The organism is Pseudoalteromonas sp. MMG033 (genome assembly GCF_057197785.1).
This window is the reverse complement of the sequence record NZ_CM170070.1, coordinates 1,610,343-1,668,013: the sequence shown is the minus strand read 5'-3', so window position 1 is coordinate 1,668,013 and position 57,671 is coordinate 1,610,343. Positions and strand designations below refer to the sequence as shown.

Here is a 57,671-nt window from a genome sequence, read left to right as displayed (position 1 = left end):
CCGCCACCACAAAACAGGATTTTACATGCCGTTGGAGAAAAAGGGGTTCCCAAAGGGGTAATACGCATAAAGATTCCTTTTGGTTAACATAATCTGATTATTTATCAAGTGAAAATACGTGTTTTTTTCAAAAAATGAGAAGAAAACACCTCAAAAAGCACATATTGAAAACACAATTGCAACATAGTGTAGCGACTGCGTTAATTAATTTGAAGGATTACCATAATGACTGCAAACATATCAATTCATAACAGCGAGCACCCTCAAGCTATTTTAAAACATGCTTTCTCAGCATACGCAAATAATGTTGCCTTAATTTTTGGCGAAGACCAAATAAGCTATCAAGAGCTTGAAATTCAAGTTGAAAGAGTTGCTGCTAATATTCAACAACATGCTCAAGAGAATCCATCTGAGTCACCTTATGTGGCACTATATCTTGAGCGGGGTATTGATATGGTAATCGGTATTCTCGCTGCAATCCAATCAGGAAAAGGTTATATCCCTATCTCGACTGAAGCCCCAATCTCTCGTTGCCAATTTATTATTGAAGACAGTCAACCCGCTTTAATTTTGACGCATAGTAAATTTCAAAATTCAGGGGTATTTAGCGATTATCCCACAGTATCAATTGAGTCAGCGAGTACACAAGCGTTTACCCCGCCACACTCTGCTATGTCTGATATCGCTTATGTCATTTATACCTCAGGCACAACTGGTAATCCTAAAGGGGTCGAAATCCCCTACCAGAATTTATTATATTTAGCTGAGGCGCAGATCAACCGCTTTGGTATTGATAAAATCCAACGTGCACTCTTGTTTGCATCCTATATCTTTGATGCCAGTATATTCGAGTTGATCACTCAGCTGATGCTAGGTCAGACAGTTTACATTGCCAATGAAGAGCAACGTCATGACGCGACTGCTTTGGGAGAGCTTCTTGCCAACAACGCGATTCAGTTTGCCAGTATTCCCCCCGCTTTATTGGCATTAATGGATTTAAAACATCTACATACATTAGAAACATTAGTCGTAGCAGGCGAGACCCCTAACCTTGATATGCTAAAGCGGCTATCAAAAGTCACCCGTATTTTTAATGGCTACGGACCGACAGAATATACAGTGGGCACTTGCGCCAATGAGTACTCAGAAAGTCATTCTGAATTCAATATTGGTAAGCCATTTGTGCATACACGACTTTATTTACTCAACGATCAGCTCGATACGGTCGATGATGGAGAAAGTGGCGAGTTATATATCAGTGGCGCAGGCATCGCCAAAGGCTATTTAAATCGACCTGATTTAACACAAGCTCGCTTTATTGATAACCCATTTTATCAAGCAGACATAGATCCTCCTCATTTCGCAAAACTCTACAAATCTGGTGATTTAGCCCGATTCGATGGCAAGAACTATCACTTTATCGGCCGTAATGACAACCAGATTAAACTGCGAGGATTTCGCATTGAGCTTGGGGAAGTTGAGCAAGTAATTGCACAACATGACGCTGTTAAACTCGTTAGCTGTCAGGTCGTAAAGCATACGAATACAAAGTTTTTAGTTGCCTTTGTCGTTACTCATGAAACACCTGATAACACCCTTACTAAACGCATCAATGATCTTGTCACCAGTACACTGCCCGACTATATGGTACCAGATCACTATCAGTACCTAGATGCACTCCCCATGACAGAGAATGGTAAAGTTGATGCTCAGACTCTTTCAAGCTCTGAGCTGACGACGATGCAACCTGCAAACCATGTCGATCTTGACTCATCTCAGCAACAGTTTTTGGCGCAATTTCAGTCTTTCTGCTTGCCCGGATTAGAGTGGGAGCAAGACTTTTTTCAACAAGGCGGTGACTCGCTCTCTGTTATCAACTTAAGTAACCAGCTCTTTCAACACTTAAATATCAGTGTGCCCGCCGCGCTCATTTACCGTCATCGCAGTGCAGGACAGGTATGGCAAGCTCTACAATCGCAAAAATTCGAAACCATCGCCTTGCCAAAGCGCCATGAAAAACTCCAACATGCGATCCCACTCTCTTTGCAGCAACGCGCTATTTGGTTCCTAGCAAAAGCAGATCCGAGTGATAAAGCATATCATGCAAAATGCACCACCACCTTTACTGGGCAATTAGATGTGCCTGCCATGCAGGGGGCAATTCAAGATGTTGTGGATAATCACGCTGTTTTTCGCACCTACTATGATTTACATGAACCGATTCAGTATATAGAGCCAAATTACAAACAAGATGTTCCCTACTTTGACTTTAGTGAATACCCAGAGTCCGTGGCACTTGAGCATGTCGACAAGCTTGTAAATGGAGAAATGAATGATATTTTTGCGATAGACCAGCTCCCACTGGCACGTTTTGCCATTGTTAAAACGCATCAAGAAAAATATGTCTTAATCCATATAGAGCATCATTTAGTGCATGACGGGTGGTCGTCTAATATCTTCATTAACCACCTATTCAGTTGCTACAAACAACGTTTAAATGGTGCAGACAAAGCCACTTTGCCTGAAATTACACAATATGCCGATTACGCAGCCTATCAACATGACTGGCTGAGTTCGGAGCAAGCATCTCAACAACGACAGTTTTGGAAAGAGCAGTTAAAAGATGCACCAGGACGTATTAACCTACCTGTATCTCGCCTAGGAGATACCCCCACTGAACGAGGCAGAGCACATCGCGTCAAGTTATCCCGAGCACTTTGGAATGACGTGAAATCTTACAGCCAACAAAATCAAGTTACACCTTTTTCTGTCGCATTGGCTGCACTGAATATCGTCTTATCTCGCTTCAGTGGTGATCAAGATATTTGTGTCGGCTCAGGGGTCGCGAACCGCAGCTACACCAATGTCGAAAACACCATAGGAATGCTAGTGAGCACCGTGGTTGCACGCGTAAAACAAAGCGCAGAAATGAGTGTCAACTCGCTCGTACAGCATTGCTTCGAGGTAAGTAATGATATGCTGGCAAATCAAACTCTGCCTTTCACAGAAGTCGTTGCCGATGTCAACCCTGAGCGTATTAAGGGGGTCAATCCACTATTCCAAATCTGTTTCAGCTTCCATGACTCACCGCTACCAGATCTGACGTTACCCGGCCTGGATAACATACAATATTACGAAGCCATCAGCAGTCAGTCATCAAAATTCGAGCTCAATATCGTTGTAATTACTCGAATGGGACAAGACCAAGATGATTCAATTACCATGCTATGGGAGTTTGACTTAAACCGTTACGACCCTTGGTTTATTGATGCGTTAAGTGAAAACTTTAACCATATCCTTGCTCAACTTATTAATACGGATGGCGAATTACCCATTGAGCAGCTAACGCTGACAAGCCCGCCTCAGAGCAACAAACAACCAGAGCAATACCATAAAACTGATCTGCTATCGCTGCTCACAGCACAAGTTACAGCACAACCAGACCAAACAGCACTGTTGACCACTGATAGCAAAATGAGCTATCGAGAGTTAAATGACCGTGCAGATACGCTAGCTGGCAACTTATTGCAGCAATTTGGCCAACAAAGCTATATTGGACTCTATTTTACTCCTTCTATAGATACCGTTATCGCGATGCTCGCCGTACTGAAAGCAGGTGCAGCCTATGTTCCGATCTCTACCAGAGCACCAGCAGCAAGAAACGAATTTGTTATATCTGATGCTAAATTAGAAATAGTACTGAGTAATACTGAAAGCATTGCCACACTGACAGATACACAACAACTCGATTGGCCGCTATTTAATATAGAAGGCGAGTTCCCCCAATGCAGCGCACCAAGCATTCAACCGACTCCAAAAGACAACGCATATATCATCTATACCTCAGGGACGACAGGTCAACCCAAAGGGGTTATACAAACTCATGAAAATGTCACACGGTTACTTTCTGCAACACAGCAGCAATATCAATTCAGTAACCAAGATACATGGGTGCTTTATCACGATACTATTTTTGATTTCAGTGTCTGGGAAATTTGGGGAGCGCTTTGCCATGGCGGGCAGTTATTTATCCCTAGCTATGCGCAGGCACGCGACAGTTTTGAGTTTGTCAAACAGTGTGAGCAGTTTGGTATTACTGTGCTTAACCAAACACCGAGCGCATTTTACAATTTTAGCGATATCGCAATTGAATCAAATGCCACACTTAGTCGTTTAAGAACGGTCATATTCGGGGGGGAGCAACTAAATTATTCACGCTTGGCCCCATGGTGGAAGCACTTTGGTGAGCACATTCAATTAGTCAATATGTACGGGATCACAGAAACCACTGTGCACGTAACTTCTCTACCGCTAGAGCCAAAGATGAATTCTCATATCGCTGATATTGGTAAGCCATTAAATGATATGCAAGTATTTATTTTGGATAGCCAGCTACGACCTGTGCCAGTGGGTGCGCAAGGTGAGCTATTTGTGAGCGGTGCAGGTCTTGCAAAAGGTTACCTTAATCAAAGAGAGTTGACCCATGATCGATTCCTTGAGCTCTCTTTAAATGACCAAACTGTAAGAGCCTACAAAACGGGTGATAAAGCCAGATTATTACCAAATGGCCACTTAGAATATTTAGGCCGACTCGACAATCAAATCAAAATACGAGGCCACCGTATTGAGCTCGGTGAGATCGAATCACATTTGCTTAATATTGAAGGTGTGAAGGAAGCTGCGGTGATCACTTATACGCGCCAGCAACAAACAGCACTCAGTGGGTATGTTGTGATGCATCCTGAGGCCCTTTTCAATGAAAATGATTTTTTAAACCAGCTTAAAACACATTTGCCAGCTTATATGGTCCCTGATGCGATCTGTCAGCAAACCTCTATGCCTTTAACAGTAAATGGTAAATTGGATAGTAAGGCACTGCCATTACCGACACTCAACCAGACTAAACAACTTGTCGCGCCAACAAATGAGCGGGAAGCTCTGCTTTGCGAGGTTTGGCAACAAACATTAGGGTTAGAAAAAGTGGGTATCCACGATAATTTCTATCGATTAGGAGGGAACTCCATCCTAGCCGTGCAACTTGTTCGCAACGCGCAAAAGTGGCATCAACTGGCTATTCCATTATCGGCGATTATCGCGAGTCCTTCAGTAGCCGCTTTGGCACAGCACTTAGACACATTGGATCTCATTGATATTTGTGATTCAAACAGTGACGAACCGAGCTCAGCTTCTGCTCAAGTAATGGAGCTGTAGCAATGGATATGCATCAATTAATCAACCATCTTCACGCGCAAAAATTGCGCGTGTGGGTGTCCGAGCAAAATACGTTGGCACTGGGATATGAGGATAACGTAGCGCCAACCTTGCTCACGACACTCAAAACTCATAAAGCGGAGATATTGGCGCTGCTCAGCGCCCATAATATCCGCTCCGAGGCTGCATTCTTAAAATGGCCAGCCATCAAGCCTATGCAACTATCAAACACACAGGCAAGATTACTGTTTGTAGACAACCTAGACTCACAGCGATGCGCATACCATATACCGCTCCTCGTTAAGCTAAATGAGGGGGTGAGTAAAGAAGACATCACAAATAATGTTGATAAGGTTGTCGCTAAACACCCACTATTGAATAGTTATATCATTGAAGATGCATGTGGCCTGAGTTGTCAAACTCAGCTGAACCCTCTTTACTACTCTTCGCAGCGCGTTACTTCAACCGCAGAGCTTAAATCTCAGGTTTACGAAGCGATCCATACGCCATTCACACTATCTCATGAAGCGCCTTTCAAAGTGTGTTTTTATCAGTTAAATAATGATACTTACTGCTTGTTTTTGTGGCATCACATTGTTTTCGACGCTTGGTCAATGCGTATATTTTTTGACGAACTCGCTGGGCAGTGCACGATACAAACTCCAGCCACAACCAGTTATTTTGATTATGTACGATGGCAATCAAAGCAAAATTTTGCAACTGCTCACCAGTACTGGCAGCAGCAGCTTTCAGGCGCTCATCCGACACAGATCCAAGCGACGCAATACCAACAGGTAGGCAGTAGTCAGGCACAAAATCACTACTTCTCTCTTTGTCGGACTCAGTCAAATGCCGTCAAGCAACTTGCCAAGCAATTTAATACAACCCCCTATGTGATTTTGCTGAGTCAATTTGTATATCAAATCGCCCAATATAGCGGCGAATCCGATATTGTCATTGGCGCACCGACAGACAATCGAGATCATCCTCAAACACAAGATATTATTGGCTGCTTAATCAACACATTGTTACTCAGAGTAAATACATCACATCATGCTAATTTTAGTGAGTTAATCCAGCAAACAGCAAATACACTCAAGTCCGCTAAACAGCATCAACACCTGCCATTTGATGAACAATTACAATACCTTGATGGAGCTACAAACAGCGCATTGCCTAGCTTAATGTTCAGCGTACAGCGTTTTGGCAGTGATTTAGTTGACGAGTTTGATTTGCCATTTAAACGCGCCGACGAATTCAATAATGACGAGCTTTATAATCCCGTCAAATGTGATTTACGCCTTGCATTTGACGATAGCCAAGAGGAATTACAAGGTCAACTCAACTATGATCCCAGTAAGTTTGATTTAGACTTTATCGTTCACTTTGCCAACACATATCAAACCACATTGGCCAAAGCAATTGAAAACCCTGAGCGAAGTTTAAACTTAGGTCATGTAAACGCATTGCCTTCTTTTGAGTGTATGCCCAATGAGATAGCACAGCATCGCTCGTTATATCAAAATTTCAAGCATGTCGCATTGAGCCATAGCAGTGACGTCGCATTGCGTTACCAACAGCAATCTATCAGTTATTCATCGCTGCTAGGTCAAGTCGAACACCTTGCAAAGCACTTGAAACGTCACATGGAGCAGCAAGCATCCTCAGCTGTCGCGTTAATGTATGAACGCAGTCCTGAGATGATCATTGCTATGCTCGCGGTATTGGCCGCTGGCGGACATTATGTGCCACTTAATCCAGCCCAAGGCAGTCACCGCAATGAATTTATACTCAATGACTGTGGCGCCAAAATATTACTCCACAGCACCTCAGTTAAAACAAGTCTATCTGAGCTCAACTTCAGCCATACCGCCATCACTATAGATGAATTGAGCGAAACACGGACACCTGACATTGAGCTTAGTACGCGTCAGCATGATCAACTTGCCTACACCATTTATACGTCGGGCAGTACAGGCTCGCCCAAGGGCGTTTTGGTTGAAGACAGACAAGTCCTTGCATTAGTTGAAAGCACAACCAGCTACTACCAATTTAACAACACTGAGCACGTGTGTGCGCTGCCGCCTTATTATTTTGATGCCTTTGTCGAACCGTTATTTTTAGCCTTGTTAAATGGCGCCACCTTTATTGTGCCCACAGAGCAAGAAGTTAATTCGCCTGAAAAAATTAATGCGCTGCTGAGCGATGACGTAACACATTTGGTCGCCTCACCGGCAATTTTAAGCGCACTAACGCGACCGCAAAAATCACAGCTAAAACGTGTTATTACGGGTGGAGAAGCCTGTAATCGACAACTACTAGAGACTTGGAAACCCCTACTGTTCATTGAATACGGACCTACAGAAGCCACGGTGACGTCTTCAATATATGCAACCAAAACAAATGTTCAAACACCTGCAAACATTGGTAAACCACTAGAGCACTGCGCATTTATCATCGTCGATGAGCAGCTCAATGCCTTACCCGATTACTGCCCGGGTGAAATACTTATTAGTGGTCATGGTATATCACGGGGTTACTTGAATCTGGAATCACAAAATCGGTCACGCTTTATTAAGCTCAATGGCACACGCTATTATCGCACCGGCGACATTGCGAGGCGTTTAGCAAACGGAGACTATCAATACCTTGGTCGCAATGACAGACAGGTCAAGCTGCGAGGCTTGCGCATTGAGTTGACTGAGATCGAGAATGCATTACTCATGCACCCAGGAATTAATCAAGCATGCGTCAAGGTACAAAATTCCGCTCAAGGCGATGCACTGGTCGCTTACCTCTGTGGAGAAATGGTTTCTGCAAGAGCAATTAATTCAACGCTCAAAACATATTTACCGGAATATATGCACCCCAGCGCAATCTCTTGGCTGCCCGCCTTGCCGCTAACCGCCAATGGCAAAGTCAACCTTGCGGCTCTTGAGCCGATTGAAATAAGCTCTTCTGAACAATATCGTCCACCGAGAAATCACTTAGAGCAAGCCTTATGTAAACTCTGGCAAACCGAACTGAATCTACCCCAAGTAGGCATTGATGATGATTATTTCATGCTTGGTGGTAACTCGGTAAGTGCGATGAGCTTGGTGGCAAAAATGCAACACCAATACGGCATAGCCATCGAATTAAAACAATTTCTTGCAGCGCGTACTATCGCCAAAATAAGCCACCAAGACTTAGCTAAAGACACCATATCAGTTGTGAACGCGCCGCTTGTTGAGCAAGACTTAACCCATCAACAAACAGCTTTACTCGTCAATGAACAGCTAAGCCCAAACGCTGCTGCGTACCATATCCCTCTTTTCTTAGAATGTGATACGGTGCACAAGCAACAAGCATTGCTCAATGCCATTCAAAACTTTATCGCGCACTACCCTATTTTGCGCACAACCTATAAGCAAGATACAACAGGCCAATGGTGCTATCACCGCACCCTAGAGGATATTCACCTAGAGAACCTATCGTTAGATGAGTTCAACCAATTCACTCAACGTCGTTTTGAATTAACTCATCAAGCACCTTTGCGAATAGCTTTAGTCAACTCACCGACAACCTCAAACTATGCTATTTATATGGTTTTCCATCATATTGCATTTGATGGTTGGTCCACACGCGTCATGTTACAATCACTGGATGCAATATTAAATGGTCAATCGCATACCCCAGCGCCAGTCCAATTTAAAGAGTATGCAGCGTGGCAAAGCCAACGCTCAGAGCAAGATCTCGATTTTTGGCAAACACGATTTGCAGGGCTATCACTTACGCCATGGGAAACAGACACGCCCCGTCAAGCCGTTAACGATCACATTGGGGAATCCATCGACTTTACCTTTGCCGATGACCTCACACGCAAGCTAAGAGCTTTTGCTAAAGCGCAAAACACCTCTCTTTACACGGTTTTATTAACCGCCTACCAGCTTTCTCTTTGCCTCTGGAGCCAGAGACAACATGTTATCGTAGGATCGCCCAGTGACAACAGACCGAGTGAATGCAGGCAAGCCGTCGGCTATTTTGTCAATACTCTGCCGCATATTTTGCAAAAGCAAGACAACCAAAGTTTTTGCACTCACGTCAAAAATAATCAAAGTTATCTGATTGCAGCCAAAGCACATGAGTCGGTCTCGTTAGATAAGCTCAGCAATGCTGTTGAGCCAACGCGCGCTGTTGGCGTGACGCCGTTATTTCAGACTTTTTTTAGCCTAGATCAGTTCAATATATCAGAGCAGCAAAGTTCGCACTTTGAGATTGCTCAGCGAAGTGCACAAATAGGCGGTGAATACACCCCTGCAAAATTCGATTGGAACTTGATTTGTAAAGACAATGGCACAACACTACTGGCTCAATTTATCTTTATGGCGTCGCATTATGAATCAGATAGGTGCCAGCAATTTTTAGACTTTTTTACTGTATATCTTAACAATCTGTGTGATTATTCCGAGCAACCGATCTGTGATGTACCGATGATCTCACAGCGCGAATTTATGTCTTTAAAGCCTAATACAGACATTACGCCACCGAGTTTTTTGGCGCAATTTAGTGCAGCAGTTCAGAACCATTCAGATAAAGTAGCGTTAAGGTATCAGGACACAGAGATAACCTATGCTCAGTTAGACAAAGTCTCTGATCATATCGCTCACCAACTCAGCAACTGCACACCATCTATCGTATCCAACATTGCGCTTTATTTTGCAAAAGGCGCCGTTGCTCCTGTGATTATGTTATCTGCCCTCAAAGCGGGTATCCCTTTTGTCAGTCTATCTACAAACCACCCTGTGACACGCAATCTTGAAATCCTCACCTTGGCACAAACAGACCTTATTGTGTGTGAACATGCCGCACCTGATTGGTATAAAGGACAATCATTGGTCATCGACCTTGATAAACTTCTACGACAGCACACACTCGATGATTTTGAACCGCAAACATACCCACAAGACAAGCTCGCTTATCTTATATTCACATCCGGCACTACAGGTAAGCCAAAAGGTGCGATGTTACATCATGGTGGGTTGGCCAATTTATGTCAGCATATGCGACATAGCCACCAACTTGAAAACGCAGAACAAGTGATTGCCAGTCAATTTGCTGAATACGTTTTTGATGCCAGTATTTGCGAAATCTTCCCCGCTTTAGCAGCTGGTGCGCAATTAGAGGTAGTGCCTGAGACAATGCGCAAAGACCCCACGGCTCTTTGTCAATTTTTAGCTGAAAGAAAAGTTAAAGTCGCATTTTTACCTACGGTTTTAATCAATCAATTTGCAGATAAAATTGCGCAGATACAATTGCAAGTCTTATTTACCGGCGGCTCAAAGTTGAACCCTGTTGATGTAAAACTCGCAGAGACATTTTTGAATGAGTACGGACTGAGCGAAACCAGTGTATGTGTCACACAGGCTCAAGTCATATGCAACCAGCCCATAAAAATAGGACATGCGATTAGTAATACCCAAACCTTTATCCTTGACGCAGAAAAAAATATATTGCCCAAAGGTGCGATTGGAGAGCTATATGTCGGTGGTCAACCTATTGGACTCGGCTACTGGCAAAACCCACAACAAACAGCAAAGCATTTTGACCAACATGCCTTTGCTCACGGTCATCAACAAATCACCTCATATCTTTACCGTACCGGCGATTTAGTGAGGCTTGATACACACAATGGCTTAGAGTTTATCGCACGTGCCGACCAGCAATGGGATATTGACGGTCACCGCATAGAACCTGCTGAAATTGAGTGCAAGTTACTTAAACATCCCGATGTGAAGCAAGCCGCAGCACACTTAATTAAAACGCAAGCGGGCGCCAATTCACTCGTGGCCTATATTGTTACGAGTCATGCAGACACCTCATCCATCCAGCATTGGTTTAATGCGCAAGTACCTCATTACATGCAGCTAACTCATGTCACTGCGATGGCGACGCTACCTTTAACACTTAATGGCAAGCTAGATACCAGTAAACTGCCAACCGATATCATTGAACACAATACCGATATACAAGCGCCTGAGACAGAAACTGAAAAAGCGCTGGCGCCACTTTGGTCAGAATATTTAGGCGTCGCTAATACTGACCTCAATCAACACTTTTTTGCGCTAGGCGGGTCGTCCATCGTCGCGGCAAAGCTCGTGAGCCAATACAGTACGCAACTGAATATGGATATACCCCTGTCTTTATTACTGACCCACCCGACCTTCAAAGCATTTGCACAGGCAATAGCAGAACGACAGCAACAGAGTCAGATCTCTGATGATGAATTTGAAATGGAGATTTAACAGATGATCATAGATATTATTTATAGCCTGAAGCAGCAAGGGATCTGTCTTTGGCTCAACGGCGATAAGTTAAAAATTACCAGTCAGAACGATATTTCAAACAGCGATACTGTGGCTACTTTACGTACGCACAAAGCAGACATCGTAAGCTACTTAAAACAGCATCATATTACTGACAAGCAACGTTTTGAAGCGCTGTCTATTCTACCTACTAACAGTCATAGCGCGCCACTCACTGCGGGACAAAAGCAACTCTATTTTACGCATACCTCGTCAGATTCTTCGAGCGCCTATCATATCCCTTGCTTATTGAAACTGACATCTGAGTGTGAGGTCGCACAGCTAAAAGAAGCATTCACAAAGCTCATACATCGCCACAGTGCACTCAATTGCAAATTTACATTTAATGAGCAGGGAGAGCCACATCAAACACGCTGTACAGAGCCTGTCAGTTTTGAACACGCTCAATGCACAGACGATGAATTAGACGCGCTATGTGAAGGCATATTTTGCGCCCCGTTTGATCTAACTCATCAAAAGCCACTGCGTATCACATTCATACACACTGCAAGTGACATCTATGTTTATCTAGTATGGCACCACATCGCATTTGATGGATGGTCGCTGAGTATTTTTCTCAATGATCTTGAACAGCTATATCTAGATCACACTCTGCCACCAGCACTACAGTTTAATGATTTCGCACACTTTCATTACGCTGAACAACAACTCATTGCTCAGCGTCATGCCCGTGAATATTGGGCTCAACAACTAGCAGGATTGTCCCCACTGACTTTGGCCCAATGTAAGCCAAGACCGAGTGTATTTAAACACCAAGGTGCTTCCTTTGAGCTGCCTCTTGAAAGTGGCTTTTCAGAACAAATCCAGAACACGGCACAGCGACATCAAGTCTCTTTAAATACCCTCGGGCTTGCTGCTTGGTACCACACCTTAGCGTTATTCAGTGCGCAAAATAACTTCGCTGTCGGCATGCCAAGCGAAAACCGTAATATCAAAGCTGAGCAAGGCATCATCGGCTATTTTGTCAATACCTTGCCAATTAAACCTACCCTTGCCCATACACTCAGCGTGTCTGAATGGATAAGTGAGGTGAATAATCAGGTGATCCAGGCAAAAGCCCATCAAACATTACCCTTTGATGAGATAAAATCCTTACTCGATATCCAACTAGACACCAGTATGCACCCGGTGTTTCAAAGCATATTTACGCTCACTCAATTCTCACCCGAGCCAACCTATCAGCACTGGTCTATAAATGAGCCCAGTCAGTCAACTCAACAACAAGCAAAATTTGATTTATCCGCTTTTCTCGATTTAGGTACTAGCTCAAGCATTAAATTAAACTATGCAATAGCACTGTATAGCGACCACTATATCAAGCGTATCGCAAGTCTATTCAAACGTATTTTACAGTGCTACATAACAGACAATCAAAATAGCAAACTGAGCGCGCTTCCGTTACTCACAGAGCAAGATATCTCCCATTTACACACGCTGAGTTCGAGCGCCTGCGTCAGCGAGCCGAGCACCAATATGCTCACGCGGTTTAATGAAATTGTCACCGCTTACCCACAAAAAATAGCGCTGCGCAATGCCTCCTGCGCATTGAGCTACAAGCAACTCAATGATAAAGCAAATCAATTAGCCAATATCATCCGGCAACAAACTCAACACCCTGAGGTCATTGCAATCTGTATGGAAAGTGACATGGCTATGGTTGTTGCCATGCTTGCGACACTCAAGCTGGGTGCGGCTTATACCCCTTTGGCACTCAAAGACCCAAATGATAGGAAATCTTATCAACTGAGTGACAGCCAAGCTGATTTCCTGCTGTACGATGAAAGCTCAGAGCAATCACTATCAAGCCTACTCGACACTCACGCTATTTCGGCATTCAAAATCAATGCGCGATTGTCCTTCTCAGATATCAGCACAGAACTTGATTCACCAAGGCTCGACAGCACAGCCATTGCAAACATAATCTACACGTCAGGGACAACTGGGAAACCAAAAGGCGTCACAGTTACACACGCGGGGTGCGTATCTTTAGCGCACAGCAGCGAACATCTCACCTACAGCGCCGAGGATCGCTTCATTCAATTGGCAAATCCCGCTTTTGATGCTGCGACTTTTGAGATCTGGGGCGCGCTATTAAACGGCGCAGAACTGCACATCGGATATCAACACATCTTAAACTCTGCTGCCCAATTTAAAGACACCATTAACACACTGAAGATTTCAACACTGTGGTTAACAAGAACGCTATTCGATACCTTGTTCAGCCAAGATGAATCTATTTTCCGTCACCTGACATATTTACTTGTCGGTGGGGAAGCGCTTACACAAAGCTTGGTACATAAGCTATTGTCCTCAAATTTTAAGCCGCAATATTTTCTCAATGGCTACGGCCCTACAGAGTGCACAACATTCACGACACTTCATCGCGTGAATACTAACGACTCTCCAATTCCAATTGGAACACCGCTCCCTGGCCGCTCTGTCGCTGTAGTTGGGGCAGACAAGCAGCTATTACCTCTTGGTTGCCCGGGGGAGCTATTGGTTTACGGTGAAGGCGTTGCTCAAGGATATTTAGGCAAACCCGAACTTACTCAAGCGCAGTTTGTCCGCCAAGCGCTATTTGATAATGAACAAGAATGTTATTGCACCGGTGATATTGTGTACTGGAATGATAACCATACTTTGTGTTATCTCGGCCGTTCAGATGAGCAGGTCAAAATTCGTGGTTTCAGAGTCGAGCTTCAAGAAATTGAGCGACATATCAATGCACTCGAGGACGTTGACAACTGCGCAGTGACCACCCAAAAAACCAATGGCAGCACACTGCTACATGCGTATATTGTATCGACCTCACAAAACCTAAAAAAATCGCAAGCTAACGAAGAGATACTCAGTGCTCTGCGTCATAAAGTCGCACACTATATGCTACCGCACACCATCACGTTTTTAGAAACGCTGCCGGTGACGCTGAATGGCAAGTTAGATAAACGCAAACTTCCTCAGCCGACGTATGCACACAAAGAAGTTGAATTACCAGCAACGGAAACGGAGCGAAAAATACACACACTATGGCAACAGATCCTCAGTTGTCAGGAGATATCGGTGACAGAAGCCATCACAAATTATGGCGCTGACTCTCTGAGTCTTTTGAGCTTTTGTGGACAAGCTCGTAAGTTAGGCTGGCAACTTACACCTCAGATACTGTTGGAAAACATCTCGATTAGAGCATTGGCTAAAGTCGTCCGTAACTTATCGATACAGCAATTTGCTCATTTAAATGATGAGCAGGCACTGACACATGCCTTGATACACCCTCATTTCAACCCAAGCCTAATACTGAACTCTGATAACGCACACATCCTCCATATGCTGCCAGCGGCAGCCGGTGCAGATAGCTTCACCCAACTCGGGAATGAACTCAGCAATACTTGCTCTTTGCATGTCGTTGAAAATGTAAAGCTGTTCACCGGGAAGCACATTGCGATGCAACCTTTGGTGATTTATTATGCCGAGCGGATTCTTGCTCAGCAGTCCAGTGGGCCATTTTATCTCGGTGGATTCTGCGAAGGGGCTATGATGTCTTTAGAAGTCGCAAACTACCTTCGCGACATGGGACATCAAGTTGCTCATTGCTTCTTAATTGATCCTGTCTTGCCAATGCTAACGACAAAACAGCAAATGCAAGCGGAACAATTAATTGCGCTGAGCGATGACATTAAATCTTCCACAATCGCAAATGCCTTCTTAACATTGACGCGGCACTTCTCGACAGCACCACCCTACGAACATGACACCACCTTTTTCTCAGCCAATGATGTCAGTGAACAAGCCGTGCCCTTAACCGTGCTAGACATAATCCATCAAGTGACTGATATACCCACACTCTATCATGAGGCTTTTCAGCCTCCATGTAATGGTTTAGACCACATTTTACGTTCTGTAGAGATTATTTCGCTTGAAAGTCTGCATGATGAGATCATGACCAATGCACTTGATTTAGCCTTGATAGCGACAACTATCGGTGAGAAGCTCAAGGAGCGTATACACATACAAAAGGTATCAAACCTATGACCCAATCGCAATTTGCAACTCAATACGGTATACACTTGGGACTGACAATGTTCGCCTGTATGTTAGCCATGCCAATATTTACGCCTTATATGCTCAATTTAGGCTTTGCCTTACAAGAGATTGCATTGGCTATGATGGTCATGGCTGTCACTATCATACTGCTCGAAGTCCCAAGCGGTATGCTTGCCGATATGTTGGGAAGACGTAAAGTCTTTCTCTTTTCTCTACTCTTCGGCGCATTGTGTAATAGTATCTTGCTGTTTAGCGAACATCTCTGGCATATCTGTGCAGCCATGTTTTTTTGGGGTCTGAGTCAGGCAACTTTAAGCGGCACGCTCAATGCGTGGTTTGTTGAAAAGTACCAACGACTGCAAGGAAATGCGCCCATCAATAAAGGGTTTGCCAAGGTGTATGGTTTGAGTTATCTCATTGGTGCAAGTGCGGCCTTGTGTGCCGCGTTGTTCTTAGCGTTTGCAGATACACTAGTTTGGTCTTTAACAAGCTTATATCAAATCCTGTTCACAGGCTCTATATGCGTTTTTATCACGGTATTTATTCGCACTTATTTTGTTGTAAAAGAAACCGCTAGGGCATCACCTGCCAAATCAACAAATTCGCTTGCGTCTCAGTGCTTAGCAATATTTAAAACGTGTAAGCAAATCGAGATGAGAAGGCTATTGATCATCCTGATTTTTGCTATCCCTGTGGCAAGTAGTATTGAGAAATTTTGGCCAGCGCTCATTGAAAACTATAGTAACGCGCCTGTAGACACAATTGCATGGCTATTTCCCGCCATGCTTGCTGCCAGTTTTGCCTTAAACGGACTCGCAGCTGCGATAAGTACACAATTATGCCGACTGTTAAACCAGCGCCTTGGACTAGTCATGGCGCTGGCACATATGGCAAAGCTTGTATGTGTGCTGCTGCTCGCTTTGGCAAGCTCAATACATATGTTCATTGCTGCACTGATCTTTTTTTATTTTTGCATGGGCCTTGCACAACCTGCGCAGCAACAATTTCAACACCAACTGAGCCATGATGATGTCAGAGCCAGTATTGAATCGGTCACGTCATTAAGTACACGTCTTGGTGGATTGCTTGGCACAGCGTTAACAGCTTTAATGTTAAGCTACACAACGCTCTTATCAAGCTGGCTAGCACTGGCGGCATTATCCTTGGTCGCGATTATACTTTGCTGTACCAAACGACTTAATCGTGCAGAACCTCAGCAATTGCAAGCGATGCCTTCATAGATATATTCACTTATATATCTCTTTACGTAGATGGCATGACATGGCCATCTACTCCACAATTGCTTGCCATTGATGCGCTTCACCTAACTCCAGTTTTAATCTATCCCCTTTAGCAAGTTTACCAACACCCTGTGGCGTGCCTGTCATCACAATATCCCCTGGCTGCAAGGTAAAATATCGAGATATCTCTTGAAGTAGGTGGTCTAGTTTAAAAATCATCTTATCGGTTTCGCCATGCTGTTTAAGCTGATCATTTTGCCAAAACTTAAACTCTAAAGGCGGTGTCAACTCTAACCCTTTTACAGGCATAAATGCAGACAAACAAGCGCTGCCATCAAATGCTTTTGCGCGCTCCCAAGGGTGTCCTTGCGCTTTAAGCTGAGACTGTAAATGACGTAAAGTCAGATCGAGTCCAAGGCCAATACCGCAAATATGTGACAGCGGCTCTTGTGTGTCAGCGGTTATCGTCTCGCCAACTAACAACACTAACTCCGCCTCATAATGGTGCTCACCAAGTTGTTCATTAATCGTCAATGCTGGGGCAAAATCGCAAAACGCGTTGGCAGGTTTAATAAACAATAAAGGAGACTCAGGTATAGGGTTATTTAACTCTTGCGCATGAGCCACATAGTTACGGCCAATACAGACAGCTTTACCGGCTGGAAATGATATTGTCTCTCCTGATACCCATTTATATTGATACATTACTTTCTCCATTACTATCCTCTGTTCTGCCTAGAATTGTATCTAACTTCAAGACAGACATTGAGCAGCTTATGCTTATACTCAATATACATAGATATTATTTTGCGCATCTCACTGCACGCGACAGTAAACTTATTTTGCCACTGTTATGGAAACTTTATGTTAATCAAAATGCGCGATAAGTTGAAACCTTTATAATCACAAGTTATAAAAACCACACAGCAAGTAACTAGGAATCACATCCATGAAAGCCCATGACAATATCCCACTCACCGACTTTATAGAATATTCGCCGCAAGAGATGCAGCAACGCGCCGATGATAACTTCTCGCTCATGCAACGTAGACATACCATTCGTAGCTTTAGTGACCGCCCTGTACCCAAGGAAGTTATCGAAACCTGTATCAAAACCGCAGGACTGGCCCCAAGTGGTGCAAACCACCAGCCATGGCACTTTGTGGCGATCCACAGCAATGATGTGAAAAAGCAAATTAGAGACGCTGCCGAGCAACTTGAGCGCTCATTTTATGAAGGCCGTGCAGGTGACGAGTGGCTGGATGCATTAAAGCCTTTGGGTACAGATGCGCAAAAACCGTATTTGGAGCATGCGCCTTGGCTCATTGCTATTTTTACCCAAAAGAAAGGCGGGATCCATGCAGAGGATAAAAATACCAACTATTACGTGCATGAGTCAGTCGGTATCGCGACTGGATTTTTGATCCAATCACTACACAACGCAGGATTGGCAACATTGACTCACACTCCGAAGCCGATGAGCTTTTTAACAGAGATCTGCCAACGAGATAAAGACAATGAGCGGCCATACATGCTGCTGATAGCAGGCTATCCAGCTGAGGATGCCACGGTGCCAGAGCATGCATTAGTTAAAAAGTCATTGGATGAGATTGCGTCATTTATTTAACTGATTAAGAGGAAGTACTGGCTATCGCCAGTACTTCCCCTGCTGCCAACCCAGAGACCACCACCACATCCTCTCCCAATACTTGGCCTAAGCGGACCAGTCTGCGCTGTTTTACTCCCTGCTCAACAACATACACCATGGTTAACTGCCCAGTGCGCTTTACATACTGCAGTGGGATCACCACCCTCTTGAGAGGCTTGGAAGGCAAGCTTATCTGTGCATACATACCCGGCTTACTGCCTTTTGGTGGCACAATATCTAGCTTTATTTCAAATTGTCGGGCTAAACTATCTGCTACAGGTACAATTTCACTGATAGTGCCCATGACGGTTGTACTCAACGCCTTCAATTCCACCTGCAATGTATCACCCACTTTGAGCTGCCCCGCTAAGCTAGAGCGCACAGCCCCCCTGACTTGCAAACTCGCAGGGTTAAAAATCTCAACAATCGGCACACCAGGGCTAAGCATGCTACCTGGCTCTTGCAGTCTTTCCACCACCACGCCAGATAATGGCGCATGCAAGCGCGTATAACTTAGCGCAGCTTGTGCGCCACTTAATTGCTCAGTCAGTGCAGCGCGGCGTGCCTTGAGCTCATCAACTTTACTTTGCCATTCATCCATTTGATTATTAGCGACGAGTCCTTTACTCAACAAAGCTTCGCTGCGAGAGAGCTGTTTTTGTGCCTGAGATAATTGCGCATCATTGGCCCGACTTTGCGCGCGAATTTCCTCCATAGAAGCACGTAACTGGGTATCTTCTAAAGTCGCCAGTAATTGACCCTTTTTCACTAGTTGACCCGCTCGCACCTCAAGCGTGTGTAACTGTGCCAACACACGACTAGATACGTGCGTATTCTCTTTAGCAACCAAACTGGCGCTGACAAAGTCTTCAGGCGTCACCTCTGTCGTGGTAACAAGGTATTGCTCGCCATTGTATACAGCTGACTTAGAACGAAGTTGCGGCTCAACTTGTGGATTAAATAACCCGGAAAAAGCACCTAATAAAACCCCTAAAGCAATGAATGCGCCCATCACTCCCCAATGTCTAGTTGTTAAGCGCATTGTCCGCCTCCTCATATTGTGTGTCTTTAAACACCAAAAAATACACCACAGGCACCACAAACAGTGACAATACTGTGGATGCCAAAGTGCCAAAAATAATCGCCAGTGCGAGACCGCTAAATACAGGGTCTAAAATAATCACTAAATTACCTAACATGGTTGTTCCAGCCGCAAGCAATACTGGCCGCATGCGCACTTCCCCAGCCTGATATAGTGCCTCTTTTATTGCCACTCCACGTGCACGTTGCTGATTAACAAACTCGACTAGAATAAGGCTATTTCGCACCACAATCCCTGCCAACGCTATCATGCCAATCATGGCTGTGGCGGTGAACAACACGGGCTCAGGTGCGCCAGCTATGGTGCGCTCGCCAAATTGATTTAATAGCCAAAACCCTGGCATGATCCCTATCATGGTCAATGGAATAGCCGACATAATGATGCCAGCCAGTGCACTCGATGCTGTTTGCCAGCGTAAAATGATGAAAATCGCCATCAGTGCAAAGGCAAAGCCAATCCCCATATCGCGAAATACATCCACAGTAATACGCCACTCTCCTTCACCAGAGAAACGGTATTCTGTCCCTGCTGGCAACTGCCATCCAAGCCCTGCGCCACTGGATAAAAATGTTCGTGACTGCCAAGGCCACTGAGTTTGCTGTGTCGTTTTACCCTCATCACTGACAATATCTGCAATGACCGCTGCCGGCGTTCTTCCATTAAGCTCAGCCGTCACATAAATCACCTCTTTGAGATCTTTGCGATAGATAGGCTGCTCCACTAAACTTTGCTGCCACTGTCCAAGCTCCCCCAAAGGCACCAGAGGTGAAGTGGTACTTTCAAGTGCATTCCCCGTCGTCATTTTTGCCAATGTATGCGTACCTCTTAACTGCAGTGCATTGATCACAGGCCATTGGTTGCGCTCTGCAAAGGGCAACTGTAATTCAATATCAAGCGGGGTGACTTCATGGGGCACTTGCAACACACCTGCAACGAAACCACCACTGGCAATTTGCAATGTCTGGTTCACATCCTGAGTGACAATACCTGATAATGCGGCTTTGCGTTTATCCAAAATGAAGCGTTGGCGCATCGCTTGAGGGACCAAAGACATATCAACCTCTACCACATGCGCTTCTTGCTCAATCCGTGCTTTGAGCACATGGGCGGCTGCCACATGCGTTGCCTTATCTGTAAATAAATCACTGGCATACACTTCAGCGACTAATGTCGACATCACAGGAGGCCCGGGTGGTACCTCAACCACTTTGATGCGAATGCCATTTTTTATCAGTGGCGCCAATGCGTCACGCATTCTCAGCACCACAGCATGAGACTGATGAACGCGGTGCTGCTTATCAACTAATAAGACTCTTAATTCTGAAAAGTGACTACTATGACGTTGATAATACCCGCGCACCATGCCATTAAAATCGACACTGGATGGCCGACCAACATAGGCAGCCATTGCCGTCACTTCCTGTAATTGCCAAACAACCTCTTGTACTCGCTGCGTCATTGCTGCCGTGGCCTCTAAACTCGTACCTCGTGGCATATCAATGAGCACTTGCACTTCATTTTTGTTATCAAATGGTAGAAGTTTGAGTGGCACTGCACGCAGCAATGGCAAGCTTGCACTGACAATGAATAAGCCAAGTACAGACCAAAGCAGCCATTTTGCTCTGATTGGGTTCGCGAGCAGCGAACTCAGCCACCCTCTATACCATTGATTATGCTGCGCAGTCTCTGTGGTTGTCGTGCTGCTCAGTAGTTTATTGCCCAACCAAGGCGTGACAAACAAAGCAACTAAGGTGGATACAATCACCGCCACTGGAATATTAAACGCCATGGGTGCCATATAAGGGCCCATCATGCCTGTAATAAATGCCAATGGAATGAATGCCACGATGATGGTCAATGTGGAAGTTAATAGCGGCACTTTTACTTCAAGCATCGCATCCACAATGGTATTGGCACGTTTTGATGGGCTCAACCTATCTGTGTGACGACGTAAAAGACGCGTCATGTTGTCGACCCCTGTAATGGGGTCATCCACCAATAACCCCAAGGCAAGGATCAATGCAAACAAGGTTACCCGGTTAATGGTGTAACCAAATAGATAGCCCAAACTGAGTGTGATCCCATAACACACAGGAATAGCCAAGCCAATGATCAGTGCCTGCCGCCAACCTAAAAAGAGGCCAATAAATACCACCACAGTCACAATCGCAAAAGCCAAACTCGCAGTGAGATTGTTTACCTTCTCATCCGCTGTTTGCCCATAATTTCGTAATACCTGATATCGTACACCGGCTGGAAATAATTCAGACTCCAGCCTCTCCATCATGGCCAGACTTTGCTCAGCGACCTGAACGGCATTGCTGCCGCGCTGCTTAGCAACACTCAAGGTCACCATAGGTAAATTACGTCGCTGATCATCCAGTGTGATCCACTGATAGTGATGTGGCTCACTGGGTCCATCATGCAAAGTGGCAATATCCGAGAGATAAATCTGTCTGCCATTAACGACATTCACAACCAATTGGTTTAATTGTTCGGTCGTACGTAGCACATCTCCAGCTTGCAACTGCCAAAGCTTATCGCCAACAACAAAGTCCCCCACCGTATCTAGTTGGTTGGCATATTCAATTGCCTTTAATACATCAAGTGGCGTGGTGTGATACGCAGCCAATGCGCTGGCGTTGAGTGCGACCTGAATTTGCCGTGTACGCCCAGATAGCACCGACACTTCGCTGGTGTCATTAATGGTCTGCAATTGTGCCGAGACTTCTTGCGCAATACGCGTTAACTCGAAGTCGCTATAGCGTTCAGGGTCTTCACTGTATAAGCCCAACATCAGTATCGCCACATCATCCACTTCAACCGGTTTTATTTGCCAGTGCTTTACCACACTCGGCATCGTATCTTCATTGGCATATAATTTGGTATAAGTGTTGAGTATGGCGCGCTCACGGTCCTGACCGACCTCAAAGCGCAGAGTGACAGCAACACTACCAGATGCACTGGTCGAATAGACATGCTCAACACCCGGGATTTGCCTGAGTATTTTTTCAAGGGGTTCGGTCACCAAACGTGCCACTTCAGAGGCCGCAATGTTTGGCACCTCAACATGGATATCCAAAATTGGCACCACGATTTGCGGCTCTTCTTCACGTGCAGTCTGATGCAACGCCAGTATCCCGAATAGGATACTGATCAGTAATATAAATAGAGGAATGCGACTATGCAGCAGTTCTCTCATAACGCGTGTAAACATTAACTGCCGTCCTCATCGATAGCTGGCTGACAAAATAGTTGATACAACTGAGCCAAAATCGCCGTGACCTTATCATCAATGATCCGATAGTAAATTGTCTGTCCATCACGACGCGTTGCCACCACATTGGCTTTACGAAGCCCAGCCAGATGCTGCGACAATGCAGACTGTGCCAGTGGTACCTGCGCATTTAACTCACTGACACTCATTTCTTGCTGTAGCAAACTACATAAAATCATTAAACGGTTTTTATTTGCCATCAGTTTAAGTAGCGTCTCTGCGTGCTCTGCACTTTGCGCCATATCTTGTGCTTTCAATGTTATGTCCATGTCACTTGTCTTTGACGGCATTATAGACAAGTATATTAGAAAGATCTAATATTAGGAAATGCTAATGTAATGAGCTCACAATTATGACCAAATCTGTGCAAGCACTACTCACTATTCTCAAAGACCAACAAAGGTGTATTGATGGTATGCAAGCAAAACAAGAAATACAGTCCGATCACGGTTTATTGATTGATGTGCGGGAAATGTCGGAGCACCAAGCCGGCGCCCCCATGGGCGCAGTCAATATCCCAAGAGGTTTACTCGAGTTTAAACTGCCTACATTAGAGCCGGATCAAAATCGCGCCATCTATCTGCATTGTGCGGCGGGTAGTCGCGCTTTATTTGCCGCCGAGCAACTTAAACGTATAGGTTATCAGCGGGTGACTGTCGTAATGTGTCGCGCAGACGAGTTGTGTGCGATGTTCGCTAATTAATGGCCTCATCACGACCATGCACCTCATGATAGAGCCACACCATGCGATCGAGAAACCATGTTTTTGCGAGGATGAGGCCAACTGTACCGGTGCACGTACTGATCGGCTCATGAAAAAACAGCCCGGCGACAGACATCGCGGTAAATACACATAATAACGCTGAAATCACATCGAGTGTTTTGAAGTGGTGCAAGGGTACTTGCGCACGCTGGTAAATTAAGATGCGCTCTCCAAGCACACTTTGTGACGCCCAGCTGTCTGTATGGGCAGGCTTTTTAAAGCATCTAGGGTTTATCCAAATCCACACACTCAGTGCAACTAATATTGGCCAAAACCATACTCCAAATAGCTCACGCCACCAAATACACGCAATCAACATCGGTAAACAGCTATAGCGCGTCCAAACACTCCAAGGATTTGCGTGTCTTTGCCACACGTCCTCACTCATAGAAAAGTACTTCGCTGCCAAATTTTCAAACCGCATCTATTTATCCTTAAACACACCATGCTCAACAGACTAACCGCAAACAAAGCGGTGAACTGTTTAAAAATGTAGCTTCGATTACACATTTACTGACGTTTTTAGTCAACTAGCTTACAGCACATCCACTTACTGACTTGTAGACTCGATGTCACTTTATTTAGACACCAACATACAAAGGATTGCTGATTATGACACTGGCTTTGAAATACACCTTCTGTTTAATGGCCACCTGTTTAATGCTCACTGGTTGTCAGGATAATCAAGATCATCGTACTGATTTGCAGCGCTCCGCGGGAAATTGGCAAAAAACAGGCTACGGACAAGCCCTTCATATCACCATGAATCGCATACTCAGCTATCAGTATAACAGCTTTGGCTGCATTCAAGTGTCAGCGCAACCACACAGTGAAGCAAACGCAGCATTATCATCCATAGACATACTCGACTCGAATCGATTGCGAATACAACGTCAAGGGGATGTGTACCCAAGCCAATATACACACAGTGATGCATTGCCAAGTCAATGTGTAACCCCCATAAAAATATCTAAGGGCGCCTCACCTCATGCTGTCTTTGACTACTTCTGGCATACTTTTAACGACTACTATGCGTTTTTCTCAGTCAAAGGCCTTGATTGGCAGGCACAATATCAGCAATACCGTGCCCAAGTGACTGATACAATGACTGATGAAGCACTTTTTACACTGCTTTCAGACATGGTTGCACCCCTGCAAGATATGCATGTCACCATCTCCTCTGCACAACAGGAGTATTTTTCTCACAAGCCAACGCCTATCCTAAGCGCCATACAGCAAGATGCGGCTTTACAGCGCTTGCAAGGCAAGCCCGGTGACGTAAATACACTCTTCGAAGATTATCAAATTCAATCACAGCAAGTGAGTAAACAATACCTCTTAACAGACAGTATCCAGACACACTCTCAAAAGGGTGACAATGCCACTGCACTTTGGGGTAAGACAGCAAGTAATGTTGGGGTGCTGGTTCTAAACAACCTAGACAGCTACGCCACACACGATGATGCTGATGAAGTTCAAAACCTAAAGGCTGCGCGCGCTATGATGGACAACGTTATGGCCGACCTCCAAGATACTGACGCCATCATCATTGATATCCGCCACAACACTGGCGGAGATGATGCCATCGCTTTGGCCGTTGCCAATTACTTTTCTGACCAAGATGTGTTGGCATTTAATAAGCGAGCCATCAACTCCTCAGGGCGCGGTATTCCTGTGCGTCAACAGTTGAAAGCCAAGCAAACTGCTTACACACGACCTGTATACCTACTCACTAGCCAGTTAACCATCAGTGCCGCAGAGGTATTCACTATGGCCATGGATCAACTCCCCCATGTCTCCTTAGTCGGGGAGGAAACCGCAGGTTCACTGTCTGATGCCCTGCGTTTTACCCTACCAAACGGCTGGCAAATCAGTTTATCCAATGAAGTGTATCGCAATGCCCAAGGCGACATGTTTGAACATTCAGGCTTCACACCAGATCACCTTGTCCCTGCATTCAGTAAATATGACCTCAAAATGCGTAGATTTGAAACCTATGACTTCGTGCTGAATAAGCTCGATAAAACGCCCTTCCCCGCAATGGATATCGACGACTTTGAGCGTCAAGTCACGGCGCTTCAAACACAAGGTAATATCCCAAGTATCGCCATTGCGGTTATGGCACAGGGTAAACCCATATATAGTCAAGGATTTTCAATAGAACCCGAACGTACCGTCAATACCGACAGTCCGTTTGATGTCACGGGTTTAGACAGCGTGTTAATTGGGGATGCGATGCACAATGCGAGCATTGACGGCATGTTACAGCTCGACCAGCCTTTGGCGCATATATTGCCTTTTGAGCTAGACAGCCCCATTGAGCATATCACAGCGGCGCAGCTGTTAACGGGCAAAAGCGGTATTGTTGATGATCAATCTCTCTTACCCTGTATCAACGAGCCCGCGCAAAGTCCCTGCCCTGACTTGTTTACCAGCCCTGACGCTTTGCTAGAAGCATATTTACATAAAGCAGGGGCGCTATATCACAAAGGCAACTTTTCGAGTCATTATGGGATTGAGAAAGGCAATGCTGAGATTTACTCTCGCTTAGGTCTCACACTGGCCAGCTCACTTTTTTCACAAACACATCAAGCGCCCTTGTCTCAGTTAACCCAGCACTATGTTTTTGAACCACTCAATATGCACAGTACACACTGGTATAGCACATCAGATCAAGCGCCTCACAGACTGATATCTACCGCAAATGATATCAGCAATTTATTAAGCAAACAGTCGTCTGATATATCCAGCGAGCATGCCCCCCACCCTCATTATTTTTGGCATCGTGATAATCGCAAGTTTTACCACCTTAGCCATGGTACAGGCCCCACCTCACTGCTCTTTACTGATAGCTTTAATCAAACTGGCTATGTTTTATTGACAGATACTTACGCGAAAACAGACGAGGTTAAAGCCGTGTACAATCAACTGGAAACCTTGCTATTTAAACTTACTCTTCAACTGCCAAAACAGCAGCCCTAACATGACTAGTGCGGTGAAAATGAGGCCAGCGGTTCAATAAGCTGGGTAGGTATTTTAGGTAAATGATAAGGCGCGACTAATTTATCCAGCGTCTTATTTTTTGCCATAGTGTGCATTTGCTGAGAGATGTGGCTGCCCAATCCAGAATTGGCAAACGACTCACTCATCGCCATATAGCCATAAATTGGTTGGGTATGGCGATACTGCATTTTCTTTAATTTGTGCATCGGCTGGTCAAGCACATCCATCGCAATATCAGCCGTGTCTTCAACCGCAATCACCAAATCAACGCGCCCCTTCAAGACAAGGTCTACCGCAACACGCTCAGACGGCACCGCGACTTTATTTAAACTATTGTCTTTATCAAACTGTGGAAAAAAAGCGCCGCCACGCATCACAGCAATGCGCTTACCTTGCAAGTCTTCGTAGCGGTTGACTTCAATATCGCTATTTTGTTGACCATAAAAGACAAACGATGAAGACAGCACCATATAAGGCGGCTCGACAAAGGACATGATTTTTTCACGTTCAGGGGTTCGAATTAAGCCACCCATGACATCCACTTTGCCTTTGCTGAGCAAACGCACACAACGTGAAAAAGGACAGGGTACAGCTTTAATTTTATATTTTTTCCCGCTGGTTAATTCAGCATATTTGAGGATATCTAAGATCAGACCTTGCGGATGGTTATTATCGTTTAAACGACTATAAGGCGGAGCATGATCAACAGCAACATGGACAATTTGGTCAACCGCAAGGCTATACGCACTAAATGTCAAAGCGAACATACTCTGTATTAGCACGTTTATTAACTTCATTCGATCACCTACCTAATAACACGCATTTTGACTTCAAGACACTCAGCGTACTTGCCACTACCTTTACCTGCTTTCCCTCTTTATAACATATCTGATTGTCACAAAAATACCACAATAAAATCGTGACTGTGTCATCACCTTAACATACTAGGTGCACTCAGCTCAGTGATTTTTGTACGCGTTGTGCATTTTGCTTTAGCTAGCCGTGATAATGCAATTACAACACTTGGTATGGTCGCAGCTCAAACTCATTGAGTAACAACAACATTTGGTCGAGAATATTCGCCTGAATATGCTCATAGTTCACCCAGCTTTTGTCTTTACTGAAGCAGTAAAACTCCACTGGAATGCCGTGGTATGATGGTGATAGCTCACGCACCATGCAGGTACACTCTGTATTTATCTCGGGTCTTTGCTTTAACAAATACTCAGCATACATTCTAAATGCAGTGAGGTTGCTACACATCTCGGGTAACTTGAGCGCATTCAATGCTGGGAACTTCACTTTTAACTCGCCGATTTGTGCTTCCGTGAGCAAACAGACACTATTCATATCAATAGGGATATTGCGTTTGATGCGTCTGCCAGCAGATTCTTGCATCGCGCGCCAATTTTTAAAAGAATCCGATATCAAAGCGTATGTTGGAATGGTTGTCACCGTATTATCCCAATTGCGCACTCGGACCGTATTGAGCCCTAAATCAATCACTTCTCCATCGGCACCAAATGTATCGACTTGGATCCAATCACCTGTGGCAACGAGCTTATTGGCCGCAATTTGAATACTGGCAACCAAACCCAAAATAGTGTCTTTGAAAACCAATAAAGTAACCGCTGCAATGGCACCAAAACCTGAGAGTATATATGTCGGTGATTTATCGACAATGGTGCTCACCACCAACACAGTCGTGACAATAAACACCATCAGCTTTACCAGCTGTACGATGCCCTTAATCGGCACATCTTTAGCAAATTTTTGCTGCTGATAAATCGTATGAGCAATGTTCAATAATGAACTCACCAAGAAGCCAAACGCCACTATCAAAATCACTTGGGCCAGCAATTGCAGCTGACTCATGACCCACGCCGGCGCAACAAACATGTACTTGTTGATCATCACAAACAAAATACTGCTGATCAGTAATGCCACACGGCCACTGAGTTTACTTAACTGAGGCGCAAGATAGGCAATCTTAGCGCGTAAGAATTGAGACAACATGTTTTTGACTTTGGGCACGAGCGCAAGCTTTATCAAGGCAAAAATAACCACTAACCCGATCAGTGATACACTGTTTGTTAGCGACGCCAAGATAAATGGGTGCATACTCTGACCGCCAACAAAAGGCGAAATCACATCTTGCAAATGGACCATACTCATAATGAGTTCACCTCTGATGGCACATTATCCGCTTCCCCTTCAGGGCGCTGCTCTAGTCTTGCTATCTGTGCAGATTTTTGCTGCCAAAGTGTATTCATATAAGCCTGAAATTGTACTCGATATGCTTTATCACCTTGATAATCTCCTAAAGGCAATTCACTCATAGGAATATAGTCAACTTGCAAAGAAACCGCATCAAGGCGTCCTAGCACAAAGGCACGACAAATATGTAGGTCCTCGCTGTGATACACCAAAGCGGTATTTAATAAGCCATCAACCTGCTCACTTAATACATCCAATGCAAATGCAGTTCCCCCCGCTTTTGGTTTCAGAAGGTTATCAAAAGGACTCGCTTGGCGACGCTGTTTTTGCGCTGTGAAGCGCGTCCCTTCAGCAAAGTTAATCACCGTCGTTGGGTGATGCTTAAAGTTTTTACAGCTTTGCTTTGTGCGCTCGACATCCATGCGCTTTAACTTCGGATTTTTAGCAATTTGCGCTTTACTAGCCCGCTTCATAAACGGCATATCCAAAGCCCATGCCCCAGTGCCAATCAATGGCACATATTTCAATTCATCTTTAAGGAAAAACTTCGGGGCGGGCAGCTGGGATTGCGCACTCAGTACCACTATGTCCAACCAACTTATGTGATTTGATACCAGTAAATACCAACCATTTACTGAAATAGCTTGAGGCATTTTGACATGCATAGACACCCCACCGAGCTTTAAGCCAATGCGATTGCCCACACACCATTTGTGATAAGCCCAGTGTAAAAGCACCGAGAGTAAGCGAACGCGCAGGCACCATTTTACGATGCCCAAGCCCAGTATGATCAGCCCCCAAAATGCCGTATTGAGTAACAAAAATAAAGCGCCAATCGCACCGTGAAACCACTTCGGTAATATACTCTTCATAGTTTGTTTCCCTTACTCACTTGTTATTGTGGGCCGTACTAAACAATTACTCGCTTGGAGTAGCTAATTGCTCAATGCATTTGTCTTTTTCAGACCACAGACGGTTAAGCTCCCCTTGAAACTGAACACGAAATTCATTATCGCCCGTATAGTCACCCACCAACTTGTCACTCACTGGCATTAATTCAACTTCAACGTTAATTTGCCCGGCTTTACCAGCCACGAAATCCATAAATGTCGGTACACCGTTGGGATAATGAATGGTCACATTCACCACTTGATTTATTTGCTCACCCATCGCCTGCATCACAAATGCAATACCACCCGCTTTAGGTTTAAGTAAATGTTTAAATGGGCTGTTTTGTCTTTGGTGCTTTTCATCTGTAAAGCGCGTGCCTTCAACAAAATTCACAATACTCACTGGCATCGTTTTGAATTTTTCACAGGCTTTGCGTGTCGTCTCGATGTCTTTGCCTTTTAATTTAGGATTTTTCCTAATTTGGCTTTTACTCGTGCGGGTCATAAAAGGAAAATCTAATGCCCACCAAGCTAATCCCAAAAACGGTACGTACAGTAACTCTTTTTTCAAAAAGAAGTTTAAAAATGGAATTTTGCGATGCAATACCCGCTGTAGCACTAAAATATCTACCCAGCTTTGGTGGTTCGCAATCACTAGGTACCAGTCTTTTCTGTTGAGCTTATCAGCGCCATTGATTTGCAGCTGATACGGTGAGACGCAGCGCTGATTTACGTTATTGCCAGCAACCCACATACTTGCACATGATTTAGCAAGTTTGCTGAGTAAGCGCTGCAACGGAGGAATGGGGATCAGTTTGAGCACACCGCATATAAATATCGGCACAAACCAAATTAATGTATTTAGGACGTATAAAATCAGCCCCACAATTTGACGGACTAGCGACATGCAAAGTTCCTTTACTACTTTTATTTTACTCGACTATACCTCATCACAACTTAGTATTGTGATGAGGGCATCATACGCAATTTCAAGGGAATAAAAAATCTGAGCAGTTAGGGTTAATCTACAAAATAGGTATAACCAGTTAACCCCATCTTTAATTCCTTTAAAAAGGTTTCTTTTGTTTTTGGCGCCACGGCCACTGCATTGACCTGACGAGTGAAGTTATCGATAAGTTGCTGCTTATCGTAATGCACAAAACGTAACACGTCTTCCACACAGTCACCTTTGAGCGCATTTGTCAGCTGATAGCCTGTCTCATTCAATTCGACATGCACTGAGTCTGTATCACCAAATAGATTGTGTAAATCACCCAAAATCTCTTGATACGCGCCAACCATAAACATCGCTAAATGGTACTGCTCAGATGGCTGGTATTGCGGCATAGGCAAGCTAGACTCAATCCCAGCCCCTTCTACATACTCACGAATTTGCCCATCAGAATCACATGTAATGTCTTGAATAATCGACCTTTGCGTCAACGGCTGGTCGAGATTTGAAATCGGCATCACAGGGAACAGCTGCTGAATACCCCATACATCCGGCAAGGATTGAAACAATGAGAAATTAACAAACAGCTTATCTGCCAGCTTTTCGTTTAAATCATCCAATACTTCACGATGCGCCCTTGATTGCGCACTTAAACTGTCACGCACCTGTCTCAGTATCGTAAAATACAGACGTTCAATTTGCGACCACTGTGCCATAGATATGAGACCATGAACATATTGATCATGTGCGTCCCCAAATAAGTGGATTGCATCATGGTACGTTTCCAGCGCAAGCCTTGGCGTAAGGCGAGATAACGCCTGTCGCAACTCTTGTATTAAATGGTGTTCATCACCACTGATCTGCTCTGGCACATCTTCACTCGGTGCGGTTTCAATATCTATCACATCAGTGATCAACACGGCATGATGTGCTGTTAAGGCACGACCCGACTCCGTAATAATATCAGGATGCGGTAAATCATGTTGCTCAGCGACTTCGGCAAAGGCGTTAACTACGTTGCGCGCATACTCGCCTACCGTATAGTTCATAGAGCAAGCACTGCGAGAACCCGAACCTTCATAGTCCACGCCTAAACCACCGCCTACATCCACGGTTTTTAATGGCACGCCCAACTGTGATAATTCCGCATAGTGCCTCGCACACTCTCTCAGTGCGCGTTGGATATCGCGAATATTCGCGATCTGTGAACCAATATGGAAGTGGACTAACTGCATCAAGTGCAGCTTGTTATGACGACGTAACGTGTCAACGGCATTAAGTACCTGGCCTGCTGTGAGACCAAATTTGCCCTTTTCCCCTCCGGTATTTTGCCATTTACCTTTACCGATAGAGTTAAGACGAATGCGAATGCCAATGGCTGGCTCAATGTGCATATCATCCACTTCTTTGATTAATGCATCGAGCTCAGACAGTTTTTCTACCACAATTTGCACTTTATGGCCCATCGCTTGACCAATCAGCGCCAAACGTAAAAACTCTCTGTCTTTATAGCCATTGCAAACAATCGTGATCGGCGACGTGGCCAAACCTAAAATAGCCATCAACTCAGGCTTAGAGCCGGCTTCTAGACCAACCAAGCCGCTTGGATGACTCAACAGTTTGCTCACCACCGAGCGTTGCTGATTCACTTTAATAGGGTAAACACAGGTATACTCACCTTGATACTCTCTTTGCGCTTTTGCCTGTGCAAACGCATCTGTTAACGTATCAACACGATTCTGAAGAATATCAGTGAACCTCACCAATACCGGTAAGGTTAACCCCTGCTCTTTAAATCGCTCGGTGAGATCTGATAATACGATTGGCGCTTTACTATGGTCACCATCAGGGTAAGCAATCAGCTCACCACTGTCATTGATATCAAAGTAGCCATCACTCCAATGCTGTACATTGTATGTGTTGCGTGCGGTATCGACTCCCCACTCCATTATTTACCCTACTAAAAAATTCTCATACTGTGCTCATTTTAATACGCCTTATCGTGATTAGCGATAGTTAAATATGCCTTGAGATACACAGACTGTGACCTACTGATGACAAACAGACAAACTGCTTGCTATCGACTAAAATAGATTGAGCAAATTCCTCGGCGCTGGTAAATTTGCGCCAAATTTAAATTCAATGTGAAAGCAAACATGTCTAATTTAGAAGCAAACCGCTGGTTTACAGAGATAAGTGACCGAGATGGCAGCGCTTTTTCTCTGCGTATCAATAAAAAGCTGGATGAGGTTCAGTCGCCGTTTCAAAAAGTTGAAATGTACGAGACAACCGACTTTGGCAATCTGATGATCATTGATGGCTGTACTATGGTCAGCACACGTGAGAACTTTTTCTATCATGAAATGATGAGCCATCCAGCGCTTTTTGCACACCCTGCACCAAAAAACGTGGTGATCATCGGCGGTGGTGACTGCGGTACTTTACGTGAAGTGCTTAAGCACCCAGATGTTGAATCAGTCACGCAAATCGACATTGACGAAGTGGTGACGCAGATGTCACTAAAGTATTTCCCTGAGCTTTGCGCATCCAATGACGACCCGCGTGCAACCGTGATGTTTGATGATGGCATCAAATACATGCGTGAAGCTGCGGCAAATTCTATCGACGTGATCATTGTTGACGGTACTGATCCAGTTGGTCCTGGTGAAGGCCTATTCAACCATGCGTTTTACACCAGTTGTTTAGCAGCACTGAGTGATGGCGGGATTTTAATCCAACAAAGTGAGTCACCGCTGATGCACATGCCGCTGCTAAAAGAGATGCGCCAAGCAATGAAAGATGTTGGTTTTGCGGATTTACAAACTTTACCGTTCCCACAGCCAATTTACCCAAGCGGTTTATGGTCTGCTACTTTGGCGCGTAAAGGTGAGCAATTTAATGGCTTTAGAGAGCAAGATGTGGATGCTGCCCAGTTTGATACTGAGTATTACAACACAGGTATTCACAAAGGGGCACTCGCAACGCCAAACTTTATGCGCCGCGCATTCGACAAATAAAGCGCGCCACATAAAAACAAAAAAACCCAAGCAAAGCTTGGGTTTTTTGTTTTTGTCCAGTATTACTTTTGATGATACTGGCGACTAAACTCATGGACAGAGTTGATGAATATACCCGCATTTTCAGGGTCTACATCTGGCGTGATCCCATGGCCTAAATTAAATACATGACCGCTGCCTTCACCAAAACCAGCTAAGATAGACTGCACTTCTTCACGAATACGCTCAGGCGTGCCATGCAGCATCGCAGGGTCCATATTGCCTTGCAGTGCAACCTTATCACCAACGCGTCGTTTCGCATCCGCAATATCAATGGTCCAATCTAAACCTATCGCGTCACATCCTGTCGCAGCAATAGACTCAATCCACTGACCGCCATTTTTAGTAAATAACGTCACTGGCACCTTGCGTCCATCGTTTTCACGAATAAGGCCATCCACAATTTTATGCATATATTGCAACGAAAACTCTTTGTAGTCACGTGGGCTGAGTACGCCGCCCCAAGAGTCAAAGATCATCAGCGACTGAGCACCCGCTTTTACTTGTGCATTTAAATAGTCAATCACTGAATCCGCTACTTTATCAAGCAGTAAGTGCAACGTCTGCGGCTCTGCAAAAGCCATCTTTTTAATCTTGCCAAAAGTTTTGCTGCTGCCGCCCTCAATCATGTAGGTCGCCAAAGTCCACGGTGAACCTGAGAAACCAATTAACGGCACTTCACCTTTTAGCTCTCGACGAATCGTGCTCACTGCATTCATGACATAGCCCAGATCATCGGTTGGGTCTAACTTCGGCAGTTTTTGTACATCAGCCAGAGAAGAAATTGGACGCTCAAATTTAGGACCTTCACCCGTTTCAAAGTATAGACCTAGGCCCATTGCATCTGGGATAGTTAAAATATCACTGAAGAGAATCGCAGCATCCAGTGGATAACGACGTAACGGCTGCAATGTCACTTCACATGCAAGCTCCGCATTTTTGCACAAACTCATAAAGTCGCCAGCTTGCGCTCGCGTCGCTCTGTATTCAGGTAGATATCGCCCCGCTTGGCGCATCATCCATACAGGTGTCACATCAACCGGCTGCTTCTGCAACGCGCGTAAATAACGATCATTTTTCAACTCGCTCATAGCGTGATTCAATTCCAGTGCTGTAAAAATTGTTCGAATTGTATCACTTTATCCCTACTCGCCCTAGCTGTTCAAACGTTTAAATCACTTCTCTATGATCCAGATTAATGAGCGGTACTGTCAGGTATGCCTAATATGATGAATCGCAATGCTAAACCCTAGCACTCTGCATCCGTGTTTCATAAACTTGAGATATTAAATTCACAAAAAAGTAGCGCAGAACATTTGCACCACAAAAAAAACCTTGCTATAAAAATGCTGCGCAAAACAACAATAACAAAACACCTTCTAACAAGAATAAACTCAAATCGCTAAACTGATTTCAACCACCTTCGGGTGGTTTTTGTTTTTAATACACACTATCCATATACAAGCCAACTGAATACGGAATAAAAATGATTAACACCAAGAGTAAAAAACCCAGCTAGGGTACAAATCAAAGAAATTATGTGCTTTTTGCAAAAAGTGGTTGATCTTTTCATCAGTTTTCATTTTTATAGGAGGCAAGATTAAGTATTCAGTATTACCAAATTGCTGTCTGTTTTTGGGTCCAAGCCATCCTATTTTGATGTACCCATGAAAATAATACCCGTTACACACACAATTTGGTCAGTGCAGGGCCTAAATAACGACCCGCTAAGGAGATAACTATGCTTTCACGGTTAGAACAAGCCCAACAAAAATGGGGAGGGAGTCATAGTGTTATCGATAACTGGCTCATGGAACGTCAAGAGCTGCTGTTGCTATATTATAAAGTTGCCGGATTATCGCCTTTTGAGAGCAGTGACAAAGCTTTACCAGAGCAAGTGCAAATTCAATCATTTTGCCAAATTTTAATGGATTACTTGTCGGCTGGCCATTTTGAGGTGTACGACAACATCGTTGCCGCCTGCAAAGAAAAAGGACCGGAAAGCTTAAAACTGGCACAGTCAATTTATCCAAAAATTACGGCATCTACAGACTTGGCTTTGGATTTTAACGACAAATATGCTGAGGCGAGCAGTGACAACCCAATGGCGGATTTTGATAAAGATTTATCAACGCTGGGCGAAGCATTAGAACAGCGCTTCGGATTGGAAGATGAGTTAATCGATAACCTCTTCGCAAATCATACTGACTAAAACAATTGAAATTAAAAAAGGGCTACTTCACAGTGGCCCTTTTTTTGTTCGCACTGTGCAAATTATGCAGCAGGCTTTTCTTGGTCTTCTTGGATCTCAAGTAGTTCAACTTCAAATACAAGCGTAGAGTTCGCAGGGATCTTACCTAGGTTACGCTCACCGTAGCCAAGCTCTGCAGGAATAGTGAACTTATACTTTGAACCAACTGGCATTAATTGTAGACCTTCAGTCCAGCCCGCAATTACTTGGTTAAGTGGGAAAGTCGCAGGTTGGTTACGAGAGTATGAGCTATCAAACTCAGAACCGTCTAGTAGAGTACCTTTGTAGTGTACTTTAACTACGTCAGTCGCAACTGGCTTCTTACCTTCGCCTGTTGAAATTACTTCGTACTGAAGACCAGACTCAGTCACTGTTACGCCGTCTTTCTTCGCGTTTTCAGCTAAGTACTTTGCGCCTTTCTCTTTGTTTTCTTTTGCGTCAGCTTCCGCTTTAGCTGTTTGCTTTTCACGTACAGACGTATCAAGTGCAGTTAGCACTTCACGAATTTTTTCATCATCTAGTTTAGAGTTACCAGCAAGTGCATCTTTAAAGCCTCTCATTAGAAGCTCTTGATCAAGCTCAATGCCTAGGCCTTGCTTGTCAGCTAGGTCTTTCTGCAGGAAGTTACCAACTGATGCACCGATACCGTATGCTTGCTGTTGTACTTCAGTTTCTAGTTTTACTTCTTCTACTTTTGCAGTTTCTTGTGCTTTTTGATTACACGCAGTTAGTGCAAGTACTGAGGCTGCAATTAAAGACAGCTTAATAGTTTGTTTCATTTTATTTTCTCCGACATCCGAGCAGTCAGCAACATAACGTTGCCCTCTAACTTCATTGTCATGTTAAATAATTATTAATTTAAAAAGGTGATGTCACATTATCACTCATTGCCACCAAAGCCAAGATTCACACCCAGAGAACCTTGCCAAGGGAAATATCTGTACGACTGGCGACATACTTGAGCGAATACGCTAATATCTGTTTGTGGCCCAATCAATTTTACCACTAGTCTACTCGGTGCAAATCATAGAGTTAAGAGGAAATACCGAATTTATGGCCAAATTTTTTAAATTGCACACTTCACTCTGTGTTTGCCTGCTCATACTGATGTTGCCCGGCTGCTCCCCTGATAGCTCCAAAGCGCAACTTACTGTCGAACATGCATCACGCGGGGCATTTGCAGCCGCTATTTCACACGATGGCCGTTACAGTTTAGTGTCATCTGTCGAACATGGTGCGGTTTTATGGGATAACACCACGCACGGCCTAAAATATCAGTGGTCTCACTCAGACCAACCTGATGACCTGATCCACTCCCTTGCCATCGCACATGATAACTCAACAGCCATCACAGCGGCCAACGACCGTTTTGCCATATGGCAAATTGCAGATGGAAAAAACATCGGCTACTACCAAATAGACACAGGTACCATTCGCGACATCGCCATCAGTAATAATGGTCGATATGTTTTATACGGTCGCAGCGATAATGTCGTTGTGCATCTCGACTTAGATAGCGGAAGGCGCATAGAGTTCCTTGGCCACCAAGAAAAAATTAATAGTATTGCGCTTTCACCCAATGGCCACTTCGCTTTAACCGGTGCAAACGACTACAGTGCTTACTTTTGGGATACCCGAACAGGTCAAGTCATACACCGCTTCAACCACCCAAGTCGCGTAACTAAAGTCGCCCTAGACCCACAAGGGCGCTACGCATTTACTGCTGACAGCATGAAAAAAGCCAGTATTTGGCAGCTGACTTCAGGTGATCTTGTGGCACAATTACAGTATATTGCGAGGCAGAAAATATTCAGTGCTGTACGCTTCAACCAACAAGGCAACCTGCTCGCAACAGGCTCTCCTAACCGCCAGCTTACCCTGTGGCGGATAAGCGATGGTACACAGCTAAAAACTTGGCGAGTCAAGCCACGAGAAGGAAGCAGACCTAAGTCAGCCGTTGTCTTTGATGTTGCATTTGCAAAACGAGATGGCATCTTGGTCACAGAAAGTTCAAGTGGTTTGATGGAGCAGTTCGAAAGAGTAATAGAGTAATGACAGAATTAGAAAGTCGCGTAAATGAACTTGAAGCAAAGATTGCTTTTCAAGAAGATACCATCGAGACATTAAATGATGAGCTAAAAATCCATCAAGCAAGGCTATCAACCATGCAACACCAGATCAGGTTGCTGGCAGAAAAAATAAAAGAAGGGAAAGACGACGGCATGATGCCGATTGAGCAAGAGCCACCACCGCCACACTACTAAGTACGACCCTAATGATGCGCTAGAGCGCATCATTTACTGTGGTTTAAATACGCCAATCACTTGTTCAAACTGACGCGTTGACGCTTGTACCGCTTCTTCTGGTTGCGTCATTGAATGACCACATGCCACACACTCAACCTTTTCCACATCATGCTCTTTGTATAACATCATCACATCCATTTTATTACAAGCTGGACAAGATGCACCGGCAATAAACCGTTTTTTTGTTCTCACAATACAACCCCACTGACTCTGTGAAAGGCTATTTTAACTTAAGTTCGGATGCTTTTATACGCTTGTTCTCTAGTTATAGATCCATGTTATCATTCAGACAGTGATTTTGAATTGAGCTTATTATGATCCAACTTTCTGATATTGAACTGTTACGTGGCGGAAAAACGCTATTAAAAAATGCCAGCGCGACCTTGTTTGCACAACATAAAGTCGGTTTAGTCGGAGCCAACGGCTGCGGTAAATCGTCTCTATTTGCCTTACTCAAGTCCCAACTGCATGCCGATGCCGGTAACTTTCAAATACCAAAAGACTGGTCAATAGCCTCTGTAAAACAAGAAACACCTGCGCTTTCTATTTCAGCGATGGAATATGTGCTGCAAGGTCATCAGCAATATTATGAGCTGCGCACGGCCTTGCAACAGGCAGAGGCGCAAGGCGATGGTGAAAAACAAGCTCAAGTGCATCAGCAAATGGAGCTGGTTGGCGGTTATAGCATCGAAGCCAAGGCTGGAGAGTTATTGCATGGCTTAGGATTCAGTAATGAACAGCTCGACTACGCCGTAAGTGAGTTCTCTGGTGGTTGGCGAATGCGCTTGAATTTAGCTCAGGCTTTGATCCGCGACGCCGATTTACTGTTACTGGATGAGCCAACCAACCACTTAGATCTAGACGCGGTCTATTGGCTAGAACGTTTTTTAAAAGCCTACCAAGGTACGCTGGTATTGATTTCTCACGACAGAGAGTTTTTAGACGCGGTTATCGACCAAATCTGGCACATAGATCAACAGTGTATCAATGTCTATAAAGGTCACTACTCCCAGTTTGAGCGCCAAAAGGCAGAGCGCATGGCACAGCAACAAGCCATGTACGAAAAGCAACAAGAAACCATTGCGCACCTCGAGCAATTTATTACTCGATTCAAAGCCAAAGCCAGTAAAGCAAAGCAGGCACAAAGTCGTGTTAAAGCCCTTGAGCGTATGGAAAAGCTAGCACCTGCGCATGCCGACTCTCCATTTAGTTTTGAGTTCTCTAACCCAGATAATATCCCTAACCCACTGATGACACTCGATCAAGCACAAGCGGGTTACGGAGATATCACCATACTGCACCAAATTAAGCTCAATCTTGTACCTGGTAGCCGCATCGCATTGTTGGGTAGGAATGGTGCGGGTAAATCAACCTTAATCAAATTACTGGCTGGCGATATTAATCCTCAAGCAGGCGAAGTATTCCAACACCAGGGCTTAAAAGTAGGTTACTTTGCTCAGCACCAACTAGAGTCGCTGGACTTAAATGCCAGTGCCGTCACTCATTTGCAGCGTTTAGACCCACAGGCCACTGAGCAATCACTACGAGATTTCCTCGGTGGTTTTGCGTTTCATGGAGATAAGGCACTCGACCCTGTCGCACCGTTTTCAGGAGGAGAAAAGGCCAGACTGGTATTGGCCATGTTAGTGTATCAATCACCGAACCTACTACTACTCGATGAACCTACTAACCACTTAGATTTAGAAATGCGTCACGCCTTGGTCATGGCATTACAAGGTTTTGAAGGGGCAATGGTCACCGTTTCTCACGATCGTCATATGCTGAAAAACACAGCGGATGAATACTATCTAGTTGATAATGGCACCGTCTCTGCGTTTGGCTACGACCTAGATGAATATTATCAATGGTTACTCAATGCCAATAAAGAAGCGAAGCAAAAGCCAGAAGTAGAAGAAAAAGCGCACTCGAGTGTAAATCGCAAAGAGCAAAAACGCCTTGAAGCCGAATTTAGAAAATCCGTACAACCGCTGAAAAAGTCCATTGATAAACTGGAAAAGCAGCTGGATAAGCTCACCAGTGCGCTCGCAGAGGTAGAATCACAGTTAGCTGATAACAGCCTTTACGAGGCGGAAAACAAGGCCAAGCTAAGCGAATTATTAGCCAAGCAAGCAGACATGACCCCTAAGCTCAACGATACGGAAGAATCGCTTCTTTTAGCCCTTGAAGAGTTAGAGGAAAAAGAAACCCACTTCGCGAGCACCGGCGAAATATGCTGAGCCCCGACAGTTTTTGGCATTATGCCTGTGATGTTTATCGCAACGCGCAGGTCCAACAGGTACTCTTAGAGTGCCAGGACCTGCATGGTAAAAACGTCAACCTGTGCCTCTTACTCGATTATCTCACTGAGCGCTCGGTCCAACTTACCGAGTTGCAAGTTCAGGCCTTAGCATCCAGTGCAGCAAATACAGATAAAACATTACTACACCCATATCGCACTACTCGGCAGCAAGTGAAAAAGCACTTTGATGATTACCCTGAGTACGCAACCTTAAGAAAAAGCTTATTGAGTACAGAACTTGAGCTTGAAAAGCTACAGCAACACTGTCTCATTGAGTTGGTCAATGGCTTTGATTTAGAGCACCGCGTTCAGCAAGTCAGCAACCTAAAACTGTACTTGCCAAAGCAACTCGCCATACGCTTTGAACACGCGAAAACATGATCAAGATCAAGCGCTATCCCGAGTAAATATCGGCTAAATAATAAACTTGATCTCGATCATAACCCTACCCGCAAGGCTCCTCTACTATTTACTCATCGACAAATTGAGGAGTCACAGCCATGAACGTATTCTTTAGAGATTTCTTTTCCGACCCAGTATTGTATTTATCATTCGGTCTACTTGGCGTCGTCATTGCGCTGTGTATCTACTATGTCTATTACTTTGTGAAAAAGGTCAACGAGGCTGAAGTACCAGAGTAAAAGCAAGTCACCTGACTATTGTTAAGTAAATTTAGTTCCCGTTTCAGAATTAAGCACGACGCACAAAGCACCTTATCAGCTTCGCTGGTCGGGTGCTTTTTATATCTCATCGACACACATACTCATTTGGTTGCAGCTTTGGTACACTGTTTAAGTTAACCGTCACAAGAGAATGTCACCGTCCTATGTCAAAGCAGCTTGATCTGAATTTTCGGCCCGCTTGGTGGATGCGCAACCGACACGTTCAAACCATACTTCCTCGCGCATTTCGACCAAACTTAAAAGCCAATGTCAATTTTGAACACCTCTCTACGCCAGATGACGACTTTTTAGAGTTAGCTTGGGCTAATAATGGCAACCCAAATGCGCCTTTGGTTATTGTTCTGCATGGCTTAGAAGGCAATATCAACAGCTTTTATGCCAAAGGGATGTTGCGGGCGCTCACACGCTCTGGGTTAGATGCCGTACTGATGCACTTTCGCAATTGCTCTCGAGAAGTAAACAAGCAACCTCGCGCCTATCACAGTGGTGAAACGCAGGATTTTGGCTTTTTAATTCAAACACTGAGCAAACGCTTTCCGGGTCGAGCGCTGTTCGCTGTCGGTTTTTCTTTAGGTGGCAATGTCCTTGCCAAATATCTCGGTGAAAAAGGCCAAGCAAGCCGCTTAGCGGGTGCGGCAGTCGTTTCTGCCCCCTACCACCTTTCTTCATCATGTCAGGTGATCAGGAAAAGCTGCTATAAGCTCTATCAAAAATATTTATTAGATAGGATGAAACACTCTTTCTCACGCAAGCTCAGCCAAATACAAAGCTCGATTAATCTGACTGCCAATGAACTAGCCAAGATAAACGATTTATGGCAATTTGACAACCGCGTCACAGCGCCACTACATGGCTTTAAGGGTGCTGAAGATTATTACGCTCAGGCCAGTTCACAGCCATACCTTGGCCTAATAGAAACCCCAACCTTACTGATCCATGCAGAGGATGACCCTATGCTTTCAAAGCAAGCGATCCCCCTAGCAGAGCAGGTCAGTAAACAGGTTAAGTTGGCGGTCTCTTCAAAAGGCGGACATGTTGGCTTTATTGCGGGTAACAACCCATTCAAGCCTGTTTACTGGCTCGAAAAGGTCGTGCCTGACTATATTCATTCACTTATTAAATAGCGGTATCTGTATGCTTATTCCTTATCAACAAATTGCCCCCGAAACACTCGATAGTTTAATTGAGCATTATGTTTTGCGTGAAGGCACAGACTATGGCGATAGCGAAATCACCACAGAGCAAAAAGTGGCGCAAGTAAAAGCACAACTGCAAAGTGGAGAAGCATTAATTGTCTTCTCAGAGCTCCATGAGTCCGTGAATATTGTCAGCAAAGCTGAGTTTCATGCGATGCAAAGCCAAGATTATACCTCTGAGCCCATTTATTAATAATTCAGCGATTAAAATAACACCGCATATTGAGCCTTTATAATTAGTTGTTACAATCAAACTTCACAATCATAATAAAGGCGCAAACATGAAGTTAAGCTTAGCTCTTTGTGTTCTGGCATTGGCAACCACCTCTGTCCATGCAAAAGAATACACCGCATCCGAACGTGCCATTCGCTTGGCACAAGAAAACCTGCTCATCGACACCCATATTGATGTTCCTTATAGAATTAACATGAAGTGGGACGATGTCTCAAAAGCCACCGAAGGCGGGGATTTTGATTACCCACGCGCTATGCAGGGCGGACTCAATGCGCCTTTTATGTCAATTTACATTCCTGCCAGTCTTGAGTTTGAGGGGAAAGGGAAAAGCTATCAGCTTGCCAACCAGCTCATTGATGGCATGGAAGCGCTGGTTCATCGTGCGCCACATAAGTTTGCCATTGCCCACAGTACTAAAGATATTGAGTCACAGTTTGACAAAGGCTTGATGTCAATTGCGATGGGTATGGAGAACGGCTCGCCTATTGAAGGAGAGATGAAGAACTTACAACACTTCTTCGACAGAGGCGTACGCTACATCACACTGGCACACTCTCAAAGTAACCATATTTCTGACTCGTCTTATGATTTACGTCGAAAATGGAAAGGCCTCAGTCCCTTTGGTAAAGATCTGGTTGTCGAAATGAACAAAGTGGGCATGTTGATAGATGTCTCACACATTTCTGATAAAGCGTTTTATCAGGTCATGGAGATCTCAAAAGTACCCGTGATTGCATCACATTCATCACTGCGAAAATATACACCGGGATTTGAGCGCAACATGGACGATGACATGTTATTGGCGTTGAAAAAAAATGGCGGTGTTATCCAAATAAACTTTGGCTCGAGCTTTGTCACCTCAGCCTCACGAAAATGGTATGACAAGCGTAGCGAGGCAGAACAAGAAGCGACAAGCCGCGGTGCCACAAAAACGGACTTTCGTGCAGCGTATTTAGCACGTAACCCATTTCCATTCGCCTCTTTAGAGCAGGTACTAGACCACATTGATCATGTGGTTAAACTGATTGGCATCGAGCACGTCGGTATTGGCTCGGATTACGATGGCGTAGGCGACTCACTGCCAATCGGACTTAAGGATGTTTCTACCTACCCGAATCTTGTGCAAGGCCTACTTGATCGCGGTTACAGCGATAAAGACATTAAACTGATTTTAGGTGGGAATACCCTTAGAGTTTGGAAACAAGCTGAAGCGTTTTCTGCTCAATTTTAATTTAGATCAGGTGGGCTATTCAGCCTGCCTGCGCTTTTATCCGCAACTAAATAAAACACGGCTTTTTGCAATATAAAATCCCCAATTTAGACACTTCTAAATATCGACTTCCAATTAATTAATGCGTGTTGGCATGCCCTATACTGCCTCACTATAATGACAGCCAATCCAATCTGAGGCATACGTGTGAGGAAATGATATTGATTTACAAAAGCAGCGAAAGCCCACGCCCCCACTGCAACATATTATGGTATTAGCACAGACAACTGTGGCCGATTAAGCAACTGATTTCTCTTGAAATAGTTTTGCAAGTATCAGGCCTATCTCTAGATGGGCAAGCTGTTGTATTTTGACATGTAGAACCCGGTCTTGTGGTATTAAATGCCGCACCACCGGCAACCTTTGGTGTTTGCTCTGTCATGACACTTTGGCTTTTAGACAACGTTTTTAGTTTTTTCTTTTGAAGAGATAATTTCATTTTAATTTCCTTTTTAATTTTAAGTTAGAAGCAGCGCCGCTTTCCATTATTAATCTAATTTATAAGCCAAAATCTTCAAAGTAATCCCACGTAAAGTTTTGTAAACTTGTAATTTATATTTATTTCTCACATGACATGTATTAAGTTATTTTTTGAGGTGACGTCTAAACGGTCGCTTTTATTTTGGATCAGTTAAAAAGGAAAATTTAATGAAATTAAAAATAGAGAAAAAGCAGCTTAAATCGCTTACACATGAAAAAGTAATAGACCCTGCACAGACACCAAATATCGCAGGGGCGAGAACCGCAAATACAGCATGCTGCCAAGCTTCAATTGCACATAGCTGCATTGATAACCGCTCATCTTGCCGTTGTTAAATAAAAAAGACATAACCAGCGTACTGAATAGTGCGCTCATTTAAAAAACAGAAAAAAATTATTTCAATGAATATGAGTAATATAAATTTAAATGGGGAATTTATTAGGAATATTGCTTTTGGTTAATACAGGGAGTTGGTTGCGGGAGCCGGATTTGAACCGACGACCTTCGGGTTATGAGCCCGACGAGCTACCAGGCTGCTCCATCCCGCGCCTGTATTGTTAAGTCTGTTTTGCTTCTTTCTTAACTAAGAAGTTGGTTGCGGGAGCCGGATTTGAACCGACGACCTTCGGGTTATGAGCCCGACGAGCTACCAGGCTGCTCCATCCCGCGCCTGTAATGTTAAGTTTGTTTTGCTTCTTTCTTAACTAAGAAGTTGGTTGCGGGAGCCGGATTTGAACCGACGACCTTCGGGTTATGAGCCCGACGAGCTACCAGGCTGCTCCATCCCGCGCCTGTATGCATCAATAAATCGATGCTTCTTTAAATCAGTGCTTTGCAGCTCTTCCTTAAAGAGGTCGCTATAATATCTAAATTTATTTTTATTGCAAGGATTTGACAAAAAATAATTGCTCAAATGAACAAAAATACGGCAAAACTGTGTTTTTCTTTATAAAAGCACGTATTTGAGTAGAAAGCTTAACGTGCCAACCGCGTATTTTACCCACGTTACATGACAAAAATACGCAGCCAGAACCTTACTCATTACCTTTGATGAGGGCTGATCAACTTCTGAAACTGCCAATCAGGGTGACCCATAACAATAAAGTCAGGGTTTTCAGTGGTCTCTCTTTGGTTATAAGTCAACGGATTGAATTGTGCATCAGTAATACATCCGCCCGCTTCTTCTACAATCACTTGAGATGCCCCCGTGTCCCACTCTCCTGTTGGGCCGACACGTAAAAAGCAATCCGCTTTGCCTTCAGCGATAATACACGCTTTTAATGAGCAAGAGCCCAGAGCAATCGTGTCAAACTGACTATTTAAATACTGGCTCACTGCTTCAATTTTTTGTCGTCGGCTCACAGCAAGCGTTAGCGTATCAGGTGGCGCCACGAATATTTGCTCATCCGTCTCACCTGAGCGCTTATATGCCCCCGCCCCTTTAGTCGCAAAATAAGTGACATTTTTTGCTGGCCAATGGATCACACCCAATACGGGCTGATTCCCCTCAATCAAAGCAATGTTGACCGCAAAGTCGCCACTTTGCAAAATAAACTCGCCGGTTCCATCCATTGGGTCTAAAAGCCAATAACGTTGCCAATCTTGTCGCTGTTCAAGCGGGGGAATAGGCGTTTCTTCAGACATCACGGGAATATCCGGCGCGAGCGCTTTTAAGCCATTGAGCAATACCTCATTGGCAGCCAAATCAGCGGCAGTGACAGGGGTATGATCAGACTTTTCTTGCTGACCAATATCATCTTGCTGATAAATGGCCATAATAGCCTTACCTGCCAATTGCGCAAGTTCAATACATGGCTCTAAGTAGGTTTGCAATTTAAACCTCCTTTAATAAATGCTGCTGTAATAACAACAGTGCAGCCACACTTCGCGCTTCAGTAAAGTCACTTTGATCCAGTAGAGATTGCCAGTCATCAAGGGGCCATTTCACCACCACCAGCGGTTCCGGCTCATCTCCTTCTAAACGTTCAGGGTACAAATCTTTTGCAAATAAAATATGCATATGTGCTTTGAAATAGCTGGGCGCAAGAGAAACCGTTTTTAAGTCGACAAATTCATTGGCGCCAAATCCGACTTCCTCTTTTAATTCTCGATTACCGGCTTCTATGGGTGTCTCACCTGGATCAATGAGCCCTTTAGGGAAGCCCAGTTGATAGTCATGTGTGCCTGCACAGTATTCTCTTACTAATAATAGTTCATTTTCAGCCGTTATTGGCACAATCATGACCGCCCCGCGACCACCACCTTTAACCCGCTCGTATTGCCTTCGCTCACCATTTGAAAACTCTAAGGATAAAGCTTCAACGGTAAACAACCGGCTCGAGGCAACGACATCAGATGACAAAATTTCCGGCGGACAGGGATGCTTTTTCTGTGACATAAACTTTTATTTGCTATGATGTGGATAACCTAATCATAAAGCCTTTGCAGTTAAAAGCCTATGCTAAATTGGTCAAAAATCGATACCGTCTTACTCGATATGGACGGCACCCTTTTAGATCTTCATTTTGATAACCATTTTTGGTTGGAGATCATCCCCAAAGCCCATGCACTCAGACAGGGCCTTACGCTTGAACAAGCTCGCGCAGATATTCTTGCCAGATATGAAGCCGTAACAGGGCAGATTGAATGGTATTGCCTTGATTACTGGCAAGCAGAACTTCAGCTACCGATTATGGAACTCAAACGCGAAGTGGAACATCTCATTTCGCTCAGAGAGGATGTGCCAGACTTTTTACAGGCGCTCAAAGATGCAGGTAAAGAATTGGTGCTACTTACCAATGCCCACCCAGATAGCTTAAGCCTTAAAATAGAGCGCACTCAGCTGATTGGCACGCAATTCGATGGCTACTTGGACAAGCTTATTTCGACCCATGAATACGGTGTCAGTAAAGAAAGTCAGTCTCTTTGGCAGCAAGTGCAAGCAGACCTTGGTTTTGATAAGTCGCGGACTTTATTTGTAGATGACAGCTTAAGCGTATTGGCTGCTGCAAAAGAATATGGCATTGGCCACTTATTGGCGATCAATAACCCTGACAGTCAGCAACCTCCAAAGGAGATCACTGACTATATGGCCATCAGTGACTATCGTACACTCTTACCCATTACGTAAATTACGCAGGGTAGCGTGCCTGTAAGCCGCTATATACTTGCTTAGCAAAGTCTGGATGCTCAATGTCTAGACTTTTAACTATCTCCACCAAGTGCTCATTATCCTCTTTGCCATCCCACTCTTTGATGTAGGTACCCTCTTTGTAACCGTGATCTTGACGGAAGAAGTTCAACGTATTTTTACCCACATACCCTCGGTATAAATCATCGATACTCATACCAATTTGCGCCATGCATCCTGCAAATGCTGCCGCATTAAATGCTTTGTCAGCCACAGCACTGGCTGCCAACAACTCAAGCGTTTGTTTGAAGTCATCAGCTTGGCTCGGAGCAGCAAGCTCTTTATCTAACTGCTTTGCCAACTCTTCAAATGAGGTTTCGCCATCAATACGCAGTGATAAACCAAAGTGAAAAATATCTACCAGCTCTAAGATCACCTGCTCTGTGTCTGGCGTTTGTTTTTTCCACCACTTCCAACCGTAGTGGTCTAGCATTTCTGCACACTCGACCCAAATTGCTCGATACCATTCAAAACCCTGACTAAACCATTGCTCATGCACCTTGGTATTCATCGCATTTTGCATTTCCAGCATTACCACCAGCTTTGTGATATTTGCAGACATATTCGCTCTCTTTGACCTGATAAATTATAAAAGTTACACACAATATCATACCCGAGCGAAAGCCTTTCGTCACTTTGCCTGTCTTATATCACTGACCAATCATTTTTATCGAGGAACTTATGCAAGTATTACTCTTTGCTTTACTGTTAGCTGTGCTACCAAGCGCATCTGCGGCCACTGTCACCAACATCAGTAATTCACAAGAAACGGTGGCGCCGCTGCTACCGGGATTAGAGGCGCCAGCGATAACATTAAAAAATAGTCAGGGTAAAGCGGTCGATTTAGCCAAGCTATATCAAAACAAAACGACCCTAGTGGTCGTTTATCGTGGCGGATGGTGCCCATACTGTGTGCGCCAACTAAACGGGATCCAAAAAATTGAGCCGCAACTGAAAAAATTAGGTGTGCAGATAGTGGCTATCTCACCAGACTCACCACAGTCTCTTGCTAAAAGCACCATAGAGTCACCCAATTATATGCTGCTGTCTGATGCTGAGCTGGCTTATTCTCAAGCACTCGGGTTGGCTTACTACTTGGATGACAAAACCGCCAAAGCATATCGTAACAAGTTAGGCGTGAACTTTGTCGACCTCGATGGGAAGGACCGTGTTGCACTCCCTGTGCCTGCAGTCTTTGTTATCGATAAAAAGGGCTTAATTCAGTTCCAATACGCGAATCCAAATTACAAAGTGCGTTTGGATGAAAATGTGTTACTCGCTGCAGCGACAGCAGCCAGTAAACTTTAAACGAGGCGATAAGTGGTGTCAGCTGAGCTGCTGTCACCACTTTTTTATTTATCGATTCTCTAATCGGTTGTAATCAAATAGACCAAACTCTACACCTCGCGCCTGCTGGGCAATCTGATGCAGTAAGTCACTATATTGCCAAAACTGAGGATGGGTGCGTCTGATCCCAAACTGCGCTTTTAACGCCTGATAACTTGCTTCATCCGAGACCTGCTTTAAGCCATCGCTAAACGCGGTGATGTGCGCTTGATTTGGCAAGTACCATATGGCTTCAGGGTAATCTCCAACAAAACCTGGTAACAGGGTCACATAATCCTCTTTATACGCTCGCTGACCTGCTTCATTCAGTAAAGATGAGATATTAAAATGGGCATTGTGGCGCAGCAAGGTATAGCCCTTGAGTTCGCCCAACTCGTCGCTTGCCAAAATAAACGTCACTTGCGGCAATGTATTGATGGCTTCAATGGATAAATGACTCAGTATTTTTAACGTCTCAGGGACTGACGTGTAATCATATTCTGTATGCAATACAGGTGTTAAATAGGCTGTCAATTTGTCATAGAGCTCGCGTTGTGGGTCGTGACTGTGATACTGAATATGGCTCGGTGCGCCCAACAAGCTCTTGCGATTAATAAACTCGCTTAAACTCAAATGAGAGTTGCGGTACCAGTGCTGTTTAATGGCTTGGCGGTGGCTTTGCGGCAGTAAATTCAAAAAGTTCTGCTCGCCTTCCAGGCGCAAAAAGTCCATATATAATCGCGTTATTAATTGATGACCTATATTGCCATAGACGTCAAAACCAGCCACCAGCAAATAATGAATGCGTTCAAACAGTGCATAGTCTAATACCCAAGCGGTTTTTGGCTGCTGCCCCACAAGCCCTTTGACAACGGTTGCACTGTTAAAATGACGGAAAATAGTCAAGGCTGCATTGGGGTTATGACCATCTCCTTGCCAGATCAAGTTTAAGTCTAACTTACCACCTTGGTTAAATATCTCTTCCGACAAGCGCGTTTTTGCTTCGAGGTAATCGCTTTGATGTTTGGCGTATTTTGCCCAGCTCGATAGCGGCAAGGCATTACTCTGCTCAGCTGCCGGCAACAACAAATCATCATCATGGGCTATCAACAGTGCTTCTATCGCTGGGGACGCATTTTTATCAGGGTCAACAAAGGTTACCCAGAAATGGTCATTAATCACATTCAGGGCGATTTGCCCGCGACACACAGGGCCTTTAATGAAGCCTTTTACGATCAACTCAGCTTCGTCCAACATAAATTGATAGCGCGACTTAACCGGTATGGCTGCAAATGTCTTAAATGGGTTTGCGGCCAATTTGGGCGCATAACCGGGCAACTCAGATACTTGATAATCACTGCCAATAAATTGCGCATACAAGCGGGCCATTTTTTTATCACTGAGTGCCAGCGGCAGATGTGTTTTAGACAAAATGGTGCTGCGCTCATGCATCAGGCGATAATAAACTCGTGAGACTTTCGGGTCGTCAAATGGCCGAACAGTCGCGATCAACTCAATCGGCTCTCCTGGTGGAGTTTTTGATCTCACTAACTTAAAAAAGTCTGAATGGCTATGGTCACTAAAGTAGATGTTGGCCAAATACCAATGTTCATAAATATAGCGTGCAGCCAGCTGATGTTTATTGCCTGATTGATTTAAAAACGCTTCCCATTTATCGACCTGAGTAATCACAGAGGTCTTTGGCGCGGGGACTTCCCCCATCCGTGCGCCTTGCTCTAGCCAACTCTGTAGCTGAGCATATTCTTGAGAGGTCAGTGCCGGTAAACCATAGGGCATGCCGGCATGTGGATTGGTCTTAGCGTATTGCTCATACTCATCCATGGTTGGGCAAGTCTGTTGTCTATCTAATGAAAAGTCGTACTCTTCACCTAAGACTGATTGCACAGGAAACGCCGTGCGCTGTTTAAGCAGTAGACTGTGATACATCACACTGCCTTGCAAATTAGCGTAAGGGGTTTGCACACGTTCATTTAATACTGGCGTAAACCCCTTATCTCGCCACTGGGCAGTCGTAGTTGCATCAAATAAGAGGCGCGTTGGTGGTGTCGCTAAGATACGCGTACCGTCATACACCAACGCTTTACTCAATCCGCGCTCAATGCCTTGTGGCGAACTCAGCTTCAGCTGACAAGGCGCATCGTAGCAGCCGTGACACACCACACAGCGATTATCCAAAATGGGCTTCACTTGCTGCAGATACTGCGCGCCACCTTGACGGTAATCAACCACACGTTGACGTGGTTGCTCTGGTCCAAATAAATCATCATAGTGACTCACTCCCAGTATGGCACAGCCACTAAGTGCTAACAGGGCACTGGCCAGCCAAATCACGCGCTTTTGCAACATGTACTACCCTCTTCGCTTAACTATTTTTTGCCGTCTCTTCGTCTTCTTCTTCATCTTCATCTTCGTCATCTAGACCAAGATCGAAGGTTGGCATCATGTCGACAGGTGGAGAAACAAATAGCATCTCTTCGCCTACTGGGCTTAAAACCGCACTGAGCACAGGACCATGATTTAAAATAAGCTGCGCTTGATGTCCATCATTCAAAGCGGCTGTAAAGCTGGCTTCAATGTCAGTCACCGCATAGTCATCTAATGGAATGCTCATGCTTTGCTCTGGCGCGGGGTTTTGGCATAAGTTCGCGAGTAAGTCAGCGGTTAAGTTAACCGACAATTGCATGTCGGGTGACTCAATATCGCGATTTTCTAGTTGCTCATTTAATTGAAAAAGAGGAAGTGTTAATGGCGTATTTTCTTGCAGTTCCATACGGGTCTCTGAGGTGATTTTTTTGCAAGTGTAGCATAGTTCACCAGCGCAGCCCCGAACAACAATGTGTGGGCCGCTGTGCTCGACCCATCGCCGTCATTTAATTACCAAGGTAATAACTCACCGTTTGAGTGCCAAAATGATCCTGTGTTTGTCAGATTGAGCGCTTCTATACGCAAGATCAATCGCTCTGCTGACGTCTGAGCTGAAATGTCACCGGCAAAGTTGACCATTTGCGTTTGTACAAATCCAGGGTGCAGTAGTGCCACAGCAATGCCTTTAGGTTTAAGTTCATGGGCCAAACTAACCCCAGCAGCATTGAGCGCGGCTTTTGACATACGATAGCCAATATAAGCACCTGAGCCATTGTCTTCAATTGAGCCCATACGACTGGTGATCATCGCCACTTTAGCGCCGCTTGTAAGCTGAGCTTGCAGTGCATGTGTCACGCGCACTGGGGCCACCGCATTGACAGCCAATTGGGCTTCTAGCTGGGAAAAATCCATCTCAGCAAGACTTTCATTACTAAAAATACCAGCATTATTTATCAGTATATCAATGGTCTTCGATGCCATTAATTCAGCTAGACGCGCAACATCCTGCTCAATACTTACATCAATATTATCAATCACGTCTACGTTTAATGCATCAAGCTCTGCAGATGAGCGTCTCACCACAGCCGTTACTTGATGGCCCTGTGCCTTATATTGACGACAAAATTCCAGTCCAATGCCTCTATTTGCTCCAGTGATCACTACGTGTTTGGTCATGTTTCCCTCTTCGTTTAGGTCGCGATTTATCTTAATTGTTGGGGCAAACACAGTGGGATTCAAGAGAATAATTACACGCAAACTGCCTGCAATTGAAGACTTCTGCTAGGCTTAAACCAAGCAGCAAAGATTAGGAAGAACTGTGTATCGCTTAATTGCATTGATGTTACTGTGGGTATGCAATCAGTCATTAGCCAAAGAGTTCAACATCAATATCAGTGAAGGGTTGTCATTCCATTTAGCCAAAGAGCAAATCGAGGATATCTTCACACGCATTTATGGCCCACTGGATATCCAACCGAGCTTTCACTACTTGCCAACACAGCGTGGATTGCAATGGGTCGACAGTGGCCGCTTTGATGCGGAGGCTGGACGTGCCGCAAATGAAATGAGCGCATACACTCAACTTATTGCTATTCCGACCCCCTTAGCCACTGTTCGACTTGCGGTATTTTGCTTAAAACCAGAGCTGTGTCACATCAGCAATGACAGTGACATCATCACCATTGAAGGAAGCTTGATCACCACCAGCTTTTGTCGACGTACTAAGCTCACTTGCCATGGTGTTAAAAACAATGTTTCTGCATTTCAGGCATTAACACGACATCACAGTGACCAATTGCTTGCAACCGATCACTTTAGTATTGGCTCTTTATGCAGCTCCGGACTGAATAAGATTTATATGCGTATTTTACCCACCAAGGGCATTATGATACGCCACTATATCCACAAAAAACATCAAGCATTGGTGCCAAAGCTTGATAGCATTATTCAAGGCATGATGAAAAGCGGCGAATTTGCCGCTTTTATTGATCGCATCAACAATGGGTTTGCCGATTGCGATGGTGAAATTATCAAGCTAACAAACCATGTTCCGGCTAGCTTGTGATTTCATCCATAGCAGAGGCCATAATGGAAAATACCGCTCCTTGAGGGTCGGTTATCACAGCAAAACGCCCAACTTGTGGGATATCCGTTGGTGGGACACAGACCTCGCCACCCAATGAGGTTGCTTTTTCAGCTAACTTGTCACAGTCCAGCACCGCAAAGTACAACATCCAATGTGGTGGCAGACCTTGCCATTCATCCGTCATTTCGAGCATACCTGCGACGGGTTTACCCTGATGACTAAACACCACATAATCCATATTTTCCATCGCCTGATGATCAGCTTGCCAACCCAGTAAATTACAGTAAAAGGCTTCACTTTTGGCACTGTTTTGACTGGCCAATTCATACCAATAAGGGACATTTGCTTCGAGTTCTCGCTGAGTGCCTGTGTGCGCACCTGCTTGCCACAGGGCAAAATGCGCCCCTCCAGGTTCATGTAGCATCACCATGCGTCCAGCTTCTGGTACATCATGGGGGCCTGCAATGATCTCAGCCCCTAATGCCGTTGCCCGCTCGGCCAACTCATCCACATTATCTACCGCAATATATCCAAGCCAATGACTTGGAATTTTTGCCGCTTGCTGCTCTGGCATCATTTCATACATGGCAGCAATATCAACGCCATGCTTTTGCAGCATGGTGTAATAGCAATCCTCACCAATGGGCTGATCAACACTTTGCCAATCAAACAACTGAGTATAAAAACTTTTGCCTGCCGCCCAATCTGCGCTGCAAAGCTCAGACCAACAAAACTCGCCTACCTGACTTCGTTCAATCAGTGCCATGTGCTCAATTCCTATCTTGCTGTTTACTCTGTACAGTTAAGCAGATTTTAGGTCATTCGCAATGATGACATGACAGTAAATAAGTTCGCGCCAAACACCGATTTACATGTCTGAAGCGGAAATAAACTGGCTAGCATCTTTGGGCTGAAATACTTTTATTTGCGCCGCAGCCACCGTATCTCCATCACAGAGAATTTGCCCATCAAACAGAGCGAGCCCCGACTCGTCCTGATGAACTTGTGCCACATGAATTCGCAGCGTTTTCCCTGCTTGAAAATACGCGCACTGAGCTTGGTATTGACGTGTGCCCAGTAAAAACCCGATGTCTACCGCTTGTCCTGCATCCAACGCATTCGCGCCGGCAAGGGCTGCGATAGTTTGCGCGATATACTCAATACCCACATAACTCGCGACCCCTTGCTCTGTCATAAAAGTCGACTGTGCATCTAGGGTGACTTCACCAGTGGCTTGCTGCTTATCGTATTCGACAAACCGGCTCAGCAATGCCATTGGCGCTCGATGTGCTATCAACTGATCGATGTCATAGCGATTTTGCTGCATCGGCCTGACCAATTAACACACTGATATTGTTGCCACCAAATGCAAAGGAATTGCTCAAGCAAATACGCGAAGCCTGTTGAGTCACTGATTGCACCAATTGGATCGGATCTAGAGATTCATCACGTGGCTTTGTCATTTTGTGCGGCGGAAGCGGCGTCTCTGCATCAGTCAAATGCAGCCAGCATAAACCCAACTCGAGCGCACCCGCGGCACCGAGCGTATGGCCTGTTAAACGCTTAGTAGAACTACAAGGCACCTTATCCGAGAACAAGGTATACACAGCCCTTGACTCCATTTCATCATTTTTAATTGTCCCTGTCCCATGAAGGTTTATGTAATCCACATCTTCTGGGGTACGATTGGCCATCTCCAACGCAATATTAATGGCACGGATAGCACCATCCCCGCTGGGATCAGGCGCTGAAATATGATACGCATCTGATGTCTCCCCAACGCCCAACAATGCCACTGGGCCGGGCTGTTTGGACATCACAAAAAATGCAGCGGCTTCACCGAGGTTGATCCCGTCGCGACTTTCACTAAATGGCTCGCACAAGCTTTGTGAGGTTGAGTCCAGTGCTTCAAAGCCATTCACAGTTAATTGGCACAGCGAGTCAACACCACCGCATAGCACCACATCTGCCATATCGGTATCGAGCAGCATATGCGCAGTCGTCATCACTTTAGTGCTCGAGCTGCAAGCTGTTGAAATAGTGTAAGTTGGCCCATTTACACCCAAATATTCAGCGAGGAACTGTGCCGGTGCAATCAGTTCCTGACATTGATGGCCATACTCTGCAGGAAAAGCATCTGTCGCCATGTAATGCGCGACCGCTTCCTCAGCCGTGCGCACCCCTGCCGTCGTCGTGCCAATGATCACCGCGATGCGTTGACTATCAAACTTAGCTAACAAGGGAGATAATGTTGGTTCAAGCTGTTGTACGGCCATTAATGCCAGCGCATTATTACGCGTCTGCTGATACGAGGGAAAAGCAGACATATCCGGTAATGCCCCTTTTACTTTACCCACATAGACAGGATCACCGTCCAAATGCAACTCATGGTCTAAGCTCTGATACTCTAGTTCTGGGTGATGTAGCGCCTGTTTGACTTCGCTTTTATTATTTCCAAGCGCGCACACAACCCCAAAATCATTTAAAAATGTCGTCATAATTTAACTCAACCCTACGCTTCTTTGAGTGTATTTTGATAGCACACACATTTGCCAACACTGTGTGTGCTATCAGTTTCAAAATATCCTTTCTTTTGCACCTGAGCTCATCAGTATTCACTGAGATATTACTCGCGGTTTTTACTTTCGTGCCACAATGAACCCCGATTACACAGCTGATGCAGCAATGGCCTCTCGTAACCTTTGAGCAAGCGGTTGTGGGGTTGTAAATTGCATGGCTTTACTGGCCATTTCCACAGCCACTTGCGTGGTCACGCCCGTTGTAAGCTTTTTACCGGTCTCAACATCCGTGATCAAATACGCGATTTTTAGCCGGTCTTCATACTCCAACAATTGGGCAGACACATTAATTTTTTGCCCGAATACACACGACCCCACAAACCGCGTTTGCATATCGATAATTGGCCACACATAGCCAATTTTCTCCATATTGTCATAGCCGCATTCATAGGCGCTCAATAACTTGCAACGCGCTACTTCAAAATAACGCGCATAGTTACCATGCCAAACCACATTCATGGGATCGCAATCATGAAACGGAATTTCAATTTCTACACTGGCCTCAAGCAACGGCTTAAGCTTTTTCATATAATGCCCACTTCTGAGTTTGAATCGCCGCGATGGTCTCTCTTAATACTGACTCAAGCGGTCTATCTTCTTCTAACATTGGAAAAAGCGTATCAATATCATCAAACATGGCACCCACACTTGGGGCCAGATCATCACGGCTCAGTTGATTTTGACGAATGCGTAAACGCACGCCTTGCACAGCCGCCAGTAACGTACTGGCCAACACTTGCTCTGTTAGCTGTAATACACGAAGCGCATCTCTTGACGCAATCGTGCCCATACTCACCTTGTCTTGGTTGTGACACTCTGTTGAGCGAGAAAAAACACTGGCAGGCATGGTCAATTTTAGTGCTTCTGCGGTGTACGCTGATGCACCAATCTGCACGGCTTTGAAACCATGGTTAATGTATTTACGCGCTTCGCCGCTGGCCGATAAGTTAGATGGCAGCCCATTGTTGTAACGGGTATCCACCAAAGATGCCAACTGGCGATCCGCTAAATCTGCAAGGTTAGCAACGGCTGTTTTCATCGAGTCCATCACCATCGCAATATGCCCCCCATAAAAGTGCCCGCCATGCAACACGTGCTCCCCAACGCCATCGATTATTGGATTGTCATTGGCCGAGTTAAGCTCATTCTCAATGGTCGACTCGAAAAAAGGTAAGCTATCTTCTAACACCCCAATCACATGAGGCGCACAGCGAATAGAATAGCGGTCTTGCAATCTAGGCGAGTTGCGCGGATGTTCCACATGTCTTAAGTCCGAACGGATCCTTGCCGCAACTTGCTGCTGACCCAAATGCGGCTTAACACTAAATAAAATTTCATCAAAATGGTGTGAGTTGCCTTGTAATGCAATACTTGCCAATGAGGTGATACGCGTTGCAAGTCGACTTAAATAGCGTGCTCGCTCATAAGCCAAGCAAGATAATGCGGTCATCACAGCCGTGCCATTCATAATCGCAAGACCTTCTTTTGGGCGAAGTGTGATGGGCATTAATCCCAAGGTTTCCATGACTTCTTTCGCAGCACGCACTTCCCCTTGATACATCACGTTGCGCTCCCCAACTAAGGCCCCTGCGACATAGGATAGAGGTGTTAAGTCTCC

At 44.8% G+C, this 57,671-nt stretch carries 47 protein-coding genes and 3 tRNA genes (2 of these 50 cut by a window edge); 21 read left to right on the top strand and 29 right to left on the bottom strand.

The genetic code is table 11. The features are described 5' to 3' along the window. A protein-coding gene (purT, locus tag AC2CZC_RS07310; RefSeq protein ID WP_484584349.1) for a formate-dependent phosphoribosylglycinamide formyltransferase crosses the window boundary here: on the bottom strand, nucleotides 1–68 show its start. It extends 1,120 nt beyond the left edge of the window; 68 of the gene's 1,188 nt are visible here — the first part of the coding sequence; it begins with the start codon at nucleotides 66–68; its stop codon lies off the left edge, out of view. Between the two features lie 157 nt (nucleotides 69–225). Between purT and AC2CZC_RS07305 the strand changes: the two genes are divergently transcribed. Genes AC2CZC_RS07305 through AC2CZC_RS07290 form a run of 4 tightly spaced genes read left to right on the top strand, consistent with a single transcriptional unit; the run spans nucleotide 226 to nucleotide 16,858 of the window. Next, a complete protein-coding gene (locus AC2CZC_RS07305; RefSeq protein WP_484584348.1) occupies nucleotides 226–5,211 on the top strand; it encodes an amino acid adenylation domain-containing protein in 4,986 nt (1,661 codons plus the stop codon). Between the two features lie 2 nt (nucleotides 5,212–5,213). Next, nucleotides 5,214–11,495, top strand: a complete 6,282-nt coding sequence (locus tag AC2CZC_RS07300) for an amino acid adenylation domain-containing protein (RefSeq protein ID WP_484584347.1) — start codon at nucleotides 5,214–5,216, stop codon at nucleotides 11,493–11,495. A gap of 3 nt (nucleotides 11,496–11,498) precedes the next feature. Further along, entirely contained in the window at nucleotides 11,499–15,605 is a 4,107-nt protein-coding gene (locus tag AC2CZC_RS07295; RefSeq protein ID WP_484584346.1) for an amino acid adenylation domain-containing protein, read from the top strand. After that, the gene (locus AC2CZC_RS07290; RefSeq protein ID WP_484584345.1) at nucleotides 15,602–16,858 is read left to right on the top strand and encodes an MFS transporter; all 1,257 of its coding nucleotides are present in this window, start codon (nucleotides 15,602–15,604) and stop codon (nucleotides 16,856–16,858) included. Before AC2CZC_RS07295 ends, AC2CZC_RS07290 begins: the two co-directional genes overlap by 4 nt. 48 nt (nucleotides 16,859–16,906) lie before the next feature. Here the strand turns inward: AC2CZC_RS07290 and AC2CZC_RS07285 are convergent, their stop codons facing one another. Next, nucleotides 16,907–17,563, bottom strand: coding sequence for a fumarylacetoacetate hydrolase family protein (locus AC2CZC_RS07285; protein WP_484584344.1), 657 nt, complete (start codon nucleotides 17,561–17,563; stop codon nucleotides 16,907–16,909). Nucleotides 17,564–17,807: 244 nt separating this feature from the next. Between AC2CZC_RS07285 and AC2CZC_RS07280 the strand changes: the two genes are divergently transcribed. Then, entirely contained in the window at nucleotides 17,808–18,485 is a 678-nt protein-coding gene (locus tag AC2CZC_RS07280; RefSeq protein ID WP_484584343.1) for a nitroreductase family protein, read from the top strand. A gap of 4 nt (nucleotides 18,486–18,489) precedes the next feature. On the opposite strand, the gene AC2CZC_RS07275 is transcribed toward AC2CZC_RS07280, so the two are convergent. The 3 genes from AC2CZC_RS07275 to AC2CZC_RS07265 are packed head-to-tail and all read right to left on the bottom strand — an operon-like array spanning nucleotide 18,490 to nucleotide 23,154. Then, nucleotides 18,490–19,548 (bottom strand): efflux RND transporter periplasmic adaptor subunit, encoded by a 1,059-nt coding sequence (locus AC2CZC_RS07275; RefSeq protein WP_484584342.1) that lies wholly within the window; start codon nucleotides 19,546–19,548, stop codon nucleotides 18,490–18,492. Further along, nucleotides 19,532–22,825, bottom strand: coding sequence for an efflux RND transporter permease subunit (locus AC2CZC_RS07270; protein WP_484584341.1), 3,294 nt, complete (start codon nucleotides 22,823–22,825; stop codon nucleotides 19,532–19,534). Before AC2CZC_RS07270 ends, AC2CZC_RS07275 begins: the two co-directional genes overlap by 17 nt. Continuing rightward, nucleotides 22,825–23,154: an ArsR/SmtB family transcription factor gene (locus tag AC2CZC_RS07265; protein ID WP_484584340.1), complete on the bottom strand. Its 330-nt coding sequence runs from the start codon at nucleotides 23,152–23,154 to the stop codon at nucleotides 22,825–22,827. Before AC2CZC_RS07265 ends, AC2CZC_RS07270 begins: the two co-directional genes overlap by 1 nt. An 83-nt stretch (nucleotides 23,155–23,237) precedes the next feature. Between AC2CZC_RS07265 and AC2CZC_RS07260 the strand changes: the two genes are divergently transcribed. Continuing rightward, entirely contained in the window at nucleotides 23,238–23,588 is a 351-nt protein-coding gene (locus AC2CZC_RS07260; protein ID WP_484584339.1) for a rhodanese-like domain-containing protein, read from the top strand. Here AC2CZC_RS07260 and AC2CZC_RS07255 read toward each other — a convergent pair. Continuing rightward, a complete protein-coding gene (locus AC2CZC_RS07255; RefSeq protein ID WP_484584338.1) occupies nucleotides 23,581–24,072 on the bottom strand; it encodes a DUF6653 family protein in 492 nt (163 codons plus the stop codon). The genes AC2CZC_RS07260 and AC2CZC_RS07255 overlap by 8 nt on opposite strands. Before the next feature lie 188 nt (nucleotides 24,073–24,260). Between AC2CZC_RS07255 and AC2CZC_RS07250 the strand changes: the two genes are divergently transcribed. Continuing rightward, nucleotides 24,261–26,630 carry a S41 family peptidase gene (locus AC2CZC_RS07250; RefSeq protein WP_484584337.1) on the top strand — a complete coding sequence of 790 codons (2,370 nt, stop codon included), beginning with the start codon at nucleotides 24,261–24,263 and terminating at the stop codon, nucleotides 26,628–26,630. A 5-nt stretch (nucleotides 26,631–26,635) separates the two neighbouring features. Here the strand turns inward: AC2CZC_RS07250 and AC2CZC_RS07245 are convergent, their stop codons facing one another. The 5 genes from AC2CZC_RS07245 to speA all read right to left on the bottom strand — a co-directional run bounded on the left by AC2CZC_RS07245 (nucleotide 26,636) and on the right by speA (nucleotide 32,659). Continuing rightward, complete coding sequence (locus AC2CZC_RS07245) at nucleotides 26,636–27,448, bottom strand: substrate-binding periplasmic protein (protein ID WP_484584336.1); 813 nt, start codon at nucleotides 27,446–27,448, stop codon at nucleotides 26,636–26,638. Nucleotides 27,449–27,665: 217 nt separating this feature from the next. After that, complete coding sequence (locus tag AC2CZC_RS07240) at nucleotides 27,666–28,826, bottom strand: mechanosensitive ion channel family protein (protein ID WP_484584335.1); 1,161 nt, start codon at nucleotides 28,824–28,826, stop codon at nucleotides 27,666–27,668. Further along, nucleotides 28,823–29,740: an acetyltransferase gene (locus tag AC2CZC_RS07235; RefSeq protein WP_063361935.1), complete on the bottom strand. Its 918-nt coding sequence runs from the start codon at nucleotides 29,738–29,740 to the stop codon at nucleotides 28,823–28,825. Before AC2CZC_RS07235 ends, AC2CZC_RS07240 begins: the two co-directional genes overlap by 4 nt. A gap of 46 nt (nucleotides 29,741–29,786) precedes the next feature. After that, nucleotides 29,787–30,665: an acyltransferase gene (locus tag AC2CZC_RS07230; protein WP_484584334.1), complete on the bottom strand. Its 879-nt coding sequence runs from the start codon at nucleotides 30,663–30,665 to the stop codon at nucleotides 29,787–29,789. 113 nt (nucleotides 30,666–30,778) lie between these two features. Continuing rightward, a complete protein-coding gene (gene speA, locus AC2CZC_RS07225; protein WP_081216461.1) occupies nucleotides 30,779–32,659 on the bottom strand; it encodes a biosynthetic arginine decarboxylase in 1,881 nt (626 codons plus the stop codon). A gap of 207 nt (nucleotides 32,660–32,866) precedes the next feature. Between speA and speE the strand changes: the two genes are divergently transcribed. Beyond that, a complete protein-coding gene (gene speE / locus AC2CZC_RS07220) occupies nucleotides 32,867–33,727 on the top strand; it encodes a polyamine aminopropyltransferase (RefSeq protein ID WP_284023118.1) in 861 nt (286 codons plus the stop codon). Nucleotides 33,728–33,789: 62 nt separating this feature from the next. On the opposite strand, the gene hemE is transcribed toward speE, so the two are convergent. After that, on the bottom strand, nucleotides 33,790–34,857 hold the full coding sequence (hemE, locus tag AC2CZC_RS07215; RefSeq protein WP_484584333.1) for a uroporphyrinogen decarboxylase: 1,068 nt from the start codon (nucleotides 34,855–34,857) through the stop codon (nucleotides 33,790–33,792). Nucleotides 34,858–35,507: 650 nt separating this feature from the next. Between hemE and rsd the strand changes: the two genes are divergently transcribed. Next, nucleotides 35,508–35,978: a sigma D regulator gene (gene rsd, locus AC2CZC_RS07210; protein WP_484584332.1), complete on the top strand. Its 471-nt coding sequence runs from the start codon at nucleotides 35,508–35,510 to the stop codon at nucleotides 35,976–35,978. A gap of 62 nt (nucleotides 35,979–36,040) precedes the next feature. On the opposite strand, the gene fkpA is transcribed toward rsd, so the two are convergent. Continuing rightward, a complete protein-coding gene (gene fkpA / locus AC2CZC_RS07205) occupies nucleotides 36,041–36,796 on the bottom strand; it encodes an FKBP-type peptidyl-prolyl cis-trans isomerase (RefSeq protein WP_063361941.1) in 756 nt (251 codons plus the stop codon). A gap of 274 nt (nucleotides 36,797–37,070) precedes the next feature. On the opposite strand from fkpA, the gene AC2CZC_RS07200 reads away from it, so the two are divergent. Further along, a complete protein-coding gene (locus tag AC2CZC_RS07200) occupies nucleotides 37,071–38,069 on the top strand; it encodes a WD40 repeat domain-containing protein (protein WP_484584331.1) in 999 nt (332 codons plus the stop codon). Further along, on the top strand, nucleotides 38,069–38,281 hold the full coding sequence (locus AC2CZC_RS07195; protein WP_063361943.1) for a SlyX family protein: 213 nt from the start codon (nucleotides 38,069–38,071) through the stop codon (nucleotides 38,279–38,281). The genes AC2CZC_RS07200 and AC2CZC_RS07195 overlap by 1 nt, the downstream gene beginning before the upstream one ends. A gap of 33 nt (nucleotides 38,282–38,314) precedes the next feature. Here the strand turns inward: AC2CZC_RS07195 and AC2CZC_RS07190 are convergent, their stop codons facing one another. Continuing rightward, a complete protein-coding gene (locus AC2CZC_RS07190) occupies nucleotides 38,315–38,515 on the bottom strand; it encodes a YheV family putative zinc ribbon protein (protein WP_023401300.1) in 201 nt (66 codons plus the stop codon). Between the two features lie 122 nt (nucleotides 38,516–38,637). On the opposite strand from AC2CZC_RS07190, the gene AC2CZC_RS07185 reads away from it, so the two are divergent. The 6 genes from AC2CZC_RS07185 (at nucleotide 38,638) to AC2CZC_RS07160 (ending at nucleotide 43,967) form a co-directional block, all read left to right on the top strand. Beyond that, nucleotides 38,638–40,560, top strand: a complete 1,923-nt coding sequence (locus AC2CZC_RS07185; RefSeq protein WP_484584330.1) for an ATP-binding cassette domain-containing protein — start codon at nucleotides 38,638–38,640, stop codon at nucleotides 40,558–40,560. Then, nucleotides 40,554–41,003 carry a TIGR02444 family protein gene (locus AC2CZC_RS07180; protein ID WP_484584329.1) on the top strand — a complete coding sequence of 150 codons (450 nt, stop codon included), beginning with the start codon at nucleotides 40,554–40,556 and terminating at the stop codon, nucleotides 41,001–41,003. Before AC2CZC_RS07185 ends, AC2CZC_RS07180 begins: the two co-directional genes overlap by 7 nt. A gap of 119 nt (nucleotides 41,004–41,122) precedes the next feature. Then, a complete protein-coding gene (locus AC2CZC_RS07175) occupies nucleotides 41,123–41,263 on the top strand; it encodes a hypothetical protein (RefSeq protein ID WP_196760586.1) in 141 nt (46 codons plus the stop codon). A gap of 185 nt (nucleotides 41,264–41,448) precedes the next feature. Continuing rightward, the gene (locus tag AC2CZC_RS07170) at nucleotides 41,449–42,429 is read left to right on the top strand and encodes a hydrolase (RefSeq protein ID WP_484584328.1); all 981 of its coding nucleotides are present in this window, start codon (nucleotides 41,449–41,451) and stop codon (nucleotides 42,427–42,429) included. 10 nt (nucleotides 42,430–42,439) lie between these two features. Continuing rightward, on the top strand, nucleotides 42,440–42,694 hold the full coding sequence (locus tag AC2CZC_RS07165; RefSeq protein WP_484584327.1) for a YheU family protein: 255 nt from the start codon (nucleotides 42,440–42,442) through the stop codon (nucleotides 42,692–42,694). 88 nt (nucleotides 42,695–42,782) lie between these two features. After that, nucleotides 42,783–43,967 (top strand): dipeptidase, encoded by a 1,185-nt coding sequence (locus AC2CZC_RS07160; protein WP_063361948.1) that lies wholly within the window; start codon nucleotides 42,783–42,785, stop codon nucleotides 43,965–43,967. Nucleotides 43,968–44,220: 253 nt separating this feature from the next. On the opposite strand, the gene AC2CZC_RS07155 is transcribed toward AC2CZC_RS07160, so the two are convergent. Next, nucleotides 44,221–44,445: a hypothetical protein gene (locus tag AC2CZC_RS07155; RefSeq protein WP_484584326.1), complete on the bottom strand. Its 225-nt coding sequence runs from the start codon at nucleotides 44,443–44,445 to the stop codon at nucleotides 44,221–44,223. Nucleotides 44,446–44,654: 209 nt separating this feature from the next. Between AC2CZC_RS07155 and AC2CZC_RS07150 the strand changes: the two genes are divergently transcribed. After that, complete coding sequence (locus AC2CZC_RS07150; RefSeq protein WP_484584325.1) at nucleotides 44,655–44,822, top strand: hypothetical protein; 168 nt, start codon at nucleotides 44,655–44,657, stop codon at nucleotides 44,820–44,822. Between the two features lie 136 nt (nucleotides 44,823–44,958). On the opposite strand, the gene AC2CZC_RS07145 is transcribed toward AC2CZC_RS07150, so the two are convergent. From AC2CZC_RS07145 to nudE, 5 genes are all read right to left on the bottom strand, one after another. After that, nucleotides 44,959–45,035, bottom strand: a tRNA-Met gene (locus AC2CZC_RS07145). 44 nt (nucleotides 45,036–45,079) lie between these two features. Beyond that, nucleotides 45,080–45,156 (bottom strand) — tRNA-Met (locus AC2CZC_RS07140). A 44-nt stretch (nucleotides 45,157–45,200) separates the two neighbouring features. After that, nucleotides 45,201–45,277, bottom strand: a tRNA-Met gene (locus AC2CZC_RS07135). Between the two features lie 251 nt (nucleotides 45,278–45,528). Next, on the bottom strand, nucleotides 45,529–46,320 hold the full coding sequence (gene cysQ / locus AC2CZC_RS07130) for a 3'(2'),5'-bisphosphate nucleotidase CysQ (protein WP_063361950.1): 792 nt from the start codon (nucleotides 46,318–46,320) through the stop codon (nucleotides 45,529–45,531). Nucleotide 46,321: 1 nt separating this feature from the next. Next, a complete protein-coding gene (gene nudE / locus AC2CZC_RS07125; RefSeq protein ID WP_063361951.1) occupies nucleotides 46,322–46,885 on the bottom strand; it encodes an ADP compounds hydrolase NudE in 564 nt (187 codons plus the stop codon). 60 nt (nucleotides 46,886–46,945) lie between these two features. On the opposite strand from nudE, the gene yrfG reads away from it, so the two are divergent. Continuing rightward, entirely contained in the window at nucleotides 46,946–47,617 is a 672-nt protein-coding gene (gene yrfG / locus AC2CZC_RS07120; RefSeq protein ID WP_484584324.1) for a GMP/IMP nucleotidase, read from the top strand. 1 nt (nucleotide 47,618) lies between these two features. Here the strand turns inward: yrfG and AC2CZC_RS07115 are convergent, their stop codons facing one another. Continuing rightward, nucleotides 47,619–48,239, bottom strand: coding sequence for a dUTP diphosphatase (locus AC2CZC_RS07115; protein WP_484584323.1), 621 nt, complete (start codon nucleotides 48,237–48,239; stop codon nucleotides 47,619–47,621). 119 nt (nucleotides 48,240–48,358) lie between these two features. Between AC2CZC_RS07115 and AC2CZC_RS07110 the strand changes: the two genes are divergently transcribed. Next, entirely contained in the window at nucleotides 48,359–48,985 is a 627-nt protein-coding gene (locus tag AC2CZC_RS07110; RefSeq protein WP_484584322.1) for a peroxiredoxin-like family protein, read from the top strand. A gap of 48 nt (nucleotides 48,986–49,033) precedes the next feature. Here AC2CZC_RS07110 and AC2CZC_RS07105 read toward each other — a convergent pair whose 3' ends face one another. The 3 genes from AC2CZC_RS07105 to AC2CZC_RS07095 form a co-directional block, all read right to left on the bottom strand. Continuing rightward, nucleotides 49,034–51,370: a fatty acid cis/trans isomerase gene (locus tag AC2CZC_RS07105; protein WP_484584321.1), complete on the bottom strand. Its 2,337-nt coding sequence runs from the start codon at nucleotides 51,368–51,370 to the stop codon at nucleotides 49,034–49,036. Between the two features lie 16 nt (nucleotides 51,371–51,386). Further along, a complete protein-coding gene (locus AC2CZC_RS07100) occupies nucleotides 51,387–51,794 on the bottom strand; it encodes a hypothetical protein (RefSeq protein ID WP_484584320.1) in 408 nt (135 codons plus the stop codon). Nucleotides 51,795–51,898: 104 nt separating this feature from the next. Then, the gene (locus tag AC2CZC_RS07095; RefSeq protein WP_484584319.1) at nucleotides 51,899–52,564 is read right to left on the bottom strand and encodes an SDR family oxidoreductase; all 666 of its coding nucleotides are present in this window, start codon (nucleotides 52,562–52,564) and stop codon (nucleotides 51,899–51,901) included. Between the two features lie 142 nt (nucleotides 52,565–52,706). Between AC2CZC_RS07095 and AC2CZC_RS07090 the strand changes: the two genes are divergently transcribed. Next, complete coding sequence (locus tag AC2CZC_RS07090; protein ID WP_484584318.1) at nucleotides 52,707–53,453, top strand: hypothetical protein; 747 nt, start codon at nucleotides 52,707–52,709, stop codon at nucleotides 53,451–53,453. Here the strand turns inward: AC2CZC_RS07090 and AC2CZC_RS07085 are convergent. From AC2CZC_RS07085 to AC2CZC_RS07065, 5 genes are all read right to left on the bottom strand, one after another. Next, a complete protein-coding gene (locus tag AC2CZC_RS07085) occupies nucleotides 53,443–54,240 on the bottom strand; it encodes a VOC family protein (RefSeq protein ID WP_484584317.1) in 798 nt (265 codons plus the stop codon). The two genes, AC2CZC_RS07090 and AC2CZC_RS07085, sit on opposite strands and share 11 nt — an antisense overlap. Before the next feature lie 102 nt (nucleotides 54,241–54,342). Beyond that, complete coding sequence (locus AC2CZC_RS07080; protein WP_484584316.1) at nucleotides 54,343–54,801, bottom strand: hotdog family protein; 459 nt, start codon at nucleotides 54,799–54,801, stop codon at nucleotides 54,343–54,345. Then, nucleotides 54,782–55,972: a beta-ketoacyl-ACP synthase gene (locus tag AC2CZC_RS07075; protein WP_484584315.1), complete on the bottom strand. Its 1,191-nt coding sequence runs from the start codon at nucleotides 55,970–55,972 to the stop codon at nucleotides 54,782–54,784. Before AC2CZC_RS07075 ends, AC2CZC_RS07080 begins: the two co-directional genes overlap by 20 nt. A 168-nt stretch (nucleotides 55,973–56,140) precedes the next feature. Next, a complete protein-coding gene (locus AC2CZC_RS07070; RefSeq protein ID WP_484584314.1) occupies nucleotides 56,141–56,581 on the bottom strand; it encodes an acyl-CoA thioesterase in 441 nt (146 codons plus the stop codon). Continuing rightward, nucleotides 56,568–57,671: the 3' portion of an HAL/PAL/TAL family ammonia-lyase gene (locus AC2CZC_RS07065; protein WP_484584313.1), read on the bottom strand. Its footprint extends 444 nt past the window's final position; only the last 1,104 of its 1,548 coding nucleotides appear in the window; the start codon falls outside the window, past its right edge; the stop codon is at nucleotides 56,568–56,570. Before AC2CZC_RS07065 ends, AC2CZC_RS07070 begins: the two co-directional genes overlap by 14 nt.

Coding starts and splice junctions, on each gene's coding strand:
- AC2CZC_RS07080 (WP_484584316.1), bottom strand. CDS start 54,801: ATGCAGCAAAATCGCTATGACATCGATCAGTTGATAGCACATCGAGCG.
- AC2CZC_RS07295 (WP_484584346.1), top strand. CDS start 11,499: ATGATCATAGATATTATTTATAGCCTGAAGCAGCAAGGGATCTGTCTT.
- AC2CZC_RS07285 (WP_484584344.1), bottom strand. CDS start 17,563: ATGTATCAATATAAATGGGTATCAGGAGAGACAATATCATTTCCAGCC.
- fkpA (WP_063361941.1), bottom strand. CDS start 36,796: ATGAAACAAACTATTAAGCTGTCTTTAATTGCAGCCTCAGTACTTGCA.
- AC2CZC_RS07275 (WP_484584342.1), bottom strand. CDS start 19,548: ATGCGCTTAACAACTAGACATTGGGGAGTGATGGGCGCATTCATTGCT.
- AC2CZC_RS07085 (WP_484584317.1), bottom strand. CDS start 54,240: ATGGCACTGATTGAACGAAGTCAGGTAGGCGAGTTTTGTTGGTCTGAG.
- yrfG (WP_484584324.1), top strand. CDS start 46,946: ATGCTAAATTGGTCAAAAATCGATACCGTCTTACTCGATATGGACGGC.
- rsd (WP_484584332.1), top strand. CDS start 35,508: ATGCTTTCACGGTTAGAACAAGCCCAACAAAAATGGGGAGGGAGTCAT.
- AC2CZC_RS07105 (WP_484584321.1), bottom strand. CDS start 51,370: ATGTTGCAAAAGCGCGTGATTTGGCTGGCCAGTGCCCTGTTAGCACTT.
- AC2CZC_RS07300 (WP_484584347.1), top strand. CDS start 5,214: ATGGATATGCATCAATTAATCAACCATCTTCACGCGCAAAAATTGCGC.
- AC2CZC_RS07175 (WP_196760586.1), top strand. CDS start 41,123: ATGAACGTATTCTTTAGAGATTTCTTTTCCGACCCAGTATTGTATTTA.
- AC2CZC_RS07270 (WP_484584341.1), bottom strand. CDS start 22,825: ATGTTTACACGCGTTATGAGAGAACTGCTGCATAGTCGCATTCCTCTA.
- AC2CZC_RS07100 (WP_484584320.1), bottom strand. CDS start 51,794: ATGGAACTGCAAGAAAATACGCCATTAACACTTCCTCTTTTTCAATTA.
- AC2CZC_RS07165 (WP_484584327.1), top strand. CDS start 42,440: ATGCTTATTCCTTATCAACAAATTGCCCCCGAAACACTCGATAGTTTA.
- AC2CZC_RS07115 (WP_484584323.1), bottom strand. CDS start 48,239: ATGTCTGCAAATATCACAAAGCTGGTGGTAATGCTGGAAATGCAAAAT.
- AC2CZC_RS07180 (WP_484584329.1), top strand. CDS start 40,554: ATGCTGAGCCCCGACAGTTTTTGGCATTATGCCTGTGATGTTTATCGC.
- hemE (WP_484584333.1), bottom strand. CDS start 34,857: ATGAGCGAGTTGAAAAATGATCGTTATTTACGCGCGTTGCAGAAGCAG.
- AC2CZC_RS07245 (WP_484584336.1), bottom strand. CDS start 27,448: ATGAAGTTAATAAACGTGCTAATACAGAGTATGTTCGCTTTGACATTT.
- AC2CZC_RS07235 (WP_063361935.1), bottom strand. CDS start 29,740: ATGAAGAGTATATTACCGAAGTGGTTTCACGGTGCGATTGGCGCTTTA.
- AC2CZC_RS07155 (WP_484584326.1), bottom strand. CDS start 44,445: ATGAAATTATCTCTTCAAAAGAAAAAACTAAAAACGTTGTCTAAAAGC.
- AC2CZC_RS07230 (WP_484584334.1), bottom strand. CDS start 30,665: ATGTCGCTAGTCCGTCAAATTGTGGGGCTGATTTTATACGTCCTAAAT.
- AC2CZC_RS07280 (WP_484584343.1), top strand. CDS start 17,808: ATGAAAGCCCATGACAATATCCCACTCACCGACTTTATAGAATATTCG.
- AC2CZC_RS07075 (WP_484584315.1), bottom strand. CDS start 55,972: ATGACGACATTTTTAAATGATTTTGGGGTTGTGTGCGCGCTTGGAAAT.
- AC2CZC_RS07110 (WP_484584322.1), top strand. CDS start 48,359: ATGCAAGTATTACTCTTTGCTTTACTGTTAGCTGTGCTACCAAGCGCA.
- AC2CZC_RS07250 (WP_484584337.1), top strand. CDS start 24,261: ATGACACTGGCTTTGAAATACACCTTCTGTTTAATGGCCACCTGTTTA.
- AC2CZC_RS07240 (WP_484584335.1), bottom strand. CDS start 28,826: ATGAGTATGGTCCATTTGCAAGATGTGATTTCGCCTTTTGTTGGCGGT.
- AC2CZC_RS07200 (WP_484584331.1), top strand. CDS start 37,071: ATGGCCAAATTTTTTAAATTGCACACTTCACTCTGTGTTTGCCTGCTC.
- speE (WP_284023118.1), top strand. CDS start 32,867: ATGTCTAATTTAGAAGCAAACCGCTGGTTTACAGAGATAAGTGACCGA.
- AC2CZC_RS07070 (WP_484584314.1), bottom strand. CDS start 56,581: ATGAAAAAGCTTAAGCCGTTGCTTGAGGCCAGTGTAGAAATTGAAATT.
- AC2CZC_RS07185 (WP_484584330.1), top strand. CDS start 38,638: ATGATCCAACTTTCTGATATTGAACTGTTACGTGGCGGAAAAACGCTA.
- AC2CZC_RS07195 (WP_063361943.1), top strand. CDS start 38,069: ATGACAGAATTAGAAAGTCGCGTAAATGAACTTGAAGCAAAGATTGCT.
- AC2CZC_RS07265 (WP_484584340.1), bottom strand. CDS start 23,154: ATGGACATAACATTGAAAGCACAAGATATGGCGCAAAGTGCAGAGCAC.
- AC2CZC_RS07160 (WP_063361948.1), top strand. CDS start 42,783: ATGAAGTTAAGCTTAGCTCTTTGTGTTCTGGCATTGGCAACCACCTCT.
- nudE (WP_063361951.1), bottom strand. CDS start 46,885: ATGTCACAGAAAAAGCATCCCTGTCCGCCGGAAATTTTGTCATCTGAT.
- AC2CZC_RS07255 (WP_484584338.1), bottom strand. CDS start 24,072: ATGCGGTTTGAAAATTTGGCAGCGAAGTACTTTTCTATGAGTGAGGAC.
- AC2CZC_RS07305 (WP_484584348.1), top strand. CDS start 226: ATGACTGCAAACATATCAATTCATAACAGCGAGCACCCTCAAGCTATT.
- AC2CZC_RS07150 (WP_484584325.1), top strand. CDS start 44,655: ATGAAATTAAAAATAGAGAAAAAGCAGCTTAAATCGCTTACACATGAA.
- AC2CZC_RS07170 (WP_484584328.1), top strand. CDS start 41,449: ATGTCAAAGCAGCTTGATCTGAATTTTCGGCCCGCTTGGTGGATGCGC.
- AC2CZC_RS07290 (WP_484584345.1), top strand. CDS start 15,602: ATGACCCAATCGCAATTTGCAACTCAATACGGTATACACTTGGGACTG.
- speA (WP_081216461.1), bottom strand. CDS start 32,659: ATGGAGTGGGGAGTCGATACCGCACGCAACACATACAATGTACAGCAT.
- AC2CZC_RS07095 (WP_484584319.1), bottom strand. CDS start 52,564: ATGACCAAACACGTAGTGATCACTGGAGCAAATAGAGGCATTGGACTG.
- AC2CZC_RS07260 (WP_484584339.1), top strand. CDS start 23,238: ATGACCAAATCTGTGCAAGCACTACTCACTATTCTCAAAGACCAACAA.